The organism is Embleya sp. NPDC059237, from assembly GCF_042754105.1.
Taxonomy (GTDB): domain Bacteria; phylum Actinomycetota; class Actinomycetes; order Streptomycetales; family Streptomycetaceae; genus Embleya.
Genome location: NZ_JBHZAE010000006.1, coordinates 134140 through 191810 on the forward strand (window position 1 = coordinate 134140; position 57671 = coordinate 191810).

Consider the following 57671-nt stretch of genomic DNA (forward strand, 5'->3'; position numbering starts at 1 on the left):
TGGTGAGTGCTTCATATACCCGCTCCGGCGAGGCGTGCTCGACGCCGATGCGGTGAAGGATGTCTGCCATGTCGGTGTTCCTCTCTACTGCTTTCCGGTCTCGTCGGTCGATTCCTTGGCGCGCTGGATCGTCTCGGCAATGCGCTTGATGCGCCGCAGGCGGGCGTCCCAGGTGGCGCCGACATCGGCGAGTTGGGCGACGGCGCGGGCGAGTTGGGCCTGATCGACGTGGAACAGCCGCTCGCGGCCGGTGGTGGTGGCGTGTACCAGGCCGACCCGATCGAGCACGACGAGGTGCTTGGCCACCGCCTGGCGGGTCACCGGCAGGTGCTCGCTCAGGCTGGTCGCCGTCCCGCTGCCGTCGTTCAGCAGCAGATCGAGCATGCGGCGCCGGATCGGGTCGCCGACCGCCGACCAGAGGTCGTCGTCCACCACCACGCTCATGCGCCCGCTCCGACTTTCGCGGCATACGTCGGCAGCCGAGGCAGGTAGTGGTCCCAGCCGGTGGCGTGTTCGGCGTACACGGCGGCGACCTTCGCCTCGTCCCAGCCGCGCTCGCGGAAGCCGCTCTCGGTCATCCGCAGGAGCGTCCCCGTCCCGGCGGGTTCGAGGGCGAAGACGACCAGGTTCGAGTTGTCCGAGGCAGCCGTCTCCCCCTCCTGGTGGGTCCACCGGAAGGAGAAGAGTCGCGGCGGCACGGCCTCGACGACCGTGAACCGCATCCAGGTGCCGCCGCCCTGCGCGCAGTCCCCGAAGCCGATCCGCCCCTCTCCCCCGGGTACGGCCGGGAACTCCGCCTCGTCCGGCCACCACTCGCGCAGGTGTTCGGGGCTGCTCACCACGTCGAAGACGACCTCGGGTGAGGCGTCGATGTGGATCTCCCGCTCGATCGTTCCGAATTCCATGTGTACCACCTTCTGCAACGTTTGGTTGCACATCACCTTAGCCGACACCCGCACAAACATGCAACCATTGGTTGCGCGAGGAAGGGAGCCGCGTGTCGCGTCGGCCGTTTCGCACCTCGCGCGTTCGAGCCGGCTTCCGGCCGAAAGCCGGTGGTAGGCTCGCCGCGCTCGGACGACGTATATACGGGGGTATTGTGAGCGATCAGCCGAAGTGGGCCTGGTGGGTCGTCGGGATCGTGATCCCCGTCGTCGGGATCATCGTGACGGTCCAGGTGGCCACGAAGTCGGATTCCGACGACGGGTCACAGTCGACGAACAACAGCGCCCCGATCAGCACCCCCGCGTCGAGCGGCGGGAACGGGTCGCCCGGGGCCAAACCCGGGACCGACCCGGCGACCTCGTCCGTGCCGAAGGCACCCGCGAAGACGCTCGCCGGACCGGTGAGGATCACCCTCAAGCCGGACGCCCACTACATCGACCTGGACACCTCGTCGCCATTCGGCCAACCCGGATCCAAGGGTGCCGACGCATTCGTCGGGTTCAACCTCCCGGACCTGACACTCGGCCCGATCAAGTCGGCCGACGTCGTGGCCATCGCCCCGCCCGACGGCCCCGAACCGACCCGGGACGACTGCGCCCAGGCGATCGCCAAACGCGGCACCTACACGAGCGGCGAACTGTCCCAGGGCATGCGCGTGTGCTTGCAGACCGACGAAGGCCACACCGCCTACCTGCGCATCACCAGTGTGCCCACCCGCAGCGCGGTCATGTTCGAAGCCACGGTCTGGGAGTAGCCCGCCCGCCGACGGGTCGTCAGATCCGGTCCCACTCGACCGCCGCGTACAGTTCGCCGAGCGTCGCCGTCAGCGCGGTGTCGACGGGGATCGGCACGTCGTCGATCAGCCTGACCGGCGCGATGCCGCGCGAGTTCGTCACGAACGCGGCCCGGAACGAACCCACCTCGGACAGCCGGACCGGGCCGCGCCGCGAGGGCAACGGCCCGGCGGAGAGCGCCCGTTCGAGCAACTGCATGGTGATGCCCTCGAGGACCGGCGCGTCCGGCCAGATCAGCGAAGTGCCGTCGTGGAAGACGATGTTGGTGATCGCGCCCTCCGCGACGACCCCGTCCGGACCGGTCAGGAGCGCCTCGTCGAAGCCCTCGCGGGCGACCAGTCGCCGATAGTGGGCCTGCCCGAAGTCCCCGACCCGCTTGATGTGCGGCACGGACCGCAGGTACGGAACGGACCGCAACGCCTGCGGCGCGCCCGACATGTCCCCCGGTGGCCGCACGGAGACCAGCACCGTGAACGCCCCACCCTCGTCCGCCGCGAACACATGCACCCGCACCGACGCGTCGAGGACATCGTCGGCCAGCGCATGCCGGATATACCGCCGAACCAGTTCCCCGTCCAGGGCGCTGCCGAACAACTCCCGATTGGCCGCGTCGAGCCGCCGAAGATGATCCGCCAGCCCACGCACCCGCCCACCACGCACCTGCATCGCGGTGAAGTGCCCATAGCCCCCCACGGCGACGGCATGCAGCCGTTCCACCGTCGTGACCCGACCGTCGACCTCGACCCGCACTCCCACCAGATCACCCATGCCGCCGACAATAGCCACCCGGCCGATTCGGGCCGGCCCGGTGCATGACGTGTCTTCGAAAACGCGAGGGTTGGCGTCGATGATCGCGGGCAGCCGCAGAAGCGCCCGAACTTCGTTGACACGTCGGAGAGTTGCCCGTCACGGTCGGCGGATTCGGGAGGGATTCGGCAGGGAGTCGGCGGGGAGTCGACCGGGAGCGGGAAGCAAGGAGCGGACTGTGAGCGCGATACGTCCCATGATCAATGATCCCGAATCCGCGTCGGGCGGAGAACTGCCCGGTTCCCACACCGGCACGGCGGTGGCGCGAACCGGTGGATTCGTCCGCTACGACCGGGTGTTCTGGTGGCTCGCCCCGATCGTGTGTGTCGTCGCGGCGTATTGCGGTGTGCGGCGGCAGTGGGATCTGCTCGCGGCGATGGCGGCCGTCGGCGTGGTGGCGACGGGCGCGTTGTACATATGCGGCCTGTTCCGGGCCGCGACGCGCTCCGAGGCACGGCGGTGGGCACCGCGCAGGCGGGTGAACCCTCGGGCACGCGCGGTCTCGTTCGCCACCGTCGACGCCATGACGGGCCCCCGATTCGAGGAGCACGTCGCGGAGTTGTGCCGCCGTGACGCCTGCCGCGACGTGGTGGTCAGCGGTGGCGCCGGCGACCTCGGGGCCGACGTCGTCGCCCGGCTGCCCGACGGTCGCAGTCTCGTCGTGCAATGCAAGCGGCTCGGCCGCACCCGCGCCGTGGGCAGTCCCGACATGCAACGCTTCGTCGGTACCGCCCGCCCCGTGCACGCCGCCGACGTCGCGATGCTCGTCACGAACTCCCGCTTCACCGCACCCGCTCGCCGACTCGCCCGAGCCCAGGACATCGTGACCGTCGATCGCCGGGCCCTCGGCCGCTGGATGGCCGGCACCGATCTCCCGACCCTGCTCGGCATGGCGGCGAACCCGCCGACGGAACCCGCCACGGCGACCCTCCCGTACCCCGAGGCCCGGCCCGAGGCGGTTGCCTTCCTCCCCGAGTGACCCATCCCGGATTTGTCGAGCACCGCGCTCGTGCGCCGCGCCGTTCCGGGGTACACGCGCGGGATGGAGACCTTCGAGGTGCTGATCTATCCGTACAACGCGCAGGACATGCCGCCGGCGGCGCGCGGGCCGGCGGTGCGGTCCGCGACGGTCCGGCCCACCGGCGAGGAGGGCGCCACCGGCCATCCGCGCTACGCGGGCGACGGCGTGCAGGCCGACATCGATCCGGCCGGCAGGACGGTCGAGGCCATCACCGTGGACGGAGCCGAGCTGGAGGACGGCTGGAGCGCCCGGATCGCCGACGCGTAGCCCACGCCGGGCAGCGCCGGGTGGGCGGCGAAAGCACCCGCCCCCGGCGACCACCCCGCGGTTCAGTCGGCCAGGAGCTGGACACGCAGCGTCGCGACGGTCCGGCTGATCAGCCGGGAGACGTGCATCTGGGAGATGCCGAGGCGCTCGCCGATCTCGGACTGGGTCAACTCCTCGCCGAAGCGCAGGGTCAGGATCTCCCGATCGCGCGGGCCGAGCGCAGCGATCAGCGGCTTGAGGGCGACCAGATTCTCCGTCATCGCATAGCCGGGCTCCACGAACGCCGCCCGGCCCGCCAGGGCCGGGGTGGACCCCTCGTCGTCGGGGGCGGGGGCATCGAGGGACACGGTGGAGTAGGCGGCGGAGGCGATCAGGCCCTCGTCGACCTCCTCCACGCTCACGCCCACCCGTTCCGCGAGTTCGGCGGAGGTGGGCTCCCGGTCGTGTTCGGTCGTGAACGCCTCGCGGGCCCGGGCCAGTTCCAGGCGCAGTTCCTGAAGGCGGCGCGGCACGTGAACCGACCACGACGTGTCGCGGAAGAAGCGCTTGATCTCGCCGGAGATGGTCGGGATCGCGAACGTGGGGAACTCGACCCCGCGCGCGGGATCGAACCGGTCGATGGCCTTGATCAGCCCGATCGTCCCGGTCTGGACCATCTCCTCGGTGGTCTCGGGACGAGAGCGGAACCGGCCGGCGACGTACCGCACCAGCGGCAGGTTCAGCTCGACCAGGGTGTTGCGCACGTATTGGTACTCGTGCGTGCCCTCCTCCAGCGCCCTCAGCCGCACGAACAACACCTTCGACATCGCGCGCGCGTCGACCGCCCCCACCGCCGTGGGGTCCTCGATCCGCGGGAGTCCGCCGACTGCCCCACCGTCCGGCGTGGCGCTCGCGGAGTCGGCAGAGGTCGACACGCTCACCGTGGACAAGGTCATCTCGGCTCCTTGGGGTCGTCGAATCGGCACGGGCCCCCTACCCGAATCGTTGACCAGTACACCCATTCGAGTGAGGCGCAGACCACACCCCGCGCCGCGGCGCGCCCGCTACCGCTCGTGGTTCAGGCGCAGCCGCACGGTCGTGCCGGAGTCGGTGGAGCGGATCTGGACGAGGTCGCAGAGTTGGTTGGCGATCCACAGGCCGCGCCCGCCCTCGACGTCCGGGTGCGGGATGTGCCGTCCGGCCAGCGGGTCGTCGACCCTGCCCGCGTCGCGGATCTCGCAGACCAGTGTCGTGCCCTCGTTCCACAGGCTGACCTCGCCGTGTCCGCCGCCGTGGATGATGCTGTTGCCGGCGATCTCGGTGACGACCAACAGGGCGTGTCCCACGTACGCCCGAGGAGCCTCGCCCAGTCGACCGCGGACGAAGGCGCGCACGCGCGCGAGTTCCCCGGCGGCGAAGGCGAGGTGTTCGGCGTGCTCGGGCACGTCCGGAAGCGGCGGTCCGGTCAGTGTCGCGGCGTAGTGGTCCGGACCGGGGTGGGCGTGCCGGTGTTCGGCGCCGGCGTCGAGGACCCGGGGGTGGGAGTGCCGGACGGCGTCGATGATCGAGGGGTCGAGGGTGGTGACGTCGTACGGACACAGGAGTTGCCACGGCACGCCGTCGAACGCGAGGTTGAGCAGGGATTCGTGGTGGCGGCATTCGACGAGTTCGTCCTCGGAGCGGCCCGCCCAGATGGGTTCGCCGATCCCGCGGAACGCCCGGGTGCCCTGGTCGTGGGTCCATTGGCGCCACGCGGGGATGATCCGCGCGGGGTTGCGGCCCACACGTTCCATGTCGATCCAGGTGACGTGCTCGGCGTCGGCGGCCAGTTCCTTGCGCAGGGCACCGGCGCGGGGCTCGATCACCGCGACGGCGACGGCCTCGTCCGCTTCCAGACCCGCGCGGACGAACGTGGCAGTGCGGTCGACGAAGTCGTCGAGACCGGCATAGAGGAGGGCATCGTGACGGAACACGTCCGGTACGGGAACGGTCATCGCCGCACCGCCTTCTCCAGCACCAGCCCGGGCGCCCCACCCCAGCCCGCGAGTGTCACCAGGTCGCACAATTCCACCGAGGCCGAGCGGACGACCACCGACAGGCCCGAAGGCATGCGCCCCGCCGTCTCCACCAGGGTCCGCACCCCCGCCACGTCGATGAACTCCAGGAACGTCGCGTCCACCCACACATCCCCCGCACAACCGGCCCGCTGGGCGTCCAACGCGGAACGTACGTGCACACAGTTGTCCGCGTCGACCTCCCCCGCCAACCGCACCACCGAGGGCGGCCCGAGCCGCTCGACTCGGAGCACCCCGTCCGCATAGACCATCGCCACGAAAGCTCCACCGCCCTTCCCGGCGGATCCTAGCGCGTGTCTCCAAACCCCCGCCGGGCTCCACCCGGCGGCGCGAACCCCGCCGAACCAGGCCGAAATCATGAGCATCAAGCGGTGGGGAACAGCCGTTCCCGGAGGTCGACCCGCACGACCACGACGTCGGAGGTGCGCCGCGGTGCGGAGGCGGCGCCGTCGACGTCGTAGCTCAACCGAATCCGGGAGCCGATGTGGGGCAGCAACTCGCAGGCGGGGATCCGGAAGACCATCGGATGTCCGACGCCCTTGCCGGGGACGGGCGCGGACTCCTCGAACACGCCCCCATCGGAACCCTCCCAGCGCACCGTGACGACATCACCGGCGGCCATCCCGGCATACGCCGGTACTCGCACCGTCGCGCCCAAGGGCGCCTGGTTGGGGTCGAGTTCGCCGTCCTCGGCCTCGTCGACGAACGGCAGGGCAAGCGGATCGCTCATCTCACGCAGTCCCTTCGGCAGCACATTCTCGGGAATCCGAATCGCTCGAACCATGCGCATGCCCGCTGCCGCGCGTTTCAGGCGTACGGCGACGCCGGACGCCGAGTCGCGTCCGCCGGCGATCGTCAATGCGCCTCGTGCTCGAAGGGCCCCTCGTCCGCCCGCCCCGGCGCTTCACGATCGCCGTGCACAGCACGGTCGCCGGGCGAATCACGATCCCCGGGCGCACCGGAGCCGCCGGGCGCACCGGAGCCACCGGAAGCGGCCGACGTGCCGGCACCGCCGGGGAATGGCTCCACCGGCAGGTCGAGGGCGTCGGCGACGGCCCGGCCCCGGTCCGCCGGATGCCGCACCTCCGTTCCGGGCACGACCCGGTACGTATTACGCCGTCCGTTGCGCTGCCGGGTCAGGTATCCGCCGGCCTCCAGGTCCGCCAGGATGCCCTGGACGGCGCGCTCGGTCAGCAGGCACACGGCCGCGATGTCGCGCACCCTCGCCTCGGGATCCCTGGCGATCACCGAGAGCACACGGGCGTGGCTGGTGAAAAACGTCCACGACGGTCGGGACGCGTCCGCATCACTCATGAGGCCATCGTAAGGTCGTTCATTCCGGCAACACGATACCTGAAATGAAGTTCCTGAATAACTTGACGCATGTTGGGTTGCGTCGGATCCTTGACGAGAAGGATCGACCCGGGTCGGTCCCCATCATCCCCATCGTCTCGTTTCGCGCTTGCGACCTGTCCCCACCTGTCAGACGTGTGAGGGAACATCCATGTCTTCACGCCGACCCCGCAACCGCCGCCCGGCGCCCGCCGCGACGGCGCGTCGCCCCGGCCGTCGCCATCGGGAAACGGCCACACACCTGCGCGTACGGGTCATGCCGTACGGCGACCGCCTGCTCCTGCGCGTCAGCGGGGAAATCGACATCGACACCGCGCCGCTGCTGCGCTCCGCCCTCGACACCGCGCTGGATCACGGGGCATGCCGCGTCGACGTGGACATGCGAGGGGTGACCTTCTGCGACAGCACCGTGCTCCACGTCCTGTTGCACGCACGGACCAAGGCCGCCGACGGCCGGGTCGAACTCGCCCTCGCGCCCGGCGACCGGCTGCGGCGCATCCTGGCGATCACGAACATGGCACACCTGTTCGCCCCGCTCGCCTTGCCCGTCCGACCGTGACCGGTCACGACCCGATGCCGCCGCAGCCGGGGGCTCACGCGTGCGGCTCGTCGGGGGCCAGGCCGACGGTATGCGCGGTGATCATGCGTGTCAGGCCCGAACGTCCCGCCGCCGCAAGTGCTCGGCGCTGCAGTTCGGCGCCGGTACCCTCGCGCAGGAGCCGCCCGGCCAGGGAGTTCACCCGCCGGGTGTCGCCCGCCCGATCCAATTCCGGTCCGACGTGCGCGAGCAGCGCGGCGACGACCTCGGGGGCCGGTCGCGGGCGGCCGTCGTCGGGGGCGATCAGGGTGCCGGACAGGCCGTGGCGGGCCGCCTGCCAGACGGCCGCGTCCAGGAGTTCGGGCGCGAGAGCGAGTTCCGGGCGGCCCTGCGCCTCCTCGCGCAGCGCCGTGGCCACCAGCGCGCGCACGAGTCCCGCGAGCATCACCGCGTCGTCGGCGCGCAACTGCACGTCCATGGCCCGCACCTCGATGGTGGGGAACCGCTCCGACAGCCGCGCCGACCAGTACACCCGGCCCCGATCGGCCAGCGCGCCGGCTCGGGTGAGCCCGTCCAGCCGCCGATCGTAGTCGTTCGCGTCCCGAAAACGGGGCGGCGTACCGGTAACCGGCCAGCGCCCGAAGACCAGCGTGCGCCAACTGGCGAATCCGGTGTCGTCCCCGTGCCACAGCGGCGAGTTCGCCGACATCGCGAGCAGCACCGACAACCAGGGGCGGATCCGGTTGAGCACGGCGACCCCCGCCTCCCGATCGGGTATGGCCACATGTACGTGCATCCCGTTCATCAACGCCTCGTCCACCAGGCGCGCCGCGTCGACCTGCAGGGATCGGTAACGCTCCTTGTCGGTGACGGGCACCGGCTCGTCCGGCGCGAAGGGCGCGGTGCCGACCGCGGCGAGCCGGCACCCGCACTGCTCCGCGGCCTCGGCCACCGCGTGGCGCAGGCGCAGCAGGTGGCCGCCGATCTCGTCGAGCGTCTCGCACACGGGTGTGGCGACCTCGACCTGTACCTGGAGCAGTTCCGGCTGCACCTCGTCGTCGTTCAGCGCGGCCTGCAACCCCGCCGCCGCGCGCACCGCCGGCGAACGCGGGACGGGCAGACCGCTGTCGTGATCGACGAGGAGGTATTCCTCCTCGACGCCGAGAGTGATCACCGAACAGCTCCTCGCCCTCTGGTTTCGCGACCCCGCCCGAACGAGTCGCCCGGGGGACGCGGGGGGCGCGCTCCCCTGGCGTCTCGAGTCACCGGGCGGATGGTCACGCGACTCCGGACGTCGGCGTCGCGATCGACTGCTTCCCCCCGATGGCGATTCCACTCCGGGCCGAACCCACCGACGCGCGGTTCACAGTCCACGCAGCGCCGGGAGCAGCCTGTCGCGGGCCCAGTCCAGGAACTCGTGCTGCGTATCGCCGCCGACCTGGATGAGGGCGACCTCGGTGAACCCGGCCTCGACGAAGGGGCGTACCGCCTCGACGAACGTGTCCACGTCGTTCCCGCACGGGATCGCCTCGGCCACGTCCTCCGGCCGCACGAACCGCGTCGCGCCCGCGAAGCCCGCCGTACCCGGCAGCTCCGAGTTGACCTTCCACCCCCCGCCGAACCAGCGGAACTGCTCGTGTGCGCGCCGGATCGCCGCGTCCCGATCGGGGTCCCAGCACACCGGAAGTTGCCCCACCCGCGGCTTGCCCGCACCGCCGTGCCGGTCGAACCCGGCCAATAGCTCCGCGTCCGGCTCGGTCGCGATGACCAGGTCGGCCGACCGGCCGGCGAGCGCACAACTCTGCTCGCCGGACACCGCGATCCCGATCGGCGGCGGCCACTCGGGCAGGTCCCACAACTTCGCGGACTCCACGTCGTAGTGGGCACCGTGGTGATCGACGTAGCCGCCCGCGAACAACGCGCGGATGATCTCCACGGCCTCGGCCAACATCTCCTGCCGCACGTCCACGGCGGGCCAACCGCCGCCCACCACATGCTCGTTGAGGTTCTCGCCGGAGCCCAATCCGAGCCGGAACCGCCCGTCCGACAACAGCTGGAGCGTGGCGGCCTGCTGCGCCACGATCGCCGGGTGGTAGCGCATGGTCGGACAGGTCACGTAGGTCATCAACGGAATCGTCGAGGTGGCCCGCGCGGCGGCACCCAGCACGGTCCACGCGTGCGGCGCGTGCCCCTGGACGTCGAGCCACGGAAAGTAGTGGTCCGACGTCACCGAGAAGTCGAATCCGACCCGCTCGGCATGCACCACGTGCTCGACCAGATCCTTGGGACCGGCCTGCTCGGTCATCATCGTGTAGCCGATTTTCACCATGGGAGGGCCGGTGCCCGGCGAGAGCGACCGAAAACCGGGCGATACCGTCCGGCGGCCATCCGCCTCGCCGTGTCCGCTCGCCCGGAGCGGCGCGCACGATGCTAGCTTGCCTTCCCGTGACGGAGCACCGGGACGAGACCAGGGCGGCCTATGACGGCGTCGTCGAGTTGTACGCGTCGCTGTTCGCCGATCGGTTGGAGACACACCCGTTCTCGCGGAACATGATCGGCACCTTCGCCGAGTTGGTGCACGGGACGGGCAACCCACGGGTGGCCGACGTCGGGTGCGGGCCCGGACATCTGACGGCCATGCTGCACGAACTGGGGCTGGACGCCTTCGGGCTCGACCTTTCCCCGGCCATGGTCGAGCACGCTCGGCGGGCACATCCGACGCTGCGCTTCGACGAGGCTCGGATGGAGGCGCTGCCGGTCGAGAACGCCGCGCTCGGCGGGATACTGGCCCACTACTCGATGATCCACACCCCGCCCGACGAAGTGCCCGCGCTGCTCGCCGAGCAGGTGCGGGTCCTGGCACCGGGCGGCCTGCTCCTGGTCTCGTGCTTCGGGACCGACGGGCCGGAGCCGATCCGCTTCGACCACAAGGTGGCGCCCGCCTACAGCTGGCCGGCGGACCGCTTCGCCGAGTTGCTGACCGAGGCCGGACTCGTCCCGTTCGCCCGCCTGCTCCACGACCCCGCCACCGAGCGAGGCTTCCTCGACACCCACCTGCTGGCCCGCCGTCCCTAGGGAGAAACGCCCGGTGTTGTTCGAACGATTCGCGGACACGCTGGACTACCCCATGTTCGTCGTGACGGCGATCCATCCCGTCACCGGCGAACGATCCGGATGCCTGGTGGGGTTCGCGTCGCAGTGCGGCATGGAGCCGGTGCGATTCCTGGTGTGCGTTTCCGCCGTCAACCACACCCACAAGATCGCGCTCGCCTCGCCGGTACTGGCCGTCCACGCACTGGGAGAGCGGCAGCGCGCACTGGCCGCGCTGTTCGGGGAGCGTACCGGGGACCGCGTCGACAAGTTCGCCCACTGCGCCTGGGAACCCGGTCCGGCCGGGGTGCCGCTGTTGACGGACTGCCCGGTACGCATCGTCGGCACGGTCCTGCACCGCCTGGATCGGCTCGGCGACCACACCGGATTCGTCCTCGCCCCCATCGAACCCGACGCCGGCACCGCCGACGCCGGACCTCCGCCGGAGCACCACGCTCCGCTGATGTTCTCCGCCGTGCGCGACCTGCACCCGGGCCACCCCGCCTGAAGACCCCGCGGCACAAGAATTCTCGACGCCCGTGTCGATCGGGCCCGTTCCCGTTCGTCGTCATGGTGAGGAGGCGGGCCGACCGCCTCCCCGGCCGAGGAGGACCCATGACCACGAACGTTTCCGTCACCACCGGCACCCTCGACGTCCCCGGCGCGCGCCTGCACTACGAGGTACGCGGCACCGGCCCGCTGATCGCGCTCGTCGGCGCCCCGATGGACGCCGCCGCCTTCGCGCCACTGGCCGACCTGCTCGCCACCGACCACACCGTGCTCACCACCGACCCCAGGGGCATCAACCGCAGCCCCCTCGACGATCCCGACCAGGACTCCACCCCGGAACTGCGCGCCGCCGACCTGGCCCGGCTCATCGGCCGGCTCGACCTCGGCCCCGCCACCGTCGTGGGCTCCAGCGGTGGAGCCGTCACCGCTCTGGCCCTGGCCGGCGCCCACCCCGACCGTGTGCACACCGTCGTCGCCCACGAACCCCCGCTCGTCGAGCTCCTCGACGACCGCGAGCACCTCCACGCCGGCACGGACGACATCATCGCCACCCGCCTGCGCGGCGATGTCACCGGCGCCTGGACCAAGTTCCTGGCCCAGGCCGGCATCGTACTACCCGACGGCGTGGCCGAGACGATGTTCGGCGGGGAACGCACCCCGCGCGAGGAGGCCGACGAACTCCGCTGGTTCGCCCACGAGTTGCGGCCCACCACGCACTGGCGCCCGGACCTCGCGGCACTGCGCACGGTGGCCACGCGCATCATCGTCGGCATCGGCGAAGCCTCCACCGGACAACTCTGCGACCGCACCTCCCGAGCCCTCGCCGGCGCCCTCGGCGGCGCACCCGTGCTCTTCCCCGGCGACCACACCGGCTTCGTCGACGACCCCGCCGGGTTCACCGCGCGCCTGCGGGAGGTCCTTTGACCCCTCGCGGGGACGCCGGCGGGTGCGCGGCCCGGTTCGGCGTCGGCGCGTGCCGCCGGCCACGAAGCTTCGCTGATGCGCGGCTCCTCCGCCTCGGCTTCGAGGCGGGCCGCCGGCTCCTCGGCCGGGCGCGCGACCCGGCCGCGCCGGCGGCGGGAGAGGCCCAGGCCCAGCCGGCGGCGCGGACTCGGTTCGGCGAGCGGGCGCACGACCGGTTCCGGATGCCGGGTCAGGCCGATCTCGGGACCACGGGCGCGTGGGTTCCCGTCACCCGTCTTCGTTGCCTGCGCACGGGCCGCCACGGGGAGGCCGGCCATCGATACCGGCGTCGTGTGCCCCGTGGGCACGCGCTTCATCCCCGCGGTCCGGCCGGCCCGCGAGCCACGGGCGGCGCCATGCGGAACGTAATGTTCCTAATGGCGCCCTACCGTCGTCGTCGAGCGGGACGAGGACCACGACGAGGTCCTCGCCGTCACGAAAGGGGAACGACGATGATCCTGGTCACCGGAGCCACCGGACACTTCGGCCGGCAGACCGTAGAGGCACTGGCCGCGGCGAAGGTCCCGGTGCGCGCCCTGAGTCGCGACCCCGAGCGGGCCGGGCTGCCGGCGGAGGCAGAGGTGGTTCGCGGCGACTTCACCGATCCCGCCACGCTCACCGAGGCGTTCGACGGGGTGACCGCGCTGTTCCTGACGCTGCCGTACGGAACGGCCCCGGACGCGCTGCTCGACGCCGCCCGCGCGGCCGGGGTGCACCGCATCGTGTTCCTGTCCTCGGGCGCGGTGGTCGACGGCGCGACGGTCCAACCCAACGTCATCGCCGCCTACCACGCCCGGGTCGAGCAGGCGGTGGCCGCGACGGGGATCGCGCACACGTTCCTGCGGCTGTTCTTCCCGGCGATCAACTCGCTGGCATTCGCCATGCAGTTGGCCCACGGCGATGTGGTGCGGGCCCCCTATGCGGGCGCGACCACCGCGCCGGTACACGAGCGTGATGTCGCCGACGCCGCCGTCCGGGTCCTCACCGACGACGGACACGCGGGCCGCGCCTACCTGTTGACCGGCCCCGAGGCACTGACTCAGGCGGACCAGGTACGGCTGCTCGGGGAAGCGCTCGGGCGACGGCTCGTCTTCGAGGAGGCCGACGCCGTGTCGGTGCGACAAGGGATGGCCACGTTCATGGACGCCGACTTCGTCCACGCCCTCTTCGATCTGATGGAGGAGACCGTCGACGCCCGACCCGAGATCACCTCCACCCTGTCCCACCTGACGGGCGCCACACCCCGCACCTACGCCCGCTGGGCGGCCGACCACGTCACCGATTTCGCCTAATCCAATCCGGTCCCACGATCGACACGGCCCTCAGCGCCCGGCCGGCCCCTCGCCCGCCGGGTTCACGAGGGCGTCGATCCGGGTGGCCAGATCCGGGTGGGCGGCGGCCAGGTGCGGACGGGCCGCGCCGAGGGGATCAAGGAGCGCGGCGGGGTCGTCCGCCCCGAGCGCCCGATCGAGCCTGGCCACGAGGGACCGGGAGCCGGGCGGAAGGTCGGTGAGCGCGGTGATCTGCCCGGCGAGGCGGCGCAGGTCGGCGGCATTGTCGCGGGCCCGGGCGGTGGCGGCGCGGTCGGCGGCCCGGCGTTCGCGGGTGGCGGTGACCCGTTGCTCGCCGGTGCTGCCGACCGGCCCCGGACGCAGGCGCAGATAGCGGCGCTCGGCCGCCTGTCTGCTGGCCACGCCCAGCGGTCCGGCCAGGTCGGCCCAGCTGGCCCCGGCGTCCCGAGCCGTTTCGATCAATCCGCTCTCCCACCCGGCGAGTCGTTCGCGAATCTCGCGCAGCAGCAGGAGCGAGGCCAGCGCCCGATGGGGGTCCGCGTCCGCCCCGGACTGCTTGCCCCGGTGCTCCTGCGCGCCGCGGACGGCCTCGTCGATGACCTCCAGGGCCGCCGCGGCGGCGAAAAAGGAGGCCGGCCCCACCCGGTGGGCAACATCGGCGGGGGGAGCGGTCGATTCGTGCCGAGGGTCGGTCGTATCCATCGGACTCCTCTCGGTTCGTCATCACTCGAATGACCTCCACGTGGTCATCTATCCGACGACCCGATCACCCGTCACTCTTTGGATGACGTCTTTATTTGTCATCGCTTCGACGACATGCTACAACAGTTTCAGGCAGCCCGTCAGGGCGCTTCCGACCGAAACTTTCGGAGGTGTTTTCGCGATGTTGATGCGTACCGACCCCTTCCGCGAGCTCGACCGGCTCGCACAGCAGCTTCTCGTGCCCGGGACCCCCTCCCGGCCGACGGCGATGGCCATGGACGCCTACCGTGACGGCGAGGAGTACGTGGTCGTCTTCGATCTGCCCGGTGTCACCCGCGAGGCGATCGACATCGACGTCGAACGCAACATGCTCACCGTCAAGGCCCGGCGCGAGCCGATCGCCAGGGGCAACGACGGGGACAAGGGCAGGGACGTACAGATGGAGCTGTCGGAGCGACCCGTCGGCGTCTTCTCCCGGCAGATCGTCCTCGCCGACACGCTCGACACCGAGCGCATCCGCGCCGACTACGAAAGCGGCGTGCTGACCCTGCGGATCCCGATCGCCGAGCGCGCCAAGCCGCGCAAGATCTCGATCGGCGGCGGCGCCGACCACAAGGTCATCACGGCCTGAGCCGGGCGGTGCCCGCACAGCGGCCCAGGGCGCGAGGGTCGGGTCGTCGATCGTGGCACCCGTCCTCGCCCCGCCCGCCGTTCATCCGCCTGCCGGACATGGTGTGGCGATCCCGGGGCAACGGGCGGGCATGAGAATGACAACGGCGATCACCACCCGACTGGAGCAGGCCCGGGGCCTCGATCGGCCCGCCTCCCTGCTGCGCGGCCTCGTCGGGCGGGTGCCCGAGGGCAGGATTCGGGACACCGCACACGGGGTCCCCATCGGACACCCCGTGCACCCGCTGCTGGTACAGGTGCCCATCGGCGCTTGGATCTCCGCCTCGGTGCTGGACTTCGTACCGCGCACCGGCCCCGCGTCGGGTGTCCTGATCACCGTCGGTCTGGGCGCCGCGCTGCCCGCCGCCGCGGCCGGGGCGATCGACTGGGCCCAGACCCACGAGCAGCAGCAGCGCGTGGGCCTGGTCCACGCCGCCGCCAACTCGGTTGCCGTCGGGCTCTACGCCGCATCCCTGTGGGCCCGCCTGCGCGGACGGCCGATCCGCGGGCGCCTGTTGGCCCTGACCGGGCTGACCGCCGTGGGCACCGGCGGCCTGCTCGGCGGGCATCTGGCCTACCGGCAGGCCACCGGCGTCAACCACGCCGAACAGGTGCCCCACGTGGTGGGCGACGGGTCGCGGTGGCACCCGATCGGCCTGTTGTCCGCGTTGCCGCTCGGCACGCCGGTGCGCCGATTCGTCGGCGAGACGCCGGTGTTGGTGGTGCGCGGCACGGATCGAATCGACGTCCTGGCCGATCGTTGCGCGCATCTGTCCGGTCCCCTGTCCGAGGGCGAGGTCCGCGACGGTCGGGTGACCTGCCCCTGGCACGACAGCGTGTTCGAGTTGTGCTCCGGGGAGGTCGTGCACGGCCCGGCGACCGCCCCGCAACCGGTCTTCGAGACGCGTGTGAACGGGGACGAACTCCGCGTACGCCTCCCCGGCGCCGGCTGACGCCGCGCTCCCCGGCCCCATTCGACCCGGCCGCAGCGCATGCCTGCCGTCACCCCGGGTAGTCGCCTTGCGTCGATGGCCCGGATCCGGCAAGGAGCTGACGTGGACCCACGTACGTGGTGGCGCGACTGGCCGGTGCGGCGCCAGGTCGTCGGAGCCGATCGGCTCGGCCGCGGCGCGGCGGCGCGTTCGACCGCGACCGCCGAGCTGCGGCCGCGGATCGCCGACGCCGATCGGGTGGTGCGTTCGGTGTGCCCGTACTGCGCGGTGGGCTGCGGACAGCAGGTCTACGTCAAGGACGAACGGGTGGTCCAGGTCGAGGGCGACCCGGACTCGCCGATCAGCCGGGGCCGATTGTGTCCCAAGGGTTCGGCCACGCTTCAGCTGACCACGGGTTCGGCTCGCCGCGACCGGGTCCTGTACCGGGCGCCGTACGCGAGCGACTGGGGCGAACTCGACCTGGACACCGCGATGCGCATGGTCGCCGAACGGGTCGTGCGCACCCGGCGCGAGACCTGGCAGTGGGAGCACGACGACATGCGCGTCGCCCGCACGCTCGGCATCGCCAGTCTGGGCGGGGCGACGCTGGACAACGAGGAGAACTACCTGATCAAAAAGCTGTTCACGGGTCTGGGCGTGGTGCAGGTGGAGAACCAGGCCCGGGTCTGTCACAGCTCGACGGTCGCGGGTCTGGGGACCACGTTCGGTCGCGGCGGCGCGACGATGTTCATGCAAGACCTCCAGCACTCCGACTGCATCGTGATCCAGGGCTCGAACTACGCCGAGGCGCATCCGGTGGGTTTCCAGTGGGTGATGGAGGCCAGGAAGCGCGGCGCGACGGTGATCCACATCGATCCCCGGTTCACCCGCACCAGTGCGCTCGCCGACCTGCACGTACCGATCCGCGCGGGCTCCGACATCGCGTTCCTGGGCGGCGTGATCAATCATGTGCTCACCGAGGGCAAGGACTTCCGGGAGTTCGTGCTCGCGTACACCAACGCCGCGACGCTGGTGAGCGAGGACTTCCGGGACACCGAGGACCTGGGCGGCGTGTTCTCCGGCCTCGACGCCGAGCATCGGCACTACGACCAGAAGTCGTGGGCCTACGAGGGTGGTTCGGTCGAGCCGGCCGTGGGCGACCGCGACGCGCGCCACGACGAGCTGGTGGGCGAGGAACGGGAGTCGGTCGCGGCGGCCGGTCGCGGCGAGTCGCACGGTTCGGGCGGCGCGCAGATGCACGCGGACGCGCCGCGCGACGAGACGCTGACCCATCCGCGCTGCGTGTACCAGATCCTGAAGCGCCATTTCGCGCGCTACACCCCGGAGTTCGTCGAACGCACCTGCGGTGTCTCGCGGGAGGCGTTCGCGACGGTGTGTCGTGCGCTGACCGAGAACTCCGGGCGGGAGCGCACGTCGGCCTTCGTCTACGCGGTGGGCTGGACGCAGCACTCGGTGGGCGCGCAGTACATCCGCACCGCGTCGATCCTGCAGCTCCTGCTGGGCAATGTGGGTCGGCCCGGCGGTGGCATCCAGGCCCTGCGCGGGCATGCGAGCATCCAGGGATCCAGCGACATCCCGACCCTGTTCGATCTGCTGCCCGGCTACCTGCCGATGCCGCACGCGCACGCCGACGAGGATCTGGACACCTACATCGCGACCATGGTGGCCGACAAGGGCTACTGGGCCGACATGCGCAAGTACACGGTGAGCCTGCTCAAGGCGTATTACGGCGACGCGGCGACCGCCGACAACGACTTCTGCTTCGGGCATCTGCCGCGCCTGACCGGCTCGCACAGCACCTACGACACGGTGATGGCGCAACTGGACGGGATCTGCAAGGGCTTCTTCCTGATGGGCGAGAACCCGGCGGTCGGTTCGGCGAACGCGCGCATGCAGCGGTTGGGCATGGCCGAGTTGGACTGGCTCGTGGTACGCGACTTCTCACTGATCGAGTCGGCCACGTGGTGGAAGGACGGCCCGGAGATCGAGACGGGCGAGTTGCGCACCGAGGAGATCGGCACCGAGGTGTTCTTCTTCCCGGCCGCGGCACACACGGAGAAGTCCGGCTCGTTCACCAATACCAACCGCTGGTTGCAGTGGCATCACCAGGCGGTCGAGCCGCGCGGCGACGCGCGCAGCGACCTGTGGTTCATGTATCACCTGGGCCGGCTGATCCGAGCCGAACTCGCGGGTTCCGTCGACCCGATGGACCGCGCGGTGCTGGATCTGACCTGGGACTACCCGACCGAGGGACGCTACGACGACCCGAGTGCGGAGGCCGTGCTCGCGGAGATCAACGGCTTCGGACCGAAGGGCGAACACCTGTCCGCCTACACCGAGTTGGCCGACGACGGGTCCACCTCGTGCGGGTGCTGGATCTACTGCGGCGTGTACGCCGACGGCGTCAACCAGGCCGCGCGGCGCCGGCCGCACACCGAGCAGGACTGGCTCGCGGCCGAATGGGCCTGGGCGTGGCCGGCGAATCGGCGCATCCTGTACAACCGCGCCTCCGCCGACCCGGAGGGCCGGCCGTGGAGCGAGCGCAAGGCGCTGCTGCGGTGGGACGCGGACGCGGGGAGATGGACCGGGCCCGACGTTCCGGACTTCCCGCCGGACAAGGCCCCCGACTATCGCCCTCCCGAAGGGGCGCGCGGCGTCGAGGCGTTGGCGGGGAACGATCCATTCATCATGCAGTCGGACGGCAAGGGCTGGTTGTACGCGCCGGGCGGGTTGGTGGACGGTCCGCTGCCCACGCACTACGAGCCGCAGGACTCGCCGTTCACCAATCCGCTGCACCCGGAGCACTCGCGCAACCCGGTCCGCCAGGTGTTCAGCCGGCGGCACAACCGCTCCCATCCCAGCGGGGACGAGCCGGGCAGCGAGGTGTTCCCGTACGTGGTGACCACGCACCGGCTCACCGAGCACTTCACCGCGGGCGGGATGAGCCGCTGGGTGCCGTATCTGGCCGAGCTGCAACCGGAGTTCTTCTGCGAGGTCTCCCCCGAACTGGCGGCCGAACGCGGACTCGACCACATGGGGTGGGCGACGATCGTGACCGCGCGCACCGCCATCGAGGCCCGGGTGATGGTCACGCGCCGCATGCGTCCGCTGACCGTGGACGGGCACACGCTGCACCAGATCGGGCTGCCGTTCCACTGGGGTCCCAACGGGATGAGTCGCGGCGACGCGGCCAACGAACTGGCGTCGATCACGCTCGATCCCAACGTGCACATCCAGGAGGTCAAGGCGATGAGCGCGGACATCCGACCGGGTCGACGCCCGCGCGGGCCGGAGTTGTTGCGGTTCGTCGCCGACTACCGGCAGCGGGCCGGGATCACCGAGCAGACCGGGACGGAGATCTGAGATGGCCGAGTTCATCGGCGGGATCGGACGCGGACCGGGCGACCCGGCGGGCGAGGCCGGGTGGGGGGACGAACACCCGCCGCGGATGGGCTTCTTCACCGACACGTCGGTGTGCATCGGGTGCAAGGCATGCGAGGTGGCGTGCAAGGAGTGGAACGCCGTGCCGCAGGACGGTCTCGCGCTCACCGGGATGTCCTACGACAACAGCGAGGGGCTGGGCGCGAACAGGTGGCGCCACGTCGCGTTCATCGAGCAGGAACGACCGGTGGCGGCGGGGGCGATCGGGGCGGTCGGGGGTGTGGGCGCGGACTCGAGTTCGGACTCGGGCTCGGGTGACTCGATGCGCTGGTTGATGTCCTCCGACGTGTGCAAGCACTGTACGCATGCCGCGTGTCTGGATGTCTGCCCCACCGGCGCGTTGTTCCGCACCGAGTTCGGCACGGTCGTGGTGCAGCAGGACATCTGCAACGGTTGTGGCTACTGCGTGCCCGCCTGCCCGTACGGGGTGATCGATCAACGACCCGAGGACGGGCGGGTGTTCAAGTGCACGATGTGCTACGACCGGCTGGGCGTGGGGGCGGAGCCCGCGTGTGCGAAGGCGTGTCCGACCGAATCGATCCGCTTCGGCCCGCTGGACGAGTTGCGCGCGGCGGCCGAGACGCGGGTACGGGATCTGCATGCCGACGGTGTTCCGGAGGCCCGGTTGTACGGGCACGATCCCGAGGACGGTGTGGGCGGCGACGGGGCGTTCTTCCTGCTCCTCGACGAGCCCGAGGTCTACGGTCTGCCGCCGGATCCGGTGGTCACCACGCGTGATCTGCCGTCGATGTGGCGGCACGCGGGTGCGGCGGCGCTCACGCTGGCGGCCGGGGTCGCGCTCGCCTTCGGGTCGCGGGGAGGACGGCGATGACGCGCGGCGAGGCGCGGATGGTGCCCAAGGTCGAGACCACGTCGTATTACGGGCGGCCGATCATCAAGGCTCCGGTGTGGGCGGCGACCGACATCGCCGGCTACGTGTTCCTGGGCGGCCTGGCGGGCGTGTCCTCGCTGCTCGCGGCGGGCGCGGAGGCGACCGGGCGGCCGGCGCTGGCCCGGACCGGCAAGGTGGCCGCGCTGGGCGGGATTTCGCTGTCCGTCGTCGCGCTCGTGCACGACCTGGGTCGGCCGGGGCGCTTCGTCAACATGCTGCGCGTGTTCAAGCCGACCTCGCCGATGAACATGGGCTCGTGGTTGCTGGCGGCATACGGACCGGCCGCGGGCCTCGCGGCGGCCACCGACGTGAGCGGCCGGCTGCCCGGACTCGGGCGGGCCGCGACGGCGGGCGCCGCCCTGCTCGGCCCGGCCGTGGCCACCTACACCGCGGTCCTGTTCGCCGACACGGCCGTACCGGCCTGGCACGAGGGCCATCGCGAACTTCCCTTCCTCTTCGCCGGATCGGCCGCCGGCGCGGCATCCGGCCTGGCCCTGCTCACGGTCTCGCCCCACCAGGCCGGTCCCGCCCGCCGCACCGCGATCGGCGGCGCGCTCCTCGACCTGCTCGCCGCCCGCCGCATGCGCGCCCGCATGGGCATCGTCGCCGAGACCTACCGCACCGGCAGGGCCGGCCGGCTGACCCGCGCCGCCGAAGCCCTCACCGTCACCGGCGCCGTGGGCGCGGCCCTGTCCGGGGTGATCAGCGGCCGACCCACCACCCGCCGCGTCACCGCCGCCGTCGCCGGCGCCGCCCTGCTCGCGGGTTCGATCTGCACCCGCTTCGGCGTGTTCGCCGCCGGCATGGCCTCGGCGGAGGACCCGAAGTACACGGTGATCCCCCAACGCGAACGCCGCGCCGCCCGGCGGTGAAGGTGCGGCGCCTCGGGCCGGCGGCCGTCCCGGGCGGCTGCCGGGCCCCGGCGGCGAACAACACCATCGACACGATGCCCGCGGCCATCACCACCGACCCGGACAGCGGCTCCGCCCTCGCCGCGACGGCACGGTAGAGAGGTACGATCCAGCCCTTACCATGAGCGACGGGCCGCGGCGCCGCGCAACGAACAGCACGAGAAGACGAGGGCCATGCCGGGAGAGCTGTTCCACCCCCAGACCGAGAACGTCACCCTCGCCCAGGTGCTGGCCGCTCTCGACGACCCCATGCGGCTGCGGATCGTCAAGGTCCTCGTGCACGACCCGGACGCCACCGAACGCACCTGCACGTCCTTCCTGCTGCCCGTCGGCAAATCCACCCTCACCCACCACTTCCGGATCCTGCGCGAGGCCGGCCTGATCCGACAGGTCGACCGCGGCAACAGCCGCAAGGCACAACTGCGCCGCGAGGACATCGACCGACGTTTCCCCGGCCTTCTGTCCCTGATCCTCGCCGAAGGCGCCACCCCCGAATCCGATCCGGCCAACTGACCGACCCGAGACCGGCCCCGCGCGCACGTGGGTATCGGCGGAGTCTTTCCGGAAACGGGCGGGCAAAACAAGGGAATTCCCGGGAATGCGCTTCGGTGGGCGGGGCAGACGTGGGTCGGAGGTAAAAACAATGATTCCCCTTTTGGTAGTCCTGCTTCTCGCGCTGATCCTTTTCGGCGCAGGATTCGCTCTGAAGGCCCTGTGGTGGATAGCCGTGATCGTCCTGGTCGTCTGGGCTCTCGGCTTCGTCTTCCGCTCGGCGGGCGCCGGCGGCAGGCGGGGGCGCTGGTATCGCTGGTAGACCGTAGGGCGTAGACCGCCGCCTAAACGCGGGGCGGGGCGGGCGGGGCTCGATTTATCGGGCCCGGCCGCGCCCCGCCCTTTTCGCATTTCACGCGGCGCCGGAATTTCCCGAGAAGACCGTTCCGCCCCGACGGTTGAATTCCTGTGGCCGGGCGGCGGCCAAAACAAGCCGGGGCCGCCGGGAAAACCGTCGGGAATCGGCTGCGTCGCCACCCGACCGTCCCGGCGTGATACCGAGCCGCCCGGACGCACCCGGGCACGACGAGGGCGGCCCGCGTGTCCGGCCTCGCAGCACTCGTTCGGCCGACATCGGTGGATGTACGCCGGTCCCGGGCGGTGTCCCGCCTGCCCGGCTCTGCGGCCGGGCTCGCCGCCGCGGTGCGGGTGCGGCCGGCGAGCGGCGGTAGTTGCATGGACGACGGCCGATGATCCGACACCCAGGAGGTTGTCATGCACATCCTGCGAGCAGTGGAAAGCAAGGACACCCGCTGGTGGCACGCCGTCGCGCACTTCCGTACCGCCGCGTGCGGGGTCGGTCTGCCGGACCACACCACCGCGGCGGTCGACGACGCCCTGTCCGACCTCCTGTGCCCCGCGTGCATGTCGGCCATCGGCGGCAAGTCCGCCGTCACGACAGGCGAGCGCCCCACCCCCGACATCGCCCCAACCGACTGACGACCCCGACACCGCCGGAACGGGCCGGATCGGCGACCGAACAACCACGCCCGACCGGCAGAATCCGTGACGCCGTACACTTCCCCGTACATTTCACGTCCGGATCGCGAGAAGAGGTCGAGCAATGCCGGAGTTCGCGGACTTCGAGACCCCCGAAGGCCGGTCCCGGCAACCACGCGCCATGCCGATATCGGTGCGCCAGGCGACCGTGGCCGACGTCGAGCAATGCGCCGTCCTGGCCCGGCGGTACGCGGGAGACGGCGCCGGCGTGGGCGACTTCGAAGCCCTCGTTCGCGGGTGGTTGCAGCAGCCCACCGGGTGCTTTCCGGTCGCGATCGGCGCCGATCACGGCGTGGTCGGGTACGGGCGCGTGGTCCGGCTGGACGCCGCGACCGCGCCGACCGGCTACTACCTGGCGGGCGTCGTGGTCGATCCCGACGCCCGCCGGCTCGGGGTGGGAATGAGTTTGACCCGATCCCGTCTGGACTGGATCGAAGCCCACGCCGCCGAGGCCCGGTACTTCTGCAACGCGCGGAACCGCGTCTCCATCGCACTGCACGCCCGCATGGGATTCCACGAGGAGACCCGAGACTTCGAGATCCCCGGAGTCACCTTCGAGGGCGGCGTGGGCATCCTGTTCCGCAAGGTGTTGCGAGACCGCGCGTAGCCGGCCGACGCATACCTCGCGACCGCCGTCGGTGGTCAGGCCCGCCGGTGGTGGTGCCGGTGGTGGTGCAGCTTTCGGGTGAGGGCAGTCGCCACGAGGACGGCGACGAGGATTCGGGCCGTGGGGTCGTCGACGGCCAGGCACAGTACGACAACCAGCAGGGCGGCCAAGGCGTACTTGCGGCCGCCTCGATGCCGGCCGGGAACGTGGTGGGACCGGGCCGGGTGTCGGGAGTCGGTGCGGTCCGGACGTTCGTCCCGCCGTCGGGTGGTCCGCGACGGCGGGGTGGGGCCTGGCCGCAGCGCGGGCAAGTCGGCCGTCGCCACGGACAGTTGAGTGGTCGTGGCGGCGGTGAGCACGTCGCTCAGTCGGGCCTCCAGGGTGTCCTTGTCCAGCGTGCCGAGGGCGTAGTGCTCGGCGAGCAGGTCCGCCGCGGCGTCGCGGTCGTCCTCGCGGACCGCGACGCCGATGTCGTATGTCATCGAGTGGCTCCCGTGCCGGTGATGTCCGAGTGCATGGCAACTCCTTTACGAATGACGTTCGTTACAACGAATGACGTTCCTTCATCTGCCAGTGTTCGGGTCAACTACGCTGATCGCAACCCTCGATCGACGCAGGACGGGCATCACATGGCGAAAACGTCGCGGACCGAGCCTCCCGCCAACGGCGACCGGCAACCGGAATCCGCCGGCGCGGACGTACCGGACCTGCCCGCGCCCCCGTGGCGGCGGCGTCGTGCAGGGCCGGTACGACCGCCGCTGAGCCGGGACTCGATCGTCGCCGCCGCGCTGACCGTGCTCGACGCCGGCGGGCTGGAGGCGGTGAGCATGCGCCGGGTCGCGGAACAATTGCAGACCGGGCCGGCGTCGTTGTACGTCCATGTGTCGGGCAAGGAGGAGTTGCTCGAACTGGTCCTGGACCACGTGCTCGGCGAGGTGCGGATCCCGATGCCGGACCCCGTTCGCTGGCAGGAGCAACTCAAGGACGTCGTCCTGGACTTCCGCCGCGTCCTGGCCTCGCACAACGACCTGGGTCGCGCGGCGCTGGCCGCGATCCCGTCGGGGCCCAACGCCCTGCGGATCAGCGAGGGGCTGCTGGCTGTCATGCGCGGCGGCGGCGTGCCGGAGCAGGCGAGTGCGTGGGTGCTGGACGTGCTTCAGCTCTACATATCGGCCGACGTGTTCGAGGCGGCGCTGTACCTGTCGCGCGCCGAGGAGGGCGAGAATCCGATGGCGATGGCGCAGGCGTATCTCGGCGAGGTGATCGCCGCGCTACCGCCGGAACGTTTCCCGACCCTGGTCGCGCTCATGCCGCACCTGATCAGCGGGGACCGCGAGGCCAGGATCGAATTCGGCCTCGACATCTTCATCCGGGGCCTGGCCGGCATTCCCCGACCGTGACCGGCGGGCAGGGGTGGGGTCGGGGAGGGCGTGAGGGGTCGGTGCCGGGTGGGCAGGGGTCGGGGGGCCGGAAGGTGGGGTCGGGATTCGGGGGACGGGGCTTTAGGTTGAGGGCGGTTCTGTTGTGATCCTCCGCCGGGGCCGGTGCCGGTGCCGGCTTGTCGCTGCGACGAGCGGAGTTCGGCGTGAGTGCCACATCCCCGCGTGCAAATGCCCCTTCCGATCGGCTCGTCGAGGCGCTTCGGGCGGCTCTGACGCAGAACGAACGGCTGCGTGCGCACAACGCGGAACTGACCGCCGCCGCCGGCGAGCCGATCGCGATTGTCGGGATGGGCTGCCGCCTGCCCGGGTCGGTGTCCTCCCCCCGGGACCTGTGGCGGGTGCTCGTCGACGGCGTCGACACCATCGGCGATCCGCCCGACGATCGCGGCTGGGAGCGGCAGTTGCTCGAATTCGTCGCGGCCGGGCTCGGCATCGGCCCGCACCTCCAGGGCGGATTCCTCGACCGCGCGGACCTCTTCGACGCCTCCGTCTTCGGCATCTCGCCCCGCGAGGCGCTGGCGATGGACCCCCAGCAACGACTGCTCCTGGAGACCTCCTGGGAGGTCCTGGAGAACGCCGGCATCGTGCCCGCCTCGCTCAAGCACAGCTCCACCGGCGTCTTCGTCGGCGCCACGGTCAGCAACTACGGCAACGGCGTCGCCGAGGTGCCCGAGGGCGTGGCCACCTACCTGCTCAGCGGCGCGTCCAGCAGCGTGCTCTCGGGCCGGCTCTCCTACGTCTACGGCCTGGAGGGCCCCGCGGTCACGGTGGACACCGCCTGCTCCTCCTCTCTCGTCGCACTACACCTGGCGGTTCGGGCGCTGCGCTCCGGCGAATGTTCGCTGGCCCTGGCCGGCGGGGTGACCGTGATGGCCTCCCCCGCCATCTTCCACGGCTTCGGCGACCAGGCCCTGCTCGCCCCGAACAACCGCTGCAAACCCTTCGCCGCCGCGGCCGACGGGACCACGTGGGCAGAGGGCGCGGGCCTGTTGCTGGTGGAGCGGCTGTCGGACGCCCGCCGCAACGGCCGCCGGGTGCTGGCCGTGCTGCGCGGTTCGGCGGTCAACCAGGACGGCGCGTCGAACGGACTGACCGCGCCCAACGGCCCGTCCCAGCAGCGGGTGATCCAGGCCGCCCTCGCCGACGCCGGACTGACACCCGATCAGATCGACCTCGTCGAGGCGCACGGCACCGGCACCACACTGGGCGACCCGATCGAGGCACAGGCCCTGCTGGCCACCTACGGGCAGGGACGCGATCCGCAACGGCCGTTGTGGCTCGGGTCGGTCAAGTCCAACATCGGCCACGCTCAGGGCGCGGCGGGGGTCGCCGGGGTGATCAAGGCCGTCCTGGCGCTGCGCCACGGGCAGGTACCGCGCACCCTGCACATCGACGCGCCCTCGCCGCACATCGACTGGTCGGCCGGCGACGTCCGGCTCGCCGACGAGGCCCACCCGTGGCCACACACCGACCGGCCGCGCCGCGCCGCGGTTTCCTCGTTCGGGGTCAGCGGCACCAACGCGCACGTCGTGCTCGAACAGGCCGACCCCGCCGACGATCCGCCGCCGGCCGTATCCCGCAAGCGGCAGCCCGACGGTCCGCTGAACAGCGGGCCGGTGCCGTGGTTGTTGTCGGCGGCCACCCCGCAGGCGCTGCGGGCCCGCGCGGGGCAACTGGCCAAGTGGTGCGCGTGTGATCCCCGGCCGGACCCCGTCGCGGTCGGCGCCGCACTGGCCCGTCGCCGGGCCACGTTCGAGCACCGGGCGGTGGTCCTGGTCGACGACCTCGACGGGGCCTTCGAGCCGCTGCGCGCGCTCGAATCCGGCGCCGTGTCACCGCTGTTGGTCGAGGGGGCGGCCACCGTCCGCGGCAAGGTGGTCTTCGTCTTCCCCGGTCAGGGCTCCCAGTGGGCCGGGATGGCGACCCGACTGCGCGACGAATGTCCGGCGTTCGCCGCCCACTTGGTCGCGTGCGAGGCAGCCCTGGCACCGTGGCTGGACCGGCCGCTCGGTCGGATCCTGGCCGACGAGGCCGCGCTCGCCCGGGTCGACCTCGTGCAGCCGGCGCTGTGGGCGGTCATGGTCTCCCTCGCCCGGCTGTGGCAGGACCACGGTGTGCGGCCGGCCGCCGTACTCGGCCACTCCCAGGGCGAGATCGCCGCGGCTTGCGTCGCCGGCGCGCTGTCCCTGGCCGACGGCGCCAAGGTCGTCGCGCTACGCAGCCGGGCCGTGGCCGCGCTGGCCGGTCGCGGCGCGATGGCCTCGGTCGCCCTGTCCGCCGACGAGGTCTCGGCCCGGATCGCCGACACCGGTACCGAACTGTCCGTCGCCGCCCACAACGGCCCTCGTTCCACCGTGGTTTCCGGCTTGCCGGACCGGCTCGACGCCTTCGTCCGGGCCTGCGAGGCCGACGGTGTGCGGGTGCGCCGCATCCCGGCCGACTACGCCTCGCACTCGCCACAGGTCGAGGCGGTCCGCGAGCAACTGACCGCCGAACTCGCGGACATCGCGCCCCGCGACGGCGAGGTGCCGATGTGGTCCACCGTCACCGGCGACTGGATCGACACCACACATCTGAACGCCGACTACTGGTATCGCAATCTGCGCCGGCCCGTGTTGCTGGAGCAGGGTGTGCGGGCACTGCTCCAGCAACACGGACACGGTGTGTTCGTCGAGATGGGGCCGCATCCGGTGCTCACGGCGGCCGTCGAGGAGTGCATCGAGAGCACCGAGGCGGATGCCGTCGCCGTCGCGACGCTGCGCCGCGACGACGATTCCCTGTTGCGGTTTCGTACCTCGTTGGCCGAGGCGGCGGTGCGTGGCACGCGGATGGACCTCGGTCCGCTGTTCGCCGAAGTCGACACGGCGGATGTGGAGTTGCCCACCTACCCTTTCCAGGGCACCCGCTACTGGCTGCTGCCGGGCGGCCCGGCCGGCGAGCCGGCCGCACTCGGACTGGAGGCCGCCGAGCATGCGATCCTCGGTGCCGTGCTGGAGTCGGCCGAGCGCGACGAGATCGTCCTGACCGGCGCCGTCGGCGCCCTCGACCCGTGTGTGCGACCCGATCCGCGCGGCATCCCCACGCTCGGCGCGGGGACGTTGGCGGAGTTGGCGGTGCGCGCCGCCGACGAAGTGCGTGGCGCGGTGGCGGCGTTGACCCTGGACCGACCGTTGGTGGTGTCCCCGACGGGGGCCACCCGGATCCAGGTGACCGTCGCTGCCCGTACGCTCACCGTGCACGCCCGCCACCCCGACGTCGGGGACGGCCGCTGGGTCCGGTACGCCGGCGCCGTCCTCGCCGAACCGGCGCCGCCTCCGGTCGCGGCGGAGCACGAGTGGCCGCCGCGCGACGCCGATGCGCTCGTACCGCCCGACCTGGAGGGCGCGTCCGACGCGGCGGTGATCCGCGGGTTGTGGCGGCGCGGGGACGAGGTGTTCGCCGATGTGGCGCTCGACGCCGACGCCCGCGAGGTACGGGGCTACCGCATCCATCCCGCACTGCTCGACGCCGCGCTCCGGGCCTGGCGGCTCGCCCGACCGACCCCGGACGACGGCAGCGGCCACGACCTGCTGCCCACCTCGCTCGGGCGGGTCGCCGTACACGCCGTCGGTGCCGACACCGCCCGCGTCCGCCTTCGTCCCGGCGCCGACGGCACGGTCACCGCGACGCTCGCCGACGCCGCCGGGCAACCCCTCGCCGACCTCGGCCCGGTGGCCTTCGAGCGGGTCGCCGCGGCCGACCCGGCGACGTCGCTCCCGCCCGACCTGCTGTTCGGCGTCGAGTGGGCACCGGTGACCGCGACACCGGACGACGCACCGACGGGGTGGGCGCTGCTCACCGAAGTCCCCGACCACGTCGGCCTGTCCGCCGCGCTGCGCACCGCCGGCGCCGAGGTTCGGGTACACCGCGACCAGGGCGAGCTGAGCGCCGCCGTCGCCGCGGGCGCCCCCGTCCCGGACGTCGTCGTCGTCCCGATCCCGACCGGCGACGGCGGCCCCGAGGCCACCACCCGCGCCGTCCTGGCGAGCGTACAGGCGTTCCTGCGCGACGACCGACTCGCCGACAGCCGGCTCGTGTTGCTCACCCGAACCGCGGTCGCCGTGCACACGGGCGAGATCCCGGACCCGGACCTCGCGCCCCTGTGGGGACTCGTCGGCTCAGCCGCCGCGGAGCACCCCGGGCGCCTGCTGCTGCTCGACGGCGACGCGAACACCGACGCCGACCCCGCCGCCGCGCTCCCCGCCGATCTGCTCCGCACCGCCCTGGCCGTCGACGAACCCCGGCTGGTCGTCCGCGACGGCACGCTTCGCGCGCCCCGGCTCGGTCGGGCCGCCACGGCACCCGCGCCCGAAGACACCCCGCTCGACCCGAACGGCACCGTGCTGATCACCGGGGGCACCGGCACCCTCGGCGGACTCGTGGCCCGCCACCTGGTGTCCCGACACGGCATCCGGCACCTGGCCCTGCTCAGCCGACGCGGCCCGAACGCCCCCGGCGCCGACGAACTGGCGGCCACGCTGCGCGAGTCCGGCGCCCACGTCACCATCGCCGCGTGCGACGCCGCCGACCGGGACGCGCTCGCCGCCGTCCTGGCCGCCATCCCCGCCGAGCACCCCCTCACCGCCGTCGTGCACACCGCGGCGGCCGTCGACGACACCGTCGTGGACGCGCTGACCCCCGAGCGCCTGGCCGCCGTCTTCCGCGCCAAGGTGGACGCCGCCGTGCACCTCGACGAACTCACCCGCGACGCGCCCCTGGCCGCGTTCGTGCTCTACTCCTCGGCCGCCGGCGTGCTCGGCACCCCCGGGCAGGCCAACTACGCCGCCGCCAACACCTTCCTGGACGCCCTGGCCGCCCGCCGCCGCGCGTACGGCCTGCCCGCCACCTCGCTGGCCTGGGGCCCGTGGGCGGAGCTGAGCGAGTTGACCCGCCGCATGTCGAGCGCCGACCGGGAGCGCATGGCCGATGCCGGGGTCCTGGCCCTGTCGACCGCGGAGGGCATGGCCGTCGTCGACGCCGCGCTGCGCACCGACACCGCGCTGTTCGTACCGCTGCGGATCAACCTCGACACCTTCGCCCGCCGACTCGCCGGCAGCGCCCCGCCGCCGCTGTACCGCGGCCTGATCCGCGCCCCGCTGCGCCGAGCCGTCGGCGCGGACACGGGCGTGAGCGACGGCGGGGACCTCACCGCCCGACTGGCCGCCGAGCCGCCCGCCGAGCGCACCCGGATCCTGCTCGACCTCGTCCGCGCCCAGGCCGCCGCCGTCCTCGGCCACGCCGACGGCGACGCGGTCGGCCCGGGGCGGCCCTTCCGCGAACTGGGCTTCGACTCGCTCAACGCCGTCGACCTGCGCAACCGGCTGGCCGCCGGTACCGGACTGCGCCTGCCGGTCGGCCTGATCTACGACCACCCCACCCCCGGCGCCGTCGCCCGACACCTGCGCACCCGACTCACCGGGGATACGGACGAACCCGCCCCTGTCGGCGCCGCGCGCCGTCGCGCCGAGCCGGTCGGCGAGGACGATCCGGTGGTCGTCGTCGGGATGAGCTGCCGACTCCCCGGCGGCATCGAATCACCGGAAGCGCTCTGGGAGTTGCTGGCGGCCGGCGGCGACGCGATCGGGCCCGCACCGGACGACCGCGGCTGGAATCGGGACCGGTTCGCCGGCCTGATCGACGCCATGCCCGGCGTCGGTCTGCTGCCCGAGGGCGGATTCATCGCCGGCGCCTCGGGCTTCGACCCGGCCTTCTTCGACATCGGGCCGGACGAGGCGCTGGTGATCGACCCCCAGCAGCGGTTGTTGTTGGAACTGGCGTGGGAGGCGTGGGAGCGCGCGGGGCAGGACCCCCGGCGGGTGGAGGCCGGCCGCGTCGGCGCCTACCTGGGCACCTTCTACCAGAACTACGTCCCCGACCCGGGGGCGGTTCCGCCGGCGAGCCTGCCCTATGTGTCCTCCGGCTCCGGCCCGACATTCGCCTGTGCCCGGGTGGCCTACACGTTCGGTCTGGAGGGGCCCACGCTCACCGTCGACACCGGTTGTTCGTCCTCCGGTGTCGCCCTGCACCTGGCCTGCCAGGCGCTGCGGCGCGGCGAGTGCGACTCCGCGGTGGTCGGCGGGGTGACCGTACTGGCCTTCCCGGCCGCCTTCGACAACCTCGGCGGCATCGCGCCCGACGGCCGGTGCAAGTCGTTCTCGGCCGCCGCCGACGGCACCGGGTGGGGCGAGGGCGCCGGCGTACTGATCGTCGAACGCCGCTCCGAGGCCCGCCGCCGTGGGCACCCGGAACTCGCGGTGATCCGCAGCTCGGCGCTGAACCACAACGGCGCCGGCAACGGGCTGACCGCACCGCACGGCCCCTCGCAGAGCCGGGTGATGCGACTGGCGCTCGCCGAGGCCGGACTCGGCCCGGCCGACATCGACGTGGTCGAGGCGCACGGCACCGGAACGCCGCTCGGCGACGCCGTCGAGGCCGAGGCGATCATCGACGCGTACGGCCGGCACCGTCCCGCCGACCGGCCCCTGTGGGTGGGCAGCGTCAAGGCCAACATCGGCCATCCCCACGCCGCGTCGGGGGTGGTCGGCGTGATCAAGACGATCCTGATGATGCGACACGGCGTCGTACCCGAGGCGTTGCACGCCGCCGAGCCGCTGCCCGACGTCGATTGGGAGCACAGCGGCATCGCGCTGCCCCACCGGGCGATGCCCTGGCCGGAGACCGGACGGCCGCGCCGCGCCGGGGTGTCCTCGTTCGGCGGCAATGGCACCAAGGTGCACTTCATCCTGGAGCAGCCGCCCGAGGAGCCCATGCCGCCGGTACCCGACGCCGGATCGTCCGCGCCGCCCTGCCTGTTGTCGGCCCGCACCGCACCCGCGCTCGCCGCACAGGCCCGCCGGCTGCGCGAGCACCTGGCGGCCGGCCCGGACACCGTCACCCCGGCCGAGGTGGCCCGGTCGCTGGCCACCACCCGCACCATGTTCGAGCAACGCGCCGCGATCCCGGTCACGGAGCGGGCCGAACTCCTGGACGCCCTGGCCGCGTTGGCCGCCGGAGCCGCGCATCCCGCCGTGCTCACCGGCCGGGCCGCCGGCGACGACGCCCGCCTGGTGGCACTGCTACCCGGCGCCGAGGAACGCTCCGCCGCCGCCGAGGCCGAGTTCTACGCGGCGTTCCCGGCCTACGCGCACGCCTGGGACGAGGCCGCCCACGCCCTCGCCCCCCACCTGGATCGACCGCTGCCCACACCGGGCAAGGACGCCGAACCACACGCCGGCGCCGCCGCGTTCGCGGCACATGTCGCCGCGTACCGGCTCCTGGAGGGCCTGGGACTGCGCCCGGACGCCATCGCCGGGCGCGGCGCGGGCCGGCTCGCCGCCGCCCATCTCGGCGGCATCCTGACCCTGCGTCAGGCCGCCGCCGTGGCCGCCCGGGGCAGCGCCGACCCGAACGACCGCGCGGTCGCGCCACCGCGCGTTCCGGTCCTGGCGGCGGACGGCGGCACGCGGATCGACGCCGCCGCGCTGCTCGCCGGTGCGGTCGGCGGCGCAGGCGTGGTGGGCAGCGCCGGTGCCTCGGGCGAGGGGTCCGACGCCGCGACCGGGACACGCGACACCGACCTCGTCGTGGTGCTCGGCGCCCCCGGCCGGGACCGGCCGGGCACGGTGTACCTGCTGTCGGACACACTGCCCGCTTCTCGTGCGGCGGCGCTGGCGGTGGCCCGGTTGTACACGGCCGGCGCCGCCCCGGACCCCGCCGCGCTGTTCCGGGACGTACCCGCCCGCCGGATCGACCTGCCGACCTACCCGTTCCAACGCGAGCCGTACTGGCTGGGCGCATCCGGGTGACGTCGCGCCGTACTCCGCCCGCGCTCGCGGGATGACGACCCGGCGGGGCCGACCCCGAGAGGCCGGCACCGCCGTCAGACCTCGTCGAGGCCGTCGAGGGCGAGGCGCACGAGTTCGTCGGCGTCCATCTTTGCGATCGACGCCACCGCCTCCTCGGTGCGGTCGTGGGCGGGCGTGCCGCCGACGCCCGATGGGTCCGGCGCCGCCGGGCCGGAAGGCGGCGCCTCGGCCGGTTCGGGAGCCAGATCCGCAAGCAGCCGACGCGCCAGGTCGACGGAAGTGGGGTAGTCGAAGACCAGCGTCGCGGGCAGCCGCAGTCCGGTGTCGGCGGTGAGGCGGTTGCGCAGTTCCACGGCGGTGACGGACTCGAAGCCGAGGTCGCGGAAGGCCCGGTCCGGGTCCACCGCGCCCGCCGACCCGTGGCCCAGGACCGCGGCGGCCTGCGCGCGGACCAGGTCGACGAGGACGTCCTCGCGGTCCGCCGCGGACAGTCCGGACAACCGCCGCCCGAGCGAGGGCCCCGAGCCCGTCGCGTCGTCGACCGCCACCCTCCGAACCGGTCCCCGGGCGGGGCCACGCTGCACATCGGCGCCGATCGCCCGTTGGACCCGGACCCGGCGCAGTTCGACGGACTCGGCACGCAACACCGGAGCACCCGTGGCGTCGGCCACCAGCACGGTGACCGCGTCCGCGCCCCGAGGCACGAGCCGCACCCGCAGCCGCCGCGCTCCCGAGGCGTGCAGCGAGACGCCGTGCCAGACCCACGGCAGCAAAACCCCGTCGTGCGCATCACCCGAGTCGGCCCGGTCGTACGCCTGGAGCGCGAGGTCGAGCAGCACCGGATGCAGGCCGTAGCGCCCGGCCTCGGCGCGCTCCCGCTCTCCCACCGCGACCTCCGCGTACACCACTTCGCCCACCCGCCAGACCTGCTCCGGGCCCTGGAAGGCAGGCCCGTACGCCCAGCCGACGGCCCGAGCCCGGTCCCGGACGGCATCGGTGTCCACCGCGACGGCACCGGACGGCGGCCAGGTGGTGAGGTCGAAGTCCGCGGGGGCGCCGCGCGGATCGAGTACGGCGGTGGCATGGAGCTGCCAACCCCCCTCGTCCGCCGACCCGTTGCCCACCGGGCGGGAGTGCACGGTGAGTTCGCGACGGCCCGTCCCGTCCGGTGGGCCCACCACGACCTGCAGCCGCACTCCACCCGTCGACGGCAGGATCAGCGGTGCGTCGAGGTCGAGTTCGTCGACGCGGCCACAGCCCACCTCGTCGGCCGCCCGGATCGCCAGCTCCACCAGGGCCGTTGCGGGCAGCACGGCGGTGTCGCCGACGGCGTGTTCCGCAACCCAGGGGTGCGTACGCGCCGAGATCGACCCGGTCAGCACCGACCGGCCGAGGTCGGACAAGGTGGTGCCGGCGCGCAGCAGCGGATGGTCGACGGGGGCGAGCCCGACCTCGTCCGCGCCGGCCCGGCCGCCGCCGGGCTCCAGCCAGTAGTGCCGGTGTCGGAACGCGTAGGTCGGCAGCGGCACCCGCCGGCCGAAGTCGGCGCCCAGGACCGCGTTCCACGCGACCGGCAGCCCGTGCACGTGGGCTTCGGCGAGCGAGCCGAGGAATCGGGCCATGTCCGACCGGCCGTGGCGCAGTGTGCCGAGCACGACGGCGGTGCGGTCCGTTGCGTCCAGCATCTGCTCGATGACCGGGACCAACAGGGGATTCGGGCTGATCTCGACGAAGGCGGTGTGTCCGGCGTCGACCAGGTTGCGCACGGTCTCCTCGAAGCGCACGGTCTGCCGCAGGTTGCGGTACCAGTAGTCGGCGTCGAGGTCGGTGGTGTCGTGCCGGCCGGCGGTGACCGTCGAGTGGAACGGGATGCGGGCCGGGCGCGGTTCGATCCCGGCGAGGACATCGACCAGCCGATCGCGGATCTCCTCCACCTGGGGGCTGTGCGAGGCGTAGGTGGTGGGAATGCGCCAGTGGCGGATGCCCTCGGCCGTGTATTCCGCGGAGAGTTCGGCCAGGGCGGCGGTGTCGCCGGAGACCCCGGTGGAGACAGGGCCGTTGAGCACGGCGATCGACAACCGGCCGGGCCACCGTGCCAACCGTGTGGCGACCCGGGCGGCGGGTTCACCGACGGAGAGCACGCCGCCGCGGCCGGCCAGTGCCGCGACGGTTCGGCTGCGCAGGGCGACGATCTTCGCGGAGTCGGCCAGGGTCAGGGCGCCCGCGATATGGGCGGCGGCGATCTCCCCCTGCGAGTGGCCCACCACGGCGGCGGGTTCGACACCGCAGGCGCGCCACAGTTCGGCCAGGGCGATCATCACCGCCCACAACACCACCGGCAGTACGTCGATGCGGGTCAACCACTCCTGCGCGGTGTCGGCGTCGGCGCGCAACCACTCTTCGAGGGAGCAGTCCACGTGCGGGGCGAGGGCCTGCTGACACGCCGCGATCTGTGCGGCGAACACCGGTGCGTGGTCGAGCAGTTCGGCCGCCATCCGGACCCACTCGGAGCCCTGGCCGGGGAAGACGAACACGACACGTTCGCCGTACCGGGCCTGGCCCCGGGTCACCGCGGCGGTCGGGGTGCCGGCGGCGAGGCCCGCCAGCGCCTTCCGGAGTCGGTCGCGGTCGCCGACCCGGATCACGGCGCGGTGGTCCAGGGCGGATCGGGTGACGTGCAGGGAGTGTGCCAGGTCGGGCAGCGTGGCGTCCCGGCCGGCGTCGGTGTCCAGGTGGGCGGCCAGCCGCGCGGCTTGGGCCCGCAGGCCCTCGGGGCTGTCCGCGGACAGGACGAACGGCAGCACGGCGGGGTCGGTCAACACCGGTGCGCCGGACCCCCCTTCCCCGTCGGCGACCGGGGCCGCCTCGGGGGCCTGTTCGAGGATCAGATGCGCATTGGTACCGCTGATCCCGAAGGACGATACGCCGGCGCGGCGCGGTGTTCCGTCGCCGGGCCAACTCCTGGCCTCGGCGAGTACTTCGACGGCGCCCGCGGTCCAGTCGACGTGCGGGGTCGGCGCATCCACGTGCAACGTCCCGGGCAGCACGCCGTGGCGCATCGCCATCACCATCTTGATGACCCCGGCGGCGCCCGCGGCGGCGGCGGTGTGCCCGATGTTGGATTTCACCGAGCCGATCCACAGCGGCCGTTCGGGGTCCCGGCCGCCGCCGTACGTGGCGATCAGCGCCCGGGCCTCGATCGGGTCGCCGAGCCGGGTGCCGGTACCGTGCGCCTCCACCGCGTCGATGTCGGCGGGGGCCAGGCCCGCGTTCGCCAACGCCCCCTCGATCACTCGTCGTTGCGCGGGGCCGTTGGGGGCGGTGAGGCCGTTGCTCGCGCCGTCCTGGTTGACCGCGGTGCCGCGCACCACGGCCAGTACCGGGTGCCCCCTGCGCCGCGCGTCGCTCAGCCGTTCGACCAGGAGCATCCCGACCCCCTCGGCCCACCCGGTACCGTCGGCCGCGGCGGCGAACGACTTGCACCGGCCGTCGGCGGACAACACGCCCTGCCGGCTGAACTCGACGAAGACGGCCGGGTTCACGATCACGCTCGCGCCGCCCGCGAGGGCCATCGTGCACTCGCCGCCGCGCAGCGCCTGCACGGCGAGGTGCAGCGCCACCAGCGCGGACGAACACGCGGTGTCCACGGTCACCGACGGGCCCTCGAGGCCGAGCACGTAGGACACCCGGCCCGACATCGCGCTGCCGACCCCGCCGGTGAGCGCATATCCCTCGACCCCGTCCGGCAGGCGCTCGACCCCGAAGCCGTAGCCGCTGGGGGTGCCGCCGACGAAGACTCCGGTCGAACTGCCTTTCAGGGCACGCCGATCGATCCCGGCCCGTTCGAACGCCTCCCAGGAGGTCTCCAGGAGCAGCCGCTGCTGCGGGTCCATGACCAGCGCCTCGTGCGGCGAGATCCCGAAGAAGCCGGCGTCGAACTCGCCCGCGCCGGCGAGGAATCCGCCCTCGCGCGTGTAACTGGTGCCCCGGTGTTCGGGATCGGGGTGGTAAAGCTCGTCCACCGCCCAGCCCCGATCGTTCGGGAAGCCGCTCACCGCGTCCACCCCGTCGGCGACCAGCCGCCACAGGTCCTCGGGCGAGCGCACGCCGCCGGGGTAGCGGCAGGCCATGCCGATCACGGCGATCGGCTCGGGTGGTCGCTCCAACTCGGCGATGCGGGCGCGGGCCCGCTGGAGGTCGACGGTCGCGCGCTTGAGGTAGTCCCGAAGTCGGTCTTCGCCGCCGCTCATGAGTGGTCACCTTTCGGGGTCTGCCCGGGGGCTTCGAGATGGTGGTCGAGCAGCGCGAACAGTTCGTCGTCGGAGGCGGCCTCGACTCCGGCTCCGTCGGGGGTCGCGGTGTCGTCCCGATCGAGGGCGCCGAGCCGTTCGACGAAGCGCCGCATGCGCAGCACAACCCGGGCCCGGACCTGCGGGTCCTCGTCGGCGACCCGATCGAACGCGGCTTCCAGGCCGTCGAGTTCGGCCAGCACCGGGGTGAGCACCGATGGGTCGCCGGCGGTCAGCGCGGCCCGCAGTCGGGCGGCCAGGTCGACGGGTGTCGGGTGGTCGAACACCAGCGTGCTCGGCAGCTCGACGCCGGTCACCCGACCGAGCCGGTCGCGCAGGTCGACGGCGGTCAGCGAGTCGAAACCCAGGTCGCCGAACGCCTGGTCGGCCCGGATCCGCGCGGCCGAGGTGTGACCCAGGACGGCCGCGACCTGGCCGCGTACGAGGTCGAGCAGGATCGCCTCGCGTTCCGTCGGACCCGCCGCGGCCAGCCGCCCGATCAGGTCGGGGTCCGCCGCGCCGGCTCCGGCGGCCGGTGCGGCGAGCGCGGCGTCGACCTCGGGCAGGCCGCGGAGCAGCGGACTCGGGCGCGACGACGTGAAACTCGCGGCGAAGGCGGGCCAGTCGACGTCGGCGACGACCACATCGGCGTCGCCGCGGCCCACCGCGCGGGTCATCGCGGTCACGGCGGCCTGCGGGTCCATCGCGCGCAGGCCGAGCCGGGCGAGCCGGTTCCCGTCGGCCTGCTCGACCATGCCGCCCCCGGCCCACGGGCCCCAGGCGATCGACGTGGCGGTCAGGCCGCGGGCGCGCCGGTCCCGGGCGAGCGCGTCGAGGTGTGCGTTGGCAGCCGCGTAGACACCCTGGCCGCCGCTGCCCCAGACGCCGGCGATCGACGAGAAGAGCACGAACGCCGCCAGTGGGCGCTCGCCCAGCACGGCGTCCAGGTGGGCGGCACCGGCGGCCTTGCCCGCGATGACGCGCGCCGCCTCGACCGGATCGGTGTCCGCGATCAGGGCCGCCTGGGCCACCCCGGCGGCGTGTACCACCGCGCTCAGCGGCGGCCCGTCGACGTCGATCCGCTCGACCAGACGCTCCACGGCGTGCCGGTCGGCCGTATCGCAACTCTCGATCAGTACGGCGACGCCGAGGCCGGACAGTTCGGCCGCGAGGTCTTGCGCCCCGGGGGCTCGCGCACCCCGACGCGCGGCCAGGACCACCCGCTCCGCGCCCGCGCCCGCCGCCCAGCGCGCCACGTGCGCGCCGAGGCCGCCGGTGCCGCCGGTGATCAGTACCGTGCCGGTGGGCTGCCAGGGCCGGTCGGCGGTCCGGGCGGTGGCGGGCGCGCGGACCAGGCGGCGTACGTGAACGCCGTCGGCACGGATCGCCACCTGGTCCTCGGCGCCCTGTGCGAGCACGCCGGCGAGCCGGGACCGGACGTCGACGGCGTCGGACTCCTCCGTCACGGTGTCGACCGTGGGCCGCGTGCCGTCGGGTAGATCCACGAGACCGCCCCACAGGCCGGGCAGTTCGAGCGCAGCGGTGCGGCCGAATCCCCAGATCCCGGCCTGGTCGGCGGAGCCGAGCGGGTCGCGCTCCGCGACGGATACCGCGCCGGAGGTCACGCACCACAATCTGCCTCCGGGTCGGGTGTCGGCGAACGCCCGGGCGAGGGCGAGGGTGGCCGCCAAGCCGTGGGTGAGTCCCGGCAGGTCGGCGGGTTCACCCGGCAGGTCGGACAGCAGCGAGAGCACACCGTCGAGCGGGCCGAGGCGGCGCAGGTGCTCGGCGAGGACGCCGCGGTCGCACTCCGTCGCGTCGACCCGAAGCCGGGTCACGGCGGCACCGCACCCTTCGAGCGCTTGCACGCAGGCGTCCGTGTACGGGCTCGCCGGATGGCTCACCACGAGCCAGGTGCCGGTCGGTTCGGTGTCGGATCGTTCGGTCCACGGGGTCCATTCGGCGCGATACCGCCACCTGTCCGGGTCGCCGGCCGTGCGCGTGTCGGGCAGCGGGTCGAGCCAGTAGCGCTGTCTCTGGAACGGGTAGGTGGGCAGGTCGACCGCCGCGCCGCGACCGGTGAGCAGCGCGGACCAGTCGACGGGTGTCCCGTGTACGTGCAGCGCACCCAGGGCGGCGGTGAACGTGGCCCGTTCCGGCCTGTCCCGGCGCAGCAGCGCGACGGCGGGTGTCTCGGCGGTCGGTGTCTGGGCGGTCGGTGTCTGGGCGGCCGGGCCGAGGCATTCGCGGGCCATCGCGGTGGACGCCCCGTCGGGCCCGACGTCGACCAGTGCAAGATCACCCGAAGCCCGCACCCACGCGACACAGTCGGCGAAGCGGACCGGCTCGCGTACCTGACGCAGCCAGTAGTCCGGGCTCGCCAACTCGCCGGCGCCGGCGACGGAGCCGGTGAGGTTGGACAACATCGGAATCCGCGGGTCGGCGTAGGAGACGCCCGCCAGCACGGCACGGAATTCGGCCTGCATCGGCTCCATCCGTGCCGAGTGGAACGCGTGGCCGACCCGCAGCCTCCTGGTCCGCCGACCCTGCTCCGCGAAGCGCGCGGCCACCGCCAGTACGGCGTCCTCATCCCCCGAAACCACCACGGATACAGGCCCGTTGACGGCGGCCACACACGCCGCGCCCCGCCTGTCCAGGGTGCTGCGAACCTCGTCCTCGGTGGCCTGCACCGCGACCATCGCCCCACCCGCCGGCAGCGCCTGCATCAACCGCCCACGCGCCGCGACGACGGTCGCCGCGTCCGCGAGCGACCACACACCCGCGACATGTGCGGCGGCCAACTCCCCGATCGAGTGCCCGAGCAGGAACTCCGGCCGCACGCCGAACGATTCGACCAGTCGGAACAGCGCGCACTCCACCGCGAACAACCCGGCCTGGGCGAACACCGTCTCGTCCAGGAGCCCTTCGGTGCCCTTCATCCCGAAGACCACGTCCCGCACCGAATACGCCACGTGCCCGGCCAACCGGTCGTCCAACGCGGACACGACCTCGTCGAAGGCCGCCGCGAACGCCGGATGGACGGCGTGCAGTTCACGCCCCATCCCGACCCGCTGACCGCCTTGGCCGCCGAAGAGGAACACCGGTCGGCGGCCCGCCCGTGCGAGGCCGACGGTCACGGTGCCGATCGGGTCTCCCGCCGCGAGGGCGGCAAGGCCGGCCAGCAACTCGGCCCGGTCCGCGGCCGTCACCACCGCCCGGTGCTCCAGTGCGGCGCGGCTGCCGGCCAGCGCGGCGGCGAGGTCGGCCGGGGCGATCCCGGCGCCTTCGGCGGTGAGGTGCGCATGCAGCCGTTCGGCCTGGGCGGCGAGCGCTTGCGGTGTTTTGGCCGAGAGCAGGTACGGCAGTACGCCCGGATCGACTCCCGCATCGGTGCCCGGCAGCTCGGGCGGGTCGGCCGGCTCGGGCGGGCGGTATTCGAGCACGGTGTGCGCGTTCGTCCCGCTGATCCCGAACGACGACACGGCGGCCCGACGCGGCCGGCCCGTCTCCGGCCACGGACGCGCCTCGGTCGACAACTCCACCGTGCCGGCCGACCAGTCCACATGCGGCGTCGGCGCATCGACGTGCAGCGTCTTCGGCACCACGCCATGCCGCATCGCCAACACCATCTTGATCACCCCGGCCACGCCCGCGGCGGCGGTGGTGTGCCCGATGTTGGACTTGAGCGCGCCCAGCCACACCGGCTCGTCCGCGTGGTGTTCCCGGCCGTAGGTGGCGATCAGGGCCCGGGCCTCGATCGGGTCGCCGAGGGCGGTGCCGGTGCCGTGTGCCTCGACGGCGTCCACGTCCCGCGCGGTCAGACCGGCATTCGCCAACGCCTGGCGGATCACCCGTTGTTGCGCGGGTCCGTTGGGCGCGGTCAGGCCGTTGCTCGCGCCGTCCTGGTTGACGGCCGAGCCGAGGATGGTCGCCAGGACGCGGTGGCCGTTGCGACGCGCGTCGGACAGTCGTTCGACGAGCAGCATGCCGATGCCCTCGGACCAGCCGGTACCGTCGGCGGCGGACGCGAACGGCTTGCACCGGCCGTCGGCGGCGAGCACCCGCTGTCGGCTGAACTCCACGAACGCCGCGGGGTTGGCGTACACCGTGACACCGCCGGCCAGCGCCATGGAGCATTCGCCGCCACGCAGCGCCTGCCCGGCCAGGTGCAGCGCGACCAGCGAGGACGAACAGGCCGTGTCGACCGTGATCGCCGGCCCCTCCAGGCCGAAGGTGTAGGCGAGGCGGCCGGAGGCGACGCTCGCGGCGTTCCCGGTGCCGAGGTAGCCGCCGAGTTCGTCGGGTACGTGCATTCCGGTGGGGTAGCCGATGTCGACCGCGCCGACGAACACGCCGGTGTCCGAACCGCGCAGGGTGACGGGGTCGATCCCGGCCCGTTCGAACACCTCCCAGGAGGTCTCCAGGAGGAGGCGCTGTTGCGGATCCATCGCCAACGCCTCGCGCGGCGAGATGCCGAAGAAGCCCGCGTCGAAGTCGGTCGCGTGCTCGACGAAGCCGCCCGAGCGCACGTAACTGGTGCCGGGGTGGTCGGGATCGGGGTGGTAGAGCCCGTCGAGCGGCCATCCGCGGTCGGTGGGGAAGTCGGTCAGTCCGTCGCGGCCGTCGGCCAGCATGCGCCACAGGTCCTCGGGCGAGCCGACGCCGCCCGGGAAGCGGCAGGCCATGCCGACGATGGCGAGCGGTTCGTGGTCGGCGCGGGTCGGGACAAGTGCCGGATGCGACGGAAACTGGGCCCCGGGGGTGAGTAGTTCGGTGCCCAGGTGTCGGGCGAGCGCGACGACCGTGGGGTGGTCGAAGACCAGGGTGGCGGGCAGTTGCCGGCCGATGTGTGCGGCCAGGCGGTTGCGCAGGTCGAGGGCGATGACGGAGTCGACGCCGAGGCTCCTGAACGGGCTGTCCGGGTCGACGGCTTCGGCGGTGTCGTAGCCGAGGGCCGCCGCGGCCTGGGCCCGGACCAGTCGGGTGAGCGCACGTTCGCGCGCCGGCGCGTCGAGGGCGAGCAACTCGCGAACGAGGCGGTCGGCGTCCGGATCACCGTTCCCCGTCGAGGAGTTGCCGCGAACCGGTGCGCCGCCGTCGGCGCCGGCCGGCCCGGCGGCGAGTCGCGCGGGTCGGGCGCCGAGCAGCGGATGTCCGCCGCCGGCCTCCCCGTCATCGACGGTCACCGGCCAAAAGCGCCGACGCCGGAACGCGTAGGTCGGCAGATCCACCCGGCGCGGCGGCACCGCCGACCCGTCGAACAGATGCCGCCAGTCGACGTCGAGCCCGTGCACATGCGCGGCGGCCAGGGCCCCGGCGAAGCCGCCGGAACCGTCCGCCCTCCGCGGGAAGATCGCCGGCACGACCGCCGGCACGTCGGCGGCGATCGTGTCGGCCGACGCGATGGTGAGGACCGGTTGGGCGCCGATCTCGACGAAGACGTTGTGCCCCTCGCTCGACAGGCCGCCGACGGCGTCGTCGAAGCGCACCTGCCGCCACGGATTCCCGTACCAGTGGTCGGCGTCGAGCACGGCGGTGTCCGCCGGCGTGCCGGTCGCCGAGGAGTGGAACGGCACCGTGGCCGGCATCGGCGCGATGTCGGCCAGGTCCCGCGTCAGCCGGGCGCGGATCGCCTCCACGTGGGGCGTGTTCGGCGCGTGGTCCGACACCGCGCCGGCGACCATGCCGCCGGTGCCGGCCAGTTCGTGCAGGGCCCGCCCGCGCAGGGCGGCCACCTTGGCGCCGTCCGCCAGGGTCAGGCCGCCCGCGACGCAGGCCGCGGCGATCTCGCCGTGCCCGTGGCCCACCACGGCGGCGGGTTGCACGCCGTGCGCCTGCCAGAGCCGAGCGAACGCGACCGCCACGGCCCACGACAGGGGCTCGGCGACATCGACCCGGGTCGGCGCCCGCTCGTCCGTCGCGCGCAAAAGCTCGGCGATCGACCAGTCGACCCAGGGGTCGAGCGCACTCTGACACTCCGCGATGGTCGCGGCGAACTCCGGGCTCATGTCGAGCAGTTCCCGGAACGGGTCGGTCCGGTACGACGGGCCGTGATCCGGGAAGACGAAGACCGGCCGCGGGTCCCGTGCGGCCATCACGGCCGTCCCCTCGCCGGCGGCCAGGGCCCGTAGCCGTGCGGCGAAGCCGTCGAGGTCGGCGGCGGTCACCGCGGCGCGGCAGGCCAGTGCCGTCCTGGTGGTGGCCAGCGAGTAGGCGACGTCGTCGGGCACAAGGTCGGGCTCGGCGGTGACCCGGGTCGCCAGTCGTTCCGCCTGTGCGCGCAGCCCCTCCTCGTCGCGCGCCGACAACACCCAGGGCGCCGGCGGCCGGTTCACGACCGCGATCCGCTCCGGCTCGAACTCGGACTCTTCCGGCGCCTGTTCGACGACGACGTGCGCGTTGGTGCCGCTGATCCCGAAGGACGAGACCCCGGCCCGGCGCGGCCGTTCGCCGGTGTCGGGCCACGGCCGCGCCTCGGTCAGCAGGCGTACGGTGCCGGCCGACCAGTCCACGTGCGGCGTCGGCTCGTCCACGTGCAGCGTTTTGGGCAGCACGCCGTGGCGCAGCGCCATGACCGTCTTGATCACACCCGCGACGCCGGCGGCCGACTGGGTGTGGCCCACGTTGGACTTGAGGGAGCCGAGCCACAGGGGTTGCCGGGGGTCGCGGCCCGACCCGTAGCCGGCCAGCAGGGCCCGGGCCTCGATCGGGTCGCCGAGGGGGGTGCCGGTGGCACTCGCCTCGACCGCGTCGATGTCGTCCGGGGTGAGCCGGGCGTCGGCCAACGCCTGCCGGATCACCCGGCGTTGCGCGGAGCCGTTGGGCGTGGTCAGGCCGCTGCCGGCGCCGTCCTGGTTGACCGCGCTGCCGCGCACCACGGCGAGTACCCGCCGGCCGGCGCGGCGCGCGTCGGAGAGCCGTTGCAGCAGGAGCAGTCCGGCGCCCTCGGACCAGCCGGTGCCGTCCGCGCCGGCGCCGAAGGCCTTGCATCGGCCGTCCGGTGCCATGCCGTGCTGCCGGCCGGACGCGCCGAACACGCCCATGTGCGGCATCACCGTGACCCCGCCGGCCAGCGCCATCGTGCATTCGCCGCCGCGCAGCGCCCGGACGGCGAGGTGCAGCGCGACCAGCGAGGACGAGCACGCGGTGTCGACGGTGACGGCGGGGCCTTCGAGCCCGTACAGGAAGGCGAGGCGGCCGGACAGGACGCTGATGATCGTCCCCGTGGCCAGGTGGTCGCCGACGCCGTCGGGCACCTCGCCCAGGTCGCTGCCGTAGCCGGTCCAGCCGCCGCCGACGAAGACGCCGGTACGGCTGCCGCGCACGGCGGCGCGATCCAGGCCGGCGCGTTCGAACAACTCCCAGCCCACTTCGAGCAGCACACGCTGCTGCGGGTCCATCGCCAGGGCCTCGCGCGGCGAGATCCCGAAGAACTCGGGGTCGAAGTCGGCCACACGGTCGAGGAATCCGCCCTGCCGCACCCGGCTCTCGGTGACGGCGTCGAGCCCGTCCACGTCCCAGCCGCGATCGGTGGGCAGCGGTCCGATCGCGTCGCGCCCCTCGGCCACCAGGCGCCACAGGTCCTCGGGCGAGGCCACCCCGCCCGGGAAGCGGCAGGCCATCGCGACGATCGCGACGGGCTCCGTGTCCCGCTCCTCGATGCGGCGCAACTCCGCGCGAGCGTCGTGCAGTTCCGCGGCCACGCGCTTGAGGTAGCCGACCAGCTTGTGGTTGTCCGGCGGGTCGCGGTCCGGCATGGTCGTGTCGGTCCTTCCTGGGCTGTACGGGGCTGACGGAAGCTGAACGAGGCTGAAACAGGGCCGACCCGAGTTGTGCCGGGGACTCGACGGAGCTGTACGGCAAGGTCAACCCGATCAGGACGACCCGAGTTCGCGATCGATGAAGTCGAGCACCTCGTCCGCGCTCGCCGCTTCGAGCCGAGCGGCAGCGGATGTCGAGGCGCCGTCCCCGGCGGCGTACTCCTCCCGGCCGCGCCACGCGCTGCGCAGCCGGTCGAGCCGGCCCGCGATCTCGGCGCGGTCGTCCTCGTCGGCCCGCACCTCGGCGAGCCGGACGGCCAGGCGGTCGAGTTCGGCGAGCAGCGCGGGCACCGCGGCGGAGGTGTCGGTGTCGGGGACGAGTTCGGCGTACAGGTGGTCCGCGAGGTCGGCCGGGGTCGGGTGGTCGAAGACCAGGGTGGCGGGCAGCCGCAGGTCGGTGGCGACGTCGAGGCGGTTGCGCAGTTCCACGGCGGTCAGCGAGTCGAAGCCGATGTCGGTGAAGCCACGGTACGGGTCCACCGCGTCCGCGCCGCCGAGGCCCAGCACGGTGCCCGCGTGGCCGCAAACCAGGTCGACCAGCAGCCTGCGCCGGTCCGCCTCGGTCGATGCGGCCAGGCGCCGTCCCAGGTCGGCGGCCGGCTCCGCCCGTGCGGTGGTGCGAGCGCTCCGCCGTCCCGGGCCGCGCACCAGGCCGCGCAACACCGCGGGCACCGTGCCGGCGCCGCGTTCCAGTGCCGCGCCGTCGAAGCGCAGCGGCAGCAGCAGCGGATCCGGCAGTTTCGTGGCCGCGTCGAACAGGGCCAGGCCCTGCCCGGCGGACAGCGGCACCATCCCCGAGCGCGCCGACCGGGCCCGGTCGGCCGGACCGAGGCCGGCGGTGATCTCACTCGCCTGGTCCCACAACCCCCAGGCCAGCGAGACGCCGGGCAGCCCGGCCGCCCGGCGGTGGTGGGCCAGCGCGTCGAGGAAGGTATTGGCCGCTGCGTAGCCGCCCTGTCCCGCGCCGCCGACCACCCCGGCCACCGACGAGTACAGCACGAACATCGCGAGGGCGGCGTCGGCGGTCAACCGGTGCAGGTTCATCGCGCCGGCGATCTTCGGGCGCAACACCCGGCGCAGCCCGTCGCCGGTCATGGACGTGACCACGCCGTCCTCGACCACGCCGGCGGCGTGCACGACGGCGGTCAGGGGGTGCGCGGCGGGCACCCGGGCCAGTACGCCGGCCAGTTGCTCCCGGTCGGCGACGTCGCAGGCGACGATCTCGACGTGCCGGGCGCCCAGCCGGTGCAGTTCCTCGCGCAGTGCCCGGGCGCCCGGGGCCCGCTCGCCGGCCCGACCGGTGAGCAGCAGGTGTCCGACACCGTGCTCGGTCACCAGGTGCCGGGCCAGCAGGCCGCCGAGGGCGCCGGTACCCCCGGTGATCAGTACGGTGCCTTCGGGGTCGAGTGCGGCGGGCACGGTCAGCACGATCTTGCCGATGTGCCTGGCCTGGCTCATGTACCGGTAAGCGTGTGCCGCCTCCCGGATGTCCCAGGTGCGCACCGGGAGCAGGTGCAGGGCGCCGCCTTCGACGAGGTCGACGATCTCGGTGAGGATGCGGCCGATGCGCTCGGGGCCGGGGTCGACGAAGGGGTGGTAGGTCACCCCCGGGTACCGCGCGGCGACGGCTTCGGGGTCGCGCCGGTCGGTCTTGCCGAGTTCGACCAGCCGGCCGCCGGGTGCCAGCAGGCGCAGCGAGGCGTCCACATACTCCCGGGCCAGCGCGTTGAGCACGACGTCGACGCCGCGGCCGTCGCCCGCGCCGGCGAAGGCGTGCTCGAAGTCGAGCGAGCGGGAGGAGGCGATGTGCCGGTCGTCCAGGCCGAGTTCGCGCAGGGTGTCCCATTTGCCGGGGCTCGCCGTGGCGTAGACCTCGGCGCCGAGGTGCCGGGCCAGTTGTACGGCGGCCATGCCCACGCCACCGGCCGCCGCGTGGATCAGGACGGATTCGCCCGGCTTGAGGGCGGCGACGTCGAACAGGGCGTGGTGGGCGGTCTGGAAGGCGACCGGCATGCCGGCGGCCTCGGCGAACGTCCATCCCGCCGGGATGCGCACGACGGCCCGGTGGTCGACGACGGCGACCGGGCCGAGCGCTGCGGGCACCCGGCCCGTCACGCGGTCGCCGGGTCGCCAGGCGCCGGCGGCCGAGCCGACCTCGGTGACGATCCCGGCGGCCTCGGTGCCCATGCCGACGTGCGCGGGTACCACGCCCAGACCGACCAGCACGTCGCGGAAGTTGAGGCCGGCGGCGTGGACCGCGAGCCGGATCTCGTGTGGGGCGAGCGAGCGGGCGGCGTCCGGGAAGGGCAGCGGCGCGAGGCGGTCCAGGTCGCCCGCGCCGGTGGTGTCCAGCACCCAGGGGCCGTCGGGGGCGGCGGGCAGCAGCCGGGTGTCGTCGCCCCGGGCGATCCTCGGGACCAGCGCCGCGCCCGCACGCAGGGCGGTCTGCGACTCACCGGCGGCGAACGCCGCCCGTACGGCGTCGGGCAGCGTGGTCGGCGCGTCGGCGTCCGGGTCGATGTCGACAAGCAGGAACCGCCCCGGGTGTTCGGCCTGTACCGAGCCCAGCAGGCCCCGGACGGGCGCGTGGACCGGGTCGGTGACACCCTCGCCGGGGCGGGCCGCGACCGCACCGCGTGTGACGACGACCAACCGGGTCGCCGCCCAGGCGGGGTGGGCCAACCACTGCCGGACGGTGTGCAGCATGCACTCGACGGCCCGGTCGGCCGCGTCGGGCAGCGCCGCCACGGGCTCCGGGGCGAGCGGGAGCAGGAACACCGTCGGCGTGGCGGACTCCTCGGCGAGCGGGACGAGTTCGGGATGGTCGCGCGCCGTGATCCCGGCCCGCTCCAGCGCGTCGCGCAGGCCGAAGGGGTCGGGGGCGAGCACCGCCCACGGGCCCTCGTCCTCGGTGTCCTGCGGCTGCTCGGGTACGGCGAGTGGAACCCAGTCGAGCCGGTACAGCTCGCCACCGGCCGGCTCGGCGGGGCCGTTCGGGCGCGTCACCAGTTGGCGGACCGAGACCACGGGGTTGCCGGAGCCGTCGGCGGCGACCAGTTCGACCGCGTCGGCGCCGGTGACCGACAGGCGTACCCGCAGCGCACCGGCGCCGACGGCGTGCACGCTCACCCCACTCCAGGAGAACACCAGTCGCGGCTGCCCGGGATCGTGCCCGTGCTCGATCAGGCCGCCGGCGTGCAGGGCCGCGTCGAAGAGCGCCGGGTGCAGGAGGAAGTCGGCTGCGGTGGCGCGGTGTTCGTCGGGCAGGGCGACCTCGGCGTACACGTGATCGCCGAGCCGCCAGGCCGCGCGCAGGCCGCGGAAGGACGGGCCGTACCCGAAGCCGCCGGCGGCGAGGTCGGCGTAGAAGTCGCCGAGGTCGATCGGTTCGGCTCCGGGCGGCGGCCACAGCGCCGAGGTGGCGGGATCCGCGTCGGACGTGGTCTCGACGACGGCTTCGGGGGTGAGTACGCCGACCGCGTGCCGGGTCCACGCGCCGTCCGTACCCGACCCGTGATCGCCCGTGTCCTCGCGCCGGGAGTGCACCTCCACCCGGCGGCGACCGGCCTCCTCGACCGCTCCGACCGTGACCTGGATCCACACCGCGTCGTGCTCGGGGACGACGAGCGGTGCCTCCACCATGAGTTCGGCCACGTGCGGGCAGCCCACCCGGTCACCGGCCCGGATCGCGACCTCCACGAACGCGGTGCCGGGGAAGAGCACGCTGCCGCCGACCACATGGTCCGCCAGCCACGGGTGGGTGCGTCGGGACAACCGTCCGGTGAGGACCGGTCCGTCGCCGGCCGCCAGGCTCAGTTCGGCGCCGAGCAGCGGGTGGCCGGTGGCGATCGCCCCCGGGCCGGCCGGCGTCGGCGCGCCCGCGTCGACGTCGAGCCAGTAGCGCCTGCGGCGGAACGCGTAGGTGGGCAGTTCGATCCGGCGGGCGCCGGTGCCGGCGAAGAACCGCTCGCCGTCGATCCGACTGCCGCACGCGTGCAGGGCGCCGAGGGCGTGTACGGCGGTGACCGCCTCCGGTCGACCCCGGCGCAGGGCCGGTACGCAGACCGGGATCGCGGCCGATCCGGACCGGCGGGCGGCCGGGAAGTCCCGGGCGAGCGCGGTCAACACCCCGTCGGGGCCCAGTTCGATCAGCGCGGTCGCGCCCGCGTCGGCGAGCGCGGCGAGGCCGTCGGCGAACCGCACCGTCTCGCGCACGTGCCGGACCCAGTAGTCCGCGCTGCCCGCCTCCTCCGCCGTGAGGGGGCGGCCGGTCCGGTTGGAGACGACCGGGATACGCGGAGCCGACGCCGAAACGCTCGCCGCCACCTCGCGGAACCGGTCGGACAGGCCGTCCATGTGCGCGCTGTGGAACGCGTGGCTCGTCTGCAACCGCCGGGTCCGGCGGCCGTGTTCGGCGAAGCGTCGGGCCAGCGCGAGCACCGGCTCGGTGTCCCCGGAGACCACCACCGCGGCCGGGCCGTTGACCGCCGCCACGTCCACCGCGCCGCCAAGCGCGGCGACGGCGTGGACGATCGCGGTGCGTACCTCCTCCTCGGTCGCGGCGACCGCGACCATCGCGCCGCCGGAGGGCAGTTCCTGCATCGCGAGCGCTCGGGCCGCGACCAGCGCCGCCGCGTCGGGCAGCGACCACACCCCGGCCAGGTGGGCGGCGGACAACTCGCCGATCGAGTGGCCCAGAAGCAACTCGGGGCGCACGCCCCACGATTCGTACAGTCGGAACAGGGCGACCTGGAGCGCGAACAGGCCGGTCTGCGCGTAGACGGTCCGCCCGAGCAGTTCCGCCGTGCCCGGATCGTCGACGCTCAGCACGACCTCGGCCACCGGCCGTTCGACGTGCCCGGCCAGTCGGGCGTCCAGTTCCCGGGCCACCGCATCGAAGGCGTCGGCGAACACCGGCCAGGCCGCGTACAGTTCCCGGCCCATGCCCGGACGCTGACCGCCCTGCCCGGTGAACAGGTAGGCCACGCGGGTGTCCTGGCGGACTCGACCGCGCACGACACCGGTGGTGTCCTCGCCCCGGGCCAGCGCGTCGAGCCCGGCGAGCAGGTCGTCGGGACCGGTGCCCACGACGACGGCACGGGAATCGAGGGCGGCCCGGGACACGGCCAGCGAATAGCCCACGTCGGCGGGCCGAAACCCCGGCCGCGCCCGCAGATACGCGGCAAGCCGAGCGGCCTGGTCCCGCAACGCCTCGTCGCCCCGGGCACCGAGGACCCAGGGCAACGCGGGGGTATCGGCGCCGGTCGGCACGTCGGGTTCGCCCGGCGCCGGTTCCGCCGGCGACCGCGGCGCCTCCTCCACGATCACGTGTGCGTTGGTGCCGCTCACGCCGAAGGAGGAGACCCCGGCCCGGCGCGGACCGCCGTCGCTCGGCCAGGGTTGGGCGCAGGTGAGGAGTTCGACGCCGCCGGACGACCAGTCGACGTGCGGGGTCGGCTCGTCCACGTGCAGTGTGCGCGGCAGCAGTTCGTGCCGCATGGCCTCGATCATCTTGATCACGCCGGCCACGCCCGCCGCCGCGCCGGTATGGCCGATGTTCGACTTGACCGCGCCCAGGCGCAGCGGTCGTCCGGCGGGCCGGTCGCGGCCGTAGGTGGCCAGCAGGGCCCGCGCCTCGATCGGGTCGCCCAGGACCGTACCGGTGCCGTGGGCCTCGACCGCGTCGACGTCGTGGGCGTTCAGCCGTGCGGCGTCGAGGGCTTGGCGGATGACCCGTTCCTGGGCGAGGTCGTTGGGGGCGGTCAGGCCGTTGCCGGCGCCGTCCTGGTTCACGGCGCTGCCCCGGATGACGGCCAGTACGCGGTGTCCGGCCCGGACGGCGTCGCCGAGCCGTTCGAGCAGCAGCACTCCCGCGCCCTCGGCCCAGCCGGTCCCGTCCGCCGCCGCGGCGAACGCTTTGCAGCGCCCGTCGGGGGCGAGGCCGCGCTGCCGGCTGAACTCGACGAAGATGCCGGGCGTGGACAGCACGGTCACCCCGCCGGCCAGTGCCATCGTGCACTCGCCGCGACGCAGCGCGTGCACGGCGAGGTGGATGGCCACGAGCGAGGACGAGCACGCGGTGTCGACCGTGACGGCCGGCCCCTGGAGGCCGAGGGTGTAGGCGACGCGCCCGGAGACGACGCTGACCATGCCGCCGGTGCCGAGGTATCCCTCGACCTCTTCCGGCACATCGACGATCCGCTCGGCGTAGCCGGAGGAGATGGCGCCGGCGAACACCCCGACCCGACTGCCACTGAGCGAGGTCGGGTCGATGCCGGCGCGCTCGAACACCTCCCAGGAGGTCTCCAGGAACAACCGCTGTTGCGGGTCCATGGCCAGCGCCTCGCGCGGGTTGACGCCGAACAGTTCGGCGTCGAAGTCGGCCGCGCCGGCGAGGAATCCGCCGCGCCGGGTGTACGTGTGCCCGGCCCGGGCGGGGTCCGGGTCGTAGATGCCGTCGACGTCCCAGCCGCGGTCGCGCGGGAAGTCGCCGACCGCGTCGACCTCTTCGGCGACGAGCCGCCACAACTCCTCGGACGTGTCCGCCCCGCCGGGGTAGCGACAGGCGGTGGCGACCACGGCGATCGGCTCGTGTGCCGCCGCCTCGACCTCGCGCAACCGGCGGCGGGTCCGGCCGAGATCGGCGGTGGTCCGCTTGAGGTAGTCGAGGAGCTTTTCCTCGTTGGTCGAAGGGTTGGTCGAAGGGTTGGTCGAAGGGTTGGTCGAAGGGTTGGTCGATGCGTCCGCCGATGCGTCGCTCGATGCGTTGGTCGACACGCGAGCCCACTTTCGCCAGGTGGCCGGAGGGAAGCCGGAGGGAGTCCTCTTACGTCGGGTCAGGCGCTGTCGGGCCCCAGTTCCCGGTCGAGCAGGTCGAACATGTCTTGGGCGGAGGAGGCGGCCAGCGCCTCCCCGTCCAGGGCGGCGTGCTCCGCCGCCTCGGCATCGGACGCGTCGCGCCAGGTCCACAGCAGGGTTTCCAGGCGCCGGGTGACCGCCGCCCGCGTCGCCGGGTCGGCGGGCAACCGGGAGAGCGCGTTCTCCAGTCGGCCGAACGCCATCGGCGCCGGACCGACTTCGGTCGTGGTCTCGGGCCCGAGGGTGCCGTCCAGGTGGGCGGCCAGGGCCGCCGCGGTGGGGTGACTGAACACGAGGGTCACCGGTAGGTGCAGGCCGAGGGCGGTACTCAGCCGACCGCGCAGTTCGACCGCGGCCATCGAATCCAGGCCGAGGTCGCGCAGCGGCTTGTCCATGGGCACGCCCGCTTCGACCTGGCCCAGGACGGCCGCGATATGGGCCACCACCAGGTCGCGCAGCGCCCGCCGCCGCTCCGCCGCGCCCAGCGCACTCAGCGCGACCGGCCGGCGCCCCAGGGCACCGGCCGCGGCCTCGTCCCGCGCATCGACGTCGTCCACCGCCCGGACTGCGACGGGCTGCGGCAGCAGGACCGAATCGCCGCCCCCCGCCGAGGATTTCGCCTCGGCGAGCGCGGCCCGAAAGCGCTCCGGCGAGACCGCGCGCAGTACGAGCGAGCGCACCGTGAAGGCCGCCGCGCCGGTCGTGGTCGCCGCGACCAGCGACAGGGTGTCCGAGGTGTCACCCGTCGCCTCCAGCCGGATCCGCAACGAGGTCGCGCCGGGCGCGTGCAGCGTGACACCGGACCATACGAACGGCATCCGGATCGCCGCGTCGCTCTCCCCCGCCGCCGCGCCCGCGCCGAGGGCTCGCAACGCGGCCGTCACGAGCACCGGATGCGGCCCGTAGCCGACGGCGTCCTGCCGTCGATCGGCGGGGAGCGCGACCTCCATGTATCGGGTCGCGCCGCACTGCCATACGCCGCGCAGCACTTGATCGGCCGGATCCGCCCCGTCTTCACCGGTCGGTACGGGCACCGCGATCGTAACGGGTACCGCACCGACCGGCGGCCACACGAGCAGGTCGTCCTCGGGCCCGGCCGCGTCCTCCGCCGCCTCGGCCACGGGAGCGAGCAGGCCCTCGGCGTGCCGGGTCCAGGCTCCGGCCGCCGCGGGGTCGTCCGGCCGGGAGTGCACGGCCACCGTCCGGCGGCCGTCGGGGCGGGCGGCGCCGACCACCACCCGCAGGTGGACCCCGTCGCGCTCGGGCAGCGGCAGCGGCGCGGTCAGGGTCAACTCCTCCACCGTGTCGAGTCCGGTCGATCGGCCCGCGTGCAGGGCGAGTTCGACGAGGGCGGCGCCGGCCAGCACCGCCGTGCCCGGGAACGGCGACTCGGCCGACCACGGGTGGGTGTGCCGGCCAACGCGTCCGGTGAAGACGATCCCGGCCGCGCCGGGCAGGTCGATGGCCGCGCCGAGTATGGGGTGTCCGGTTGGGGTCAGGCCCATTCCTCGCGCGTCGGTCGCGGTGCCCGAGTCGTCCCGTAGCCAGTACCGCTCCCGCTGGAACGCGTAGGTGGGCAGGTCCGTCACCCTCGGCTCGGTGTCGGCGAAGGCGACCCGCCAATCGACGTCCACGCCGTGCACGTACGCCCGGGAGAGGGCGCGGGTGAAGCGGTCGGGGCCGCCCTCGCCGCGCCGCAGGGTGTCCAGGACCGCGGCCCGCGAGCCGGCCGCCTCGACCGTCTCCAGGATGGCGGTAGTCAGCACCGGGTGCGCGCTGACCTCGACGAAGGCGTCGTGGCCCTGGTCGAGCAGGGTCCGGACGGTCTCGTCGAAGCGTACGGTCCGGCGCAGGTTGGTGTACCAGTATTCGGCGTCAAGGGTGGCGCCCTCGACCACCGCGCCGGTGACGGCGGAGTGGAACGGCACGTCCGCGGCGCGGGGTTCGAGGTCGGCGAGGGCGGTGAGCAGTGTTTCGCGGATCGACTCGACCTGCGGGGAGTGCGAGGCGTAGTCGACCGGGACGCGCCGCGCCCAGACGTTGCGCTCCTCGCACCGCGCCAGCACCTCGGTCAGCGCCGTCGGGTCGCCGGAAAGGGTCACCGAATGCGGGGCGTTGACCGCCGCGAGCGCGACGCGGTCGCCGAACGGCGCGGTCAGTTCGGCCGCTTCGTCGGCGGACAGCGCCACCGAGGCCATCCCGCCCCTGCCGGACAGGTCGAGCAGCGCCCGGCTGCGCAGCGCGACGATCCGGGCACCGTCCTCCAGCGAGAGGGCGCCCGCGACGCAGGCGGCGGCGATCTCGCCCTGGGAGTGGCCCGCCACGGCGGCGGGGTGCACGCCGTACGCCCGCCACAACCGGGCCAGCGAGACCATCACCGCCCACAAGACCGGCTGCACCACGTCGACCCGCTCCAGCCACCCGTCCGAATCCGAACCCAGGATGGTGGTCAACGACCAGTCGACGAACGGCGCGAGCGCCTCCTCGCACGCCCGGATCCACGCGGCGAACTCGGGTGACGCGTCGAGCAGCCCGCCGGCCATCCCGACCCACTGGGAACCCTGTCCGGGAAAGACGAACACCGGACGATGCCCAGCCTGGGCGACACCGAGCATCGCGTCGACCCCAGAGCCCCCGGCCGCCAACCCCGCGAGGGCGGTCGCCAACCCCTTCCGGTCGGCCGCGGTGACCACGGCCCGGTGTTCGAGCCCGGCCCGCGAAACGACGGATGAGTAGGCAAGGTCGACCAACTCGCGGTAATCGTGCCCGGGTTCGTGAGACGCGGGGCCATCCGCGGATCGCTCCGATCCCGGCGGCTCGACGTGTTCGGCCAACCGCGCGGCTTGCGCGCGCAGTGCCTCGGCGGAGTGGGCGGACAGTACAACGGGCAGAGGGGACGGGGTCGTTCCGAGGTCGTCGGCCGGGCGAGGTGCCCGCTTCCGCGTCGGCTCGGCGGGTGGTTGTTCGAGGATCACGTGCGCGTTCGTACCGCTGACCCCGAACGCGGAGACGGCCGCCCGACGCGGGCGGCCGAGGTCGGGCCAGGGACGCGGCGCCGTCGACAACTCCACCGTGCCGGCCGACCAGTCGACGTGCGGGGTCGGCTCGTCGACGTGCAACGTCGCGGGCAGGACGCCCGCGCGCATCGCCAGCACCATCTTGATCACGCCCGCGACACCCGCCGCCGCCTGCGTATGCCCGATGTTGGATTTCACCGAGCCGACGTGCACCGGCCGGTGAGCCGGTCGATCCCGACCATAGGTCGCGATCAGCGCCTGCGCCTCGATCGGGTCGCCGAGCGTGGTGCCCGTCCCATGCGCCTCGACCGCGTCGATGTCCCACGTCGCCAGCCCCGCGTTGGCCAGGGCCTGCCGGATCACCCGCTGCTGCGCCGGCCCGTTGGGCGCGGTCAGCCCGTTGCTCGCGCCGTCTTGGTTCACCGCGGATCCACGAACGACGGCGAGTACGCGGTGCCCGTCGCGGACGGCGTCCGACAGGCGCTCGACCACCAGGACACCGACCCCCTCGGCCGGCCCGAACCCGTCGGCGGACGCCGCGAACGCCTTGCAGCGGCCGTCCGCCGCGAGACCGCGTTGCCGGCTGAACTCGACGAACAACCCCGGCTCCGACATCACGGTCACCCCACCCGCCAGAGCCATCGTGCACTCCCCGCCGCGCAGCGCCTGGACCGCCAGGTGCAGCGCGACGAGCGAGGACGAACAGGCCGTGTCGACGGTGACCGCGGGCCCCTCGAACCCGAAGGTGTACGCGACCCGCCCGGAGCCCACGCTCGGCGTGTTCCCGGTGCCCAGGTAGCCCTCCAGTTCGTGCGGGGCACGGGCGAGCCGGCCCGCGTACCCCTGCGCCGCGAGTCCGGTGTACACGCCGATCCGACTGCCGCCGAGGGTGTCCGGCGCGATGCCGGCGTGTTCGAGGGCCTCCCAGGACGTCTCCAGGAGCAGCCGCTGCTGCGGATCCATCGCCAGTGCCTCGCGGCGACTGATCCCGAACAGGTCGGCGTCGAACCGGTCGGCGTCGTAAAGGAATCCACCGGATCGGGTGTAACTGGTGCCCGGATGGTCGGGGTCCGGGTGGAACAGTCCGGCGAGGTCCCAGCCGCGATTCGTCGGGAAGTCGGAGATTGTGTCCGCGCCCGCCGCGATCAGCCGCCACAGGTCGTCGGCGGAGCGCACGTCCCCGGGGAATCGGCAGGCCATGCCGACGATCGCGATCGGCTCGTGGGCGGCGACCGGCGGCTCCTCGGCAACCGATTCCGGTTCCGTTCCCAACAGTTCGGCGCCGAGCCGGCCGGCCAACGCGGCCGGGGTCGGGTGGTCGAAGATGAGCGTGGCGGGCAGCCGCAGCCCGGTGCCGGCGGTGAGCCGATTGCGCAGTTCGACCGCGGTCAGCGAATCGAAGCCGAGTGCCTTGAAGGCGCGGTCGGCGGGGACCGCCGTCTCGTCGCCGTGGCCGAGCACGGCGGCGGCGTGCGTACGGACCAGTTCCAGCAACACCCGCGAACGCTCGGCGGGCCCGAGCGCGGCGGTGCGCCGCTGCCACGTCGACCCGCCCACGTCCCCGTCGGCCGCCGCGACCCGCCGGGCCGAACCGCGTACCAGGCCGCCGAACACCTCCGGCAGTGTGCCCGTCCCGGCCGACGTGCGCAGCGCCGCCGGGTCCACCCGCATCGGCACGACGAGCGTCCACGGTCCGGATCGGGCGGCGTCGAAGAGCCGGAGTCCGAGCGCGTCGGACATGGGCAGGGCGCCGCCGCGCGCCATCCGGTTCAGGTCGTCGCGGCCGAGCCGCCCGGTCATGCCGCTGGTCTTCGCCCACAGTCCCCAGGCCAACGACGTACCCGGCGCGCCGGATGCCTGCCGGTGCGCGGCCAGTGCGTCCACGAAGGTGTTGGCGGCGGCATAGTTGGCCTGCGCCGGGCCACCCAGGACGCCGGCGATCGAGGAGAAGAGCACGAAGGCGGCGAGGTCGTGGCCGGCGGTCAGCTCGTGCAGGTTGATCGCCCCGTCGACCTTGGCCCGCAACACCGATTCCAGATCTTCCGGCGTCATGGACTCGACCAGGCTGTCGGCCAGGACTCCGGTGGCGTGTAGGACCCCGGTGAGCGGAGCGGATTCCGGGATGCGCGCCAGAACCCGCGCGAGGGCTTCGCGGTCGGCCGCGTCGCACTCCTCGACGACCACCCGCGCCCCGAGACCGGAGAGCTCGGACACCAGTTCCTTCGCGCCGGGGGCGGCCGGGCCGCTGCGGCTGAGCAACACCAGAGCACGCACACCGTGTTCGGCGACGAGATGCCGGGCCACCAGCGCCCCCAGCGTGCCGGTGCCGCCGGTGATCAACACCGTCCCGTCCGGATCGAGCGGCACCGGCATCCGGAGCACCAACTTCCCCGTATGCCGCGCCTGCGCCATGAACCGAAACGCCTCCGGTGCCCGCCGCACGTCGAAACACCGCACCGGGACCGGCGTCAACACACCCGATTGAAACAGGGGCATCAGCACCGCGAACAACTCCGCGATCCCGTCCGCGCCCGCCGCCTCGACCAGATCGAAGGCCCGATACGACGCGATCCCGGGACGAGCCGCGCGAACCGCCGCCTCGTCCCGGACATCGGTCTTGCCCATCTCCACGAACCTGCCACCATCGGCGAGCAGTCGCAGCGAGGCGTCCACGAAGTCGCCCGCCAGCGAGTTCAACACCACGTCCACGCCTCGACCGCCCGTCGCGGCCCGGAAGCGCGTCGCGAAGTCGAGCGTTCGCGAATCACCGATATGCGCATCGTCCAACCCCAACGACCGCAGCACATCCCACTTGCCACGACTCGCCGTCGCGAACACCTCGGCACCCAGGTGCCGCGCGATCCGCACCGCCGCCATCCCCACCCCGCCGGTCCCGGCGTGGATCAACACCGACTCGCCCGCACCCAGCCGACCGAGCGCGGACAACCCGTGATAGGCGGTCAGAAAGGCCACCGGCACCGACGCCGCCTGCTCCCACGACCATCCGTCGGGCACCTGTACGAGAGTCCGCACGTCGGCCA

Annotated in this window: 36 protein-coding genes and 1 pseudogene (2 of these 37 only partly in view); 19 read left to right on the top strand and 18 right to left on the bottom strand. The window is 73.2% G+C overall.

Annotated features, from left to right (window positions below; translation table 11 throughout):
* The 4 genes from ACFXKZ_RS20185 to ACFXKZ_RS20200 all read right to left on the bottom strand — a co-directional run.
* Positions 1 to 70: the 5' end (the start) of an SRPBCC domain-containing protein gene (locus ACFXKZ_RS20185; RefSeq protein WP_380002248.1), read on the bottom strand. 374 nt of this gene lie to the left of the window's left edge; the window shows 70 of its 444 coding nt (coding positions 1-70); it begins with the start codon at positions 68 to 70; its stop codon lies off the left edge, out of view.
* A 14-nt stretch (positions 71 to 84) separates the two neighbouring features.
* A complete protein-coding gene (locus ACFXKZ_RS20190) occupies positions 85 to 444 on the bottom strand; it encodes an ArsR/SmtB family transcription factor (RefSeq protein ID WP_380002249.1) in 360 nt (119 codons plus the stop codon).
* Entirely contained in the window at positions 441 to 905 is a 465-nt protein-coding gene (locus tag ACFXKZ_RS20195; RefSeq protein ID WP_380002250.1) for an SRPBCC domain-containing protein, read from the bottom strand. Before ACFXKZ_RS20195 ends, ACFXKZ_RS20190 begins: the two co-directional genes overlap by 4 nt.
* 202 nt (positions 906 to 1107) lie before the next feature.
* Positions 1108 to 1362 carry a hypothetical protein gene (locus ACFXKZ_RS20200; protein ID WP_380002251.1) on the bottom strand — a complete coding sequence of 85 codons (255 nt, stop codon included), beginning with the start codon at positions 1360 to 1362 and terminating at the stop codon, positions 1108 to 1110.
* On the opposite strand from ACFXKZ_RS20200, the gene ACFXKZ_RS20205 reads away from it, so the two are divergent.
* Positions 1346 to 1699 carry a hypothetical protein gene (locus tag ACFXKZ_RS20205; protein ID WP_380002252.1) on the top strand — a complete coding sequence of 118 codons (354 nt, stop codon included), beginning with the start codon at positions 1346 to 1348 and terminating at the stop codon, positions 1697 to 1699. The two genes, ACFXKZ_RS20200 and ACFXKZ_RS20205, sit on opposite strands and share 17 nt — an antisense overlap.
* A 19-nt stretch (positions 1700 to 1718) precedes the next feature.
* Here the strand turns inward: ACFXKZ_RS20205 and ACFXKZ_RS20210 are convergent, their stop codons facing one another.
* The gene (locus ACFXKZ_RS20210; protein WP_380002253.1) at positions 1719 to 2507 is read right to left on the bottom strand and encodes an aminotransferase class IV; all 789 of its coding nucleotides are present in this window, start codon (positions 2505 to 2507) and stop codon (positions 1719 to 1721) included.
* 217 nt (positions 2508 to 2724) lie between these two features.
* Here ACFXKZ_RS20210 and ACFXKZ_RS20215 point away from each other — a divergent pair, with 217 nt between their 5' ends.
* Both ACFXKZ_RS20215 and ACFXKZ_RS20220 read left to right on the top strand, forming a co-directional pair.
* Complete coding sequence (locus ACFXKZ_RS20215; RefSeq protein WP_380002254.1) at positions 2725 to 3525, top strand: restriction endonuclease; 801 nt, start codon at positions 2725 to 2727, stop codon at positions 3523 to 3525.
* A 63-nt stretch (positions 3526 to 3588) separates the two neighbouring features.
* The gene (locus tag ACFXKZ_RS20220; RefSeq protein WP_380002255.1) at positions 3589 to 3834 is read left to right on the top strand and encodes a hypothetical protein; all 246 of its coding nucleotides are present in this window, start codon (positions 3589 to 3591) and stop codon (positions 3832 to 3834) included.
* Positions 3835 to 3896: 62 nt separating this feature from the next.
* Here ACFXKZ_RS20220 and ACFXKZ_RS20225 read toward each other — a convergent pair whose 3' ends face one another.
* The 5 genes from ACFXKZ_RS20225 to ACFXKZ_RS20245 form a co-directional block, all read right to left on the bottom strand.
* Positions 3897 to 4769, bottom strand: coding sequence for an RNA polymerase sigma factor SigF (locus tag ACFXKZ_RS20225; protein WP_380002256.1), 873 nt, complete (start codon positions 4767 to 4769; stop codon positions 3897 to 3899).
* Positions 4770 to 4877: 108 nt separating this feature from the next.
* Positions 4878 to 5807 carry an anti-sigma factor RsbA family regulatory protein gene (locus tag ACFXKZ_RS20230; RefSeq protein WP_380002257.1) on the bottom strand — a complete coding sequence of 310 codons (930 nt, stop codon included), beginning with the start codon at positions 5805 to 5807 and terminating at the stop codon, positions 4878 to 4880.
* Entirely contained in the window at positions 5804 to 6139 is a 336-nt protein-coding gene (locus ACFXKZ_RS20235) for an STAS domain-containing protein (RefSeq protein WP_380002653.1), read from the bottom strand. The genes ACFXKZ_RS20230 and ACFXKZ_RS20235 overlap by 4 nt, the downstream gene beginning before the upstream one ends.
* 113 nt (positions 6140 to 6252) lie before the next feature.
* Positions 6253 to 6618, bottom strand: coding sequence for a hypothetical protein (locus tag ACFXKZ_RS20240; protein ID WP_380002258.1), 366 nt, complete (start codon positions 6616 to 6618; stop codon positions 6253 to 6255).
* 125 nt (positions 6619 to 6743) lie between these two features.
* Positions 6744 to 7202, bottom strand: coding sequence for a MarR family transcriptional regulator (locus ACFXKZ_RS20245; protein ID WP_380002259.1), 459 nt, complete (start codon positions 7200 to 7202; stop codon positions 6744 to 6746).
* 190 nt (positions 7203 to 7392) lie between these two features.
* On the opposite strand from ACFXKZ_RS20245, the gene ACFXKZ_RS20250 reads away from it, so the two are divergent.
* Positions 7393 to 7800 (top strand): STAS domain-containing protein, encoded by a 408-nt coding sequence (locus ACFXKZ_RS20250; RefSeq protein WP_380002260.1) that lies wholly within the window; start codon positions 7393 to 7395, stop codon positions 7798 to 7800.
* A gap of 34 nt (positions 7801 to 7834) precedes the next feature.
* On the opposite strand, the gene ACFXKZ_RS20255 is transcribed toward ACFXKZ_RS20250, so the two are convergent.
* Positions 7835 to 8953, bottom strand: a complete 1119-nt coding sequence (locus ACFXKZ_RS20255; RefSeq protein ID WP_380002261.1) for a glutamate--cysteine ligase — start codon at positions 8951 to 8953, stop codon at positions 7835 to 7837.
* Between the two features lie 189 nt (positions 8954 to 9142).
* Positions 9143 to 10108 carry an LLM class F420-dependent oxidoreductase gene (locus ACFXKZ_RS20260; RefSeq protein ID WP_380002262.1) on the bottom strand — a complete coding sequence of 322 codons (966 nt, stop codon included), beginning with the start codon at positions 10106 to 10108 and terminating at the stop codon, positions 9143 to 9145.
* A 116-nt stretch (positions 10109 to 10224) separates the two neighbouring features.
* Here ACFXKZ_RS20260 and ACFXKZ_RS20265 point away from each other — a divergent pair, with 116 nt between their 5' ends.
* The 4 genes from ACFXKZ_RS20265 (at position 10225) to ACFXKZ_RS20280 (ending at position 13634) form a co-directional block, all read left to right on the top strand.
* Complete coding sequence (locus ACFXKZ_RS20265) at positions 10225 to 10854, top strand: methyltransferase domain-containing protein (RefSeq protein ID WP_380002263.1); 630 nt, start codon at positions 10225 to 10227, stop codon at positions 10852 to 10854.
* Positions 10855 to 10867: 13 nt separating this feature from the next.
* A complete protein-coding gene (locus ACFXKZ_RS20270) occupies positions 10868 to 11377 on the top strand; it encodes a flavin reductase family protein (RefSeq protein WP_380002264.1) in 510 nt (169 codons plus the stop codon).
* Positions 11378 to 11484: 107 nt separating this feature from the next.
* A complete protein-coding gene (locus ACFXKZ_RS20275; protein WP_380002265.1) occupies positions 11485 to 12303 on the top strand; it encodes an alpha/beta fold hydrolase in 819 nt (272 codons plus the stop codon).
* Positions 12304 to 12794: 491 nt separating this feature from the next.
* A complete protein-coding gene (locus tag ACFXKZ_RS20280) occupies positions 12795 to 13634 on the top strand; it encodes an SDR family oxidoreductase (RefSeq protein ID WP_380002266.1) in 840 nt (279 codons plus the stop codon).
* Positions 13635 to 13664: 30 nt separating this feature from the next.
* On the opposite strand, the gene ACFXKZ_RS20285 is transcribed toward ACFXKZ_RS20280, so the two are convergent.
* Positions 13665 to 14336: a type III effector protein gene (locus ACFXKZ_RS20285; RefSeq protein WP_380002267.1), complete on the bottom strand. Its 672-nt coding sequence runs from the start codon at positions 14334 to 14336 to the stop codon at positions 13665 to 13667.
* Positions 14337 to 14517: 181 nt separating this feature from the next.
* Here ACFXKZ_RS20285 and ACFXKZ_RS20290 point away from each other — a divergent pair, with 181 nt between their 5' ends.
* From ACFXKZ_RS20290 to ACFXKZ_RS20330, 9 genes are all read left to right on the top strand, one after another.
* Positions 14518 to 14967 carry an Hsp20/alpha crystallin family protein gene (locus ACFXKZ_RS20290; protein ID WP_380002268.1) on the top strand — a complete coding sequence of 150 codons (450 nt, stop codon included), beginning with the start codon at positions 14518 to 14520 and terminating at the stop codon, positions 14965 to 14967.
* 130 nt (positions 14968 to 15097) lie between these two features.
* Positions 15098 to 15958 (top strand): Rieske 2Fe-2S domain-containing protein, encoded by an 861-nt coding sequence (locus ACFXKZ_RS20295; RefSeq protein WP_380002269.1) that lies wholly within the window; start codon positions 15098 to 15100, stop codon positions 15956 to 15958.
* A 75-nt stretch (positions 15959 to 16033) separates the two neighbouring features.
* Positions 16034 to 19321: a formate dehydrogenase gene (gene fdh, locus ACFXKZ_RS20300; RefSeq protein WP_380002270.1), complete on the top strand. Its 3288-nt coding sequence runs from the start codon at positions 16034 to 16036 to the stop codon at positions 19319 to 19321.
* Position 19322: 1 nt separating this feature from the next.
* Complete coding sequence (locus ACFXKZ_RS20305) at positions 19323 to 20231, top strand: 4Fe-4S dicluster domain-containing protein (protein WP_380002271.1); 909 nt, start codon at positions 19323 to 19325, stop codon at positions 20229 to 20231.
* On the top strand, positions 20228 to 21163 hold the full coding sequence (gene nrfD / locus ACFXKZ_RS20310; RefSeq protein ID WP_380002272.1) for an NrfD/PsrC family molybdoenzyme membrane anchor subunit: 936 nt from the start codon (positions 20228 to 20230) through the stop codon (positions 21161 to 21163). The genes ACFXKZ_RS20305 and nrfD overlap by 4 nt, the downstream gene beginning before the upstream one ends.
* 213 nt (positions 21164 to 21376) lie before the next feature.
* Positions 21377 to 21715: an ArsR/SmtB family transcription factor gene (locus tag ACFXKZ_RS20315; protein ID WP_380002273.1), complete on the top strand. Its 339-nt coding sequence runs from the start codon at positions 21377 to 21379 to the stop codon at positions 21713 to 21715.
* 130 nt (positions 21716 to 21845) lie between these two features.
* Positions 21846 to 22016 carry a DUF5670 family protein gene (locus ACFXKZ_RS20320; protein ID WP_380002274.1) on the top strand — a complete coding sequence of 57 codons (171 nt, stop codon included), beginning with the start codon at positions 21846 to 21848 and terminating at the stop codon, positions 22014 to 22016.
* A 452-nt stretch (positions 22017 to 22468) separates the two neighbouring features.
* A complete protein-coding gene (locus tag ACFXKZ_RS20325; RefSeq protein ID WP_380002275.1) occupies positions 22469 to 22693 on the top strand; it encodes a hypothetical protein in 225 nt (74 codons plus the stop codon).
* Between the two features lie 124 nt (positions 22694 to 22817).
* The gene (locus ACFXKZ_RS20330) at positions 22818 to 23360 is read left to right on the top strand and encodes a GNAT family N-acetyltransferase (protein ID WP_380002276.1); all 543 of its coding nucleotides are present in this window, start codon (positions 22818 to 22820) and stop codon (positions 23358 to 23360) included.
* 35 nt (positions 23361 to 23395) lie between these two features.
* Here the strand turns inward: ACFXKZ_RS20330 and ACFXKZ_RS20335 are convergent, their stop codons facing one another.
* Positions 23396 to 23842, bottom strand: a complete 447-nt coding sequence (locus ACFXKZ_RS20335) for a DUF1707 domain-containing protein (protein WP_380002277.1) — start codon at positions 23840 to 23842, stop codon at positions 23396 to 23398.
* 147 nt (positions 23843 to 23989) lie between these two features.
* On the opposite strand from ACFXKZ_RS20335, the gene ACFXKZ_RS20340 reads away from it, so the two are divergent.
* Together ACFXKZ_RS20340 and ACFXKZ_RS20345 are read left to right on the top strand one after the other, a co-directional pair.
* On the top strand, positions 23990 to 24760 hold the full coding sequence (locus tag ACFXKZ_RS20340) for a TetR/AcrR family transcriptional regulator (RefSeq protein WP_380002278.1): 771 nt from the start codon (positions 23990 to 23992) through the stop codon (positions 24758 to 24760).
* 185 nt (positions 24761 to 24945) lie between these two features.
* Positions 24946 to 32646: pseudogene (locus ACFXKZ_RS20345) on the top strand (SDR family NAD(P)-dependent oxidoreductase); the annotation flags it as partial.
* Positions 32647 to 32720: 74 nt separating this feature from the next.
* Here ACFXKZ_RS20345 and ACFXKZ_RS20350 read toward each other — a convergent pair.
* The 4 genes from ACFXKZ_RS20350 to ACFXKZ_RS20365 form a co-directional block, all read right to left on the bottom strand.
* Positions 32721 to 36896 (bottom strand): type I polyketide synthase, encoded by a 4176-nt coding sequence (locus ACFXKZ_RS20350; protein ID WP_380002279.1) that lies wholly within the window; start codon positions 36894 to 36896, stop codon positions 32721 to 32723.
* The gene (locus ACFXKZ_RS20355) at positions 36893 to 44638 is read right to left on the bottom strand and encodes an SDR family NAD(P)-dependent oxidoreductase (protein WP_380002654.1); all 7746 of its coding nucleotides are present in this window, start codon (positions 44636 to 44638) and stop codon (positions 36893 to 36895) included. Before ACFXKZ_RS20355 ends, ACFXKZ_RS20350 begins: the two co-directional genes overlap by 4 nt.
* 171 nt (positions 44639 to 44809) lie before the next feature.
* Positions 44810 to 51532, bottom strand: coding sequence for an SDR family NAD(P)-dependent oxidoreductase (locus ACFXKZ_RS20360; RefSeq protein WP_380002280.1), 6723 nt, complete (start codon positions 51530 to 51532; stop codon positions 44810 to 44812).
* Between the two features lie 59 nt (positions 51533 to 51591).
* Positions 51592 to 57671, bottom strand: the 3' end of a protein-coding gene (locus tag ACFXKZ_RS20365; RefSeq protein ID WP_380002281.1) for an SDR family NAD(P)-dependent oxidoreductase. The gene runs 7393 nt beyond the window's last position; 6080 of the gene's 13473 nt are visible here — the last part of the coding sequence; the start codon falls outside the window, past its right edge; it ends in the stop codon at positions 51592 to 51594.

Excerpts from the sequence above, each read along its gene's own strand:
- ACFXKZ_RS20230 (WP_380002257.1), bottom strand. The coding sequence starts at position 5,807 with ATGACCGTTCCCGTACCGGACGTGTTCCGTCACGATGCCCTCCTCTAT.
- ACFXKZ_RS20305 (WP_380002271.1), top strand. The coding sequence starts at position 19,323 with ATGGCCGAGTTCATCGGCGGGATCGGACGCGGACCGGGCGACCCGGCG.
- ACFXKZ_RS20240 (WP_380002258.1), bottom strand. The coding sequence starts at position 6,618 with ATGAGCGATCCGCTTGCCCTGCCGTTCGTCGACGAGGCCGAGGACGGC.
- ACFXKZ_RS20290 (WP_380002268.1), top strand. The coding sequence starts at position 14,518 with ATGTTGATGCGTACCGACCCCTTCCGCGAGCTCGACCGGCTCGCACAG.
- ACFXKZ_RS20330 (WP_380002276.1), top strand. The coding sequence starts at position 22,818 with ATGCCGGAGTTCGCGGACTTCGAGACCCCCGAAGGCCGGTCCCGGCAA.
- ACFXKZ_RS20325 (WP_380002275.1), top strand. The coding sequence starts at position 22,469 with ATGCACATCCTGCGAGCAGTGGAAAGCAAGGACACCCGCTGGTGGCAC.
- ACFXKZ_RS20195 (WP_380002250.1), bottom strand. The coding sequence starts at position 905 with ATGGAATTCGGAACGATCGAGCGGGAGATCCACATCGACGCCTCACCC.
- ACFXKZ_RS20190 (WP_380002249.1), bottom strand. The coding sequence starts at position 444 with ATGAGCGTGGTGGTGGACGACGACCTCTGGTCGGCGGTCGGCGACCCG.
- ACFXKZ_RS20315 (WP_380002273.1), top strand. The coding sequence starts at position 21,377 with ATGCCGGGAGAGCTGTTCCACCCCCAGACCGAGAACGTCACCCTCGCC.
- ACFXKZ_RS20245 (WP_380002259.1), bottom strand. The coding sequence starts at position 7,202 with ATGAGTGATGCGGACGCGTCCCGACCGTCGTGGACGTTTTTCACCAGC.
- nrfD (WP_380002272.1), top strand. The coding sequence starts at position 20,228 with ATGACGCGCGGCGAGGCGCGGATGGTGCCCAAGGTCGAGACCACGTCG.
- ACFXKZ_RS20295 (WP_380002269.1), top strand. The coding sequence starts at position 15,098 with ATGAGAATGACAACGGCGATCACCACCCGACTGGAGCAGGCCCGGGGC.
- ACFXKZ_RS20225 (WP_380002256.1), bottom strand. The coding sequence starts at position 4,769 with ATGACCTTGTCCACGGTGAGCGTGTCGACCTCTGCCGACTCCGCGAGC.
- ACFXKZ_RS20320 (WP_380002274.1), top strand. The coding sequence starts at position 21,846 with ATGATTCCCCTTTTGGTAGTCCTGCTTCTCGCGCTGATCCTTTTCGGC.
- ACFXKZ_RS20335 (WP_380002277.1), bottom strand. The coding sequence starts at position 23,842 with ATGACATACGACATCGGCGTCGCGGTCCGCGAGGACGACCGCGACGCC.
- ACFXKZ_RS20235 (WP_380002653.1), bottom strand. The coding sequence starts at position 6,139 with ATGGTCTATGCGGACGGGGTGCTCCGAGTCGAGCGGCTCGGGCCGCCC.
- ACFXKZ_RS20340 (WP_380002278.1), top strand. The coding sequence starts at position 23,990 with ATGGCGAAAACGTCGCGGACCGAGCCTCCCGCCAACGGCGACCGGCAA.
- ACFXKZ_RS20285 (WP_380002267.1), bottom strand. The coding sequence starts at position 14,336 with ATGGATACGACCGACCCTCGGCACGAATCGACCGCTCCCCCCGCCGAT.
- ACFXKZ_RS20275 (WP_380002265.1), top strand. The coding sequence starts at position 11,485 with ATGACCACGAACGTTTCCGTCACCACCGGCACCCTCGACGTCCCCGGC.
- ACFXKZ_RS20250 (WP_380002260.1), top strand. The coding sequence starts at position 7,393 with ATGTCTTCACGCCGACCCCGCAACCGCCGCCCGGCGCCCGCCGCGACG.
- ACFXKZ_RS20280 (WP_380002266.1), top strand. The coding sequence starts at position 12,795 with ATGATCCTGGTCACCGGAGCCACCGGACACTTCGGCCGGCAGACCGTA.
- ACFXKZ_RS20260 (WP_380002262.1), bottom strand. The coding sequence starts at position 10,108 with ATGGTGAAAATCGGCTACACGATGATGACCGAGCAGGCCGGTCCCAAG.
- ACFXKZ_RS20220 (WP_380002255.1), top strand. The coding sequence starts at position 3,589 with ATGGAGACCTTCGAGGTGCTGATCTATCCGTACAACGCGCAGGACATG.
- ACFXKZ_RS20210 (WP_380002253.1), bottom strand. The coding sequence starts at position 2,507 with ATGGGTGATCTGGTGGGAGTGCGGGTCGAGGTCGACGGTCGGGTCACG.
- fdh (WP_380002270.1), top strand. The coding sequence starts at position 16,034 with ATGGCCCGGATCCGGCAAGGAGCTGACGTGGACCCACGTACGTGGTGG.
- ACFXKZ_RS20350 (WP_380002279.1), bottom strand. The coding sequence starts at position 36,896 with ATGAGCGGCGGCGAAGACCGACTTCGGGACTACCTCAAGCGCGCGACC.